Annotated in this window: 40 protein-coding genes, 2 tRNA genes and 1 pseudogene (1 of these 43 only partly in view); 20 read left to right on the top strand and 23 right to left on the bottom strand. The window is 41.3% G+C overall.

Annotated features, from left to right (window positions below; translation table 11 throughout):
• From ACZ5QV_RS14815 to ACZ5QV_RS14860, 10 genes are all read right to left on the bottom strand, one after another.
• Nucleotides 1-733 carry the 5' portion of a hydrophobe/amphiphile efflux-3 (HAE3) family transporter gene (locus ACZ5QV_RS14815; RefSeq protein ID WP_464602118.1) on the bottom strand. 1,610 nt of this gene lie to the left of the window's left edge, so 733 of the gene's 2,343 nt are visible here — the first part of the coding sequence; its start codon is at nt 731-733; the stop codon falls past the left edge of the window.
• A 583-nt stretch (nt 734-1,316) separates the two neighbouring features.
• A complete protein-coding gene (locus ACZ5QV_RS14820; protein WP_464600532.1) occupies nt 1,317-1,676 on the bottom strand; it encodes a TrmB family transcriptional regulator in 360 nt (119 codons plus the stop codon).
• A gap of 32 nt (nt 1,677-1,708) precedes the next feature.
• Nucleotides 1,709-2,182: a MarR family winged helix-turn-helix transcriptional regulator gene (locus ACZ5QV_RS14825; protein WP_464600533.1), complete on the bottom strand. Its 474-nt coding sequence runs from the start codon at nt 2,180-2,182 to the stop codon at nt 1,709-1,711.
• A gap of 364 nt (nt 2,183-2,546) precedes the next feature.
• Nucleotides 2,547-3,755 (bottom strand): aldo/keto reductase, encoded by a 1,209-nt coding sequence (locus ACZ5QV_RS14830; protein ID WP_464600534.1) that lies wholly within the window; start codon nt 3,753-3,755, stop codon nt 2,547-2,549.
• 84 nt (nt 3,756-3,839) lie between these two features.
• Nucleotides 3,840-4,208 carry a hypothetical protein gene (locus tag ACZ5QV_RS14835; protein WP_464600535.1) on the bottom strand — a complete coding sequence of 123 codons (369 nt, stop codon included), beginning with the start codon at nt 4,206-4,208 and terminating at the stop codon, nt 3,840-3,842.
• Nucleotides 4,209-4,583: 375 nt separating this feature from the next.
• Nucleotides 4,584-6,875 (bottom strand): PKD domain-containing protein, encoded by a 2,292-nt coding sequence (locus tag ACZ5QV_RS14840; RefSeq protein ID WP_464600536.1) that lies wholly within the window; start codon nt 6,873-6,875, stop codon nt 4,584-4,586.
• Between the two features lie 354 nt (nt 6,876-7,229).
• Nucleotides 7,230-7,302, bottom strand: a tRNA-Gln gene (locus ACZ5QV_RS14845).
• A gap of 44 nt (nt 7,303-7,346) precedes the next feature.
• Nucleotides 7,347-7,419 (bottom strand) — tRNA-Gln (locus tag ACZ5QV_RS14850).
• Between the two features lie 109 nt (nt 7,420-7,528).
• Complete coding sequence (locus ACZ5QV_RS14855; RefSeq protein WP_464600537.1) at nt 7,529-7,930, bottom strand: hypothetical protein; 402 nt, start codon at nt 7,928-7,930, stop codon at nt 7,529-7,531.
• A gap of 32 nt (nt 7,931-7,962) precedes the next feature.
• Complete coding sequence (locus ACZ5QV_RS14860; RefSeq protein ID WP_464600538.1) at nt 7,963-8,295, bottom strand: DUF2551 domain-containing protein; 333 nt, start codon at nt 8,293-8,295, stop codon at nt 7,963-7,965.
• A gap of 664 nt (nt 8,296-8,959) precedes the next feature.
• On the opposite strand from ACZ5QV_RS14860, the gene ACZ5QV_RS14865 reads away from it, so the two are divergent.
• On the top strand, nt 8,960-11,341 hold the full coding sequence (locus ACZ5QV_RS14865) for a PAS domain S-box protein (RefSeq protein ID WP_464600539.1): 2,382 nt from the start codon (nt 8,960-8,962) through the stop codon (nt 11,339-11,341).
• A 300-nt stretch (nt 11,342-11,641) separates the two neighbouring features.
• Here the strand turns inward: ACZ5QV_RS14865 and ACZ5QV_RS14870 are convergent, their stop codons facing one another.
• Both ACZ5QV_RS14870 and ACZ5QV_RS14875 read right to left on the bottom strand, forming a co-directional pair.
• On the bottom strand, nt 11,642-12,163 hold the full coding sequence (locus ACZ5QV_RS14870; RefSeq protein ID WP_464600540.1) for a hydantoinase/oxoprolinase N-terminal domain-containing protein: 522 nt from the start codon (nt 12,161-12,163) through the stop codon (nt 11,642-11,644).
• Between the two features lie 309 nt (nt 12,164-12,472).
• Complete coding sequence (locus ACZ5QV_RS14875; RefSeq protein WP_464600541.1) at nt 12,473-13,060, bottom strand: MJ0548 connectase family domain-containing protein; 588 nt, start codon at nt 13,058-13,060, stop codon at nt 12,473-12,475.
• Nucleotides 13,061-13,290: 230 nt separating this feature from the next.
• Between ACZ5QV_RS14875 and ACZ5QV_RS14880 the strand changes: the two genes are divergently transcribed.
• Nucleotides 13,291-13,548: a hypothetical protein gene (locus ACZ5QV_RS14880; protein ID WP_464600542.1), complete on the top strand. Its 258-nt coding sequence runs from the start codon at nt 13,291-13,293 to the stop codon at nt 13,546-13,548.
• Between the two features lie 28 nt (nt 13,549-13,576).
• Here the strand turns inward: ACZ5QV_RS14880 and ACZ5QV_RS14885 are convergent, their stop codons facing one another.
• From ACZ5QV_RS14885 to ACZ5QV_RS14905, 5 genes are all read right to left on the bottom strand, one after another.
• Entirely contained in the window at nt 13,577-15,241 is a 1,665-nt protein-coding gene (locus tag ACZ5QV_RS14885; protein WP_464599431.1) for an IS1634 family transposase, read from the bottom strand.
• A 324-nt stretch (nt 15,242-15,565) separates the two neighbouring features.
• Nucleotides 15,566-16,189 carry a SagB/ThcOx family dehydrogenase gene (locus tag ACZ5QV_RS14890; RefSeq protein ID WP_464600543.1) on the bottom strand — a complete coding sequence of 208 codons (624 nt, stop codon included), beginning with the start codon at nt 16,187-16,189 and terminating at the stop codon, nt 15,566-15,568.
• 274 nt (nt 16,190-16,463) lie between these two features.
• Complete coding sequence (locus tag ACZ5QV_RS14895; protein WP_464600544.1) at nt 16,464-17,465, bottom strand: MtaA/CmuA family methyltransferase; 1,002 nt, start codon at nt 17,463-17,465, stop codon at nt 16,464-16,466.
• 55 nt (nt 17,466-17,520) lie between these two features.
• Nucleotides 17,521-18,174 (bottom strand): corrinoid protein, encoded by a 654-nt coding sequence (locus ACZ5QV_RS14900; protein WP_464600545.1) that lies wholly within the window; start codon nt 18,172-18,174, stop codon nt 17,521-17,523.
• A 941-nt stretch (nt 18,175-19,115) separates the two neighbouring features.
• Nucleotides 19,116-20,248, bottom strand: a protein-coding gene (locus ACZ5QV_RS14905; RefSeq protein WP_464600546.1) for an IS630 family transposase whose coding sequence is annotated in 2 segments (ribosomal slippage) — nt 19,116-19,822 and nt 19,822-20,248 — 1,134 coding nt in all. Because the reading frame shifts where the segments join, the coding sequence is not laid out codon by codon here.
• 275 nt (nt 20,249-20,523) lie between these two features.
• Here ACZ5QV_RS14905 and ACZ5QV_RS14910 point away from each other — a divergent pair.
• Nucleotides 20,524-22,221 (top strand): PAS domain S-box protein, encoded by a 1,698-nt coding sequence (locus ACZ5QV_RS14910; protein WP_464600547.1) that lies wholly within the window; start codon nt 20,524-20,526, stop codon nt 22,219-22,221.
• Nucleotides 22,222-23,164: 943 nt separating this feature from the next.
• Entirely contained in the window at nt 23,165-24,268 is a 1,104-nt protein-coding gene (locus ACZ5QV_RS14915) for a uroporphyrinogen decarboxylase family protein (protein WP_464600548.1), read from the top strand.
• Between the two features lie 72 nt (nt 24,269-24,340).
• Here the strand turns inward: ACZ5QV_RS14915 and ACZ5QV_RS14920 are convergent, their stop codons facing one another.
• On the bottom strand, nt 24,341-25,117 hold the full coding sequence (locus ACZ5QV_RS14920) for a winged helix-turn-helix domain-containing protein (protein ID WP_464600549.1): 777 nt from the start codon (nt 25,115-25,117) through the stop codon (nt 24,341-24,343).
• Between the two features lie 185 nt (nt 25,118-25,302).
• Here ACZ5QV_RS14920 and ACZ5QV_RS14925 point away from each other — a divergent pair, with 185 nt between their 5' ends.
• The 8 genes and pseudogenes from ACZ5QV_RS14925 to hcp form a co-directional block, all read left to right on the top strand.
• Nucleotides 25,303-25,503, top strand: coding sequence for a hypothetical protein (locus tag ACZ5QV_RS14925; RefSeq protein WP_464600550.1), 201 nt, complete (start codon nt 25,303-25,305; stop codon nt 25,501-25,503).
• A gap of 545 nt (nt 25,504-26,048) precedes the next feature.
• Nucleotides 26,049-26,537 carry a DUF1638 domain-containing protein gene (locus ACZ5QV_RS14930; RefSeq protein ID WP_464600551.1) on the top strand — a complete coding sequence of 163 codons (489 nt, stop codon included), beginning with the start codon at nt 26,049-26,051 and terminating at the stop codon, nt 26,535-26,537.
• A complete protein-coding gene (locus ACZ5QV_RS14935; RefSeq protein ID WP_464600552.1) occupies nt 26,519-26,674 on the top strand; it encodes a hypothetical protein in 156 nt (51 codons plus the stop codon). The genes ACZ5QV_RS14930 and ACZ5QV_RS14935 overlap by 19 nt, the downstream gene beginning before the upstream one ends.
• Nucleotides 26,675-27,042: 368 nt before the next feature.
• Nucleotides 27,043-28,344, top strand: coding sequence for an RNA-guided endonuclease IscB (iscB, locus tag ACZ5QV_RS14940; RefSeq protein ID WP_464600553.1), 1,302 nt, complete (start codon nt 27,043-27,045; stop codon nt 28,342-28,344).
• Nucleotides 28,280-28,612, top strand: coding sequence for a DUF1638 domain-containing protein (locus ACZ5QV_RS14945; RefSeq protein ID WP_464600554.1), 333 nt, complete (start codon nt 28,280-28,282; stop codon nt 28,610-28,612). The genes iscB (ACZ5QV_RS14940) and ACZ5QV_RS14945 overlap by 65 nt, the downstream gene beginning before the upstream one ends.
• Nucleotides 28,613-29,108: 496 nt before the next feature.
• On the top strand, nt 29,109-31,052 hold the full coding sequence (locus tag ACZ5QV_RS14950; RefSeq protein ID WP_464600555.1) for a histidine kinase dimerization/phosphoacceptor domain -containing protein: 1,944 nt from the start codon (nt 29,109-29,111) through the stop codon (nt 31,050-31,052).
• A gap of 234 nt (nt 31,053-31,286) precedes the next feature.
• The gene (locus ACZ5QV_RS14955) at nt 31,287-32,102 is read left to right on the top strand and encodes an IS5 family transposase (protein WP_464599682.1); all 816 of its coding nucleotides are present in this window, start codon (nt 31,287-31,289) and stop codon (nt 32,100-32,102) included.
• An 877-nt stretch (nt 32,103-32,979) separates the two neighbouring features.
• Nucleotides 32,980-34,596 (top strand): annotated as a pseudogene (hcp, locus tag ACZ5QV_RS14960) (hydroxylamine reductase); the annotation flags it as partial.
• Nucleotides 34,597-35,540: 944 nt separating this feature from the next.
• Here hcp and ACZ5QV_RS14965 read toward each other — a convergent pair.
• A complete protein-coding gene (locus ACZ5QV_RS14965) occupies nt 35,541-36,881 on the bottom strand; it encodes a hypothetical protein (protein WP_464600556.1) in 1,341 nt (446 codons plus the stop codon).
• 2,489 nt (nt 36,882-39,370) lie between these two features.
• On the opposite strand from ACZ5QV_RS14965, the gene iscB (ACZ5QV_RS14970) reads away from it, so the two are divergent.
• Together iscB (ACZ5QV_RS14970) and pap are read left to right on the top strand one after the other, a co-directional pair.
• The gene (gene iscB / locus ACZ5QV_RS14970) at nt 39,371-40,552 is read left to right on the top strand and encodes an RNA-guided endonuclease IscB (RefSeq protein ID WP_464600557.1); all 1,182 of its coding nucleotides are present in this window, start codon (nt 39,371-39,373) and stop codon (nt 40,550-40,552) included.
• Between the two features lie 296 nt (nt 40,553-40,848).
• Nucleotides 40,849-42,360: a polyphosphate:AMP phosphotransferase gene (pap, locus tag ACZ5QV_RS14975; protein ID WP_464600558.1), complete on the top strand. Its 1,512-nt coding sequence runs from the start codon at nt 40,849-40,851 to the stop codon at nt 42,358-42,360.
• A gap of 664 nt (nt 42,361-43,024) precedes the next feature.
• Here pap and ACZ5QV_RS14980 read toward each other — a convergent pair.
• Nucleotides 43,025-45,658 (bottom strand): tetratricopeptide repeat protein, encoded by a 2,634-nt coding sequence (locus tag ACZ5QV_RS14980; protein ID WP_464600559.1) that lies wholly within the window; start codon nt 45,656-45,658, stop codon nt 43,025-43,027.
• Between the two features lie 246 nt (nt 45,659-45,904).
• On the opposite strand from ACZ5QV_RS14980, the gene ACZ5QV_RS14985 reads away from it, so the two are divergent.
• Nucleotides 45,905-46,153, top strand: coding sequence for a hypothetical protein (locus ACZ5QV_RS14985; RefSeq protein ID WP_464600560.1), 249 nt, complete (start codon nt 45,905-45,907; stop codon nt 46,151-46,153).
• 16 nt (nt 46,154-46,169) lie between these two features.
• Here the strand turns inward: ACZ5QV_RS14985 and tnpC (ACZ5QV_RS14990) are convergent, their stop codons facing one another.
• Entirely contained in the window at nt 46,170-47,732 is a 1,563-nt protein-coding gene (gene tnpC, locus ACZ5QV_RS14990) for an IS66 family transposase (RefSeq protein ID WP_464599444.1), read from the bottom strand.
• 442 nt (nt 47,733-48,174) lie between these two features.
• On the opposite strand from tnpC (ACZ5QV_RS14990), the gene ACZ5QV_RS14995 reads away from it, so the two are divergent.
• A complete protein-coding gene (locus ACZ5QV_RS14995; RefSeq protein ID WP_464600561.1) occupies nt 48,175-49,425 on the top strand; it encodes a multidrug effflux MFS transporter in 1,251 nt (416 codons plus the stop codon).
• Nucleotides 49,426-50,096: 671 nt separating this feature from the next.
• On the opposite strand, the gene ACZ5QV_RS15000 is transcribed toward ACZ5QV_RS14995, so the two are convergent.
• Entirely contained in the window at nt 50,097-50,375 is a 279-nt protein-coding gene (locus ACZ5QV_RS15000; RefSeq protein WP_464600562.1) for a hypothetical protein, read from the bottom strand.
• A gap of 1,067 nt (nt 50,376-51,442) precedes the next feature.
• Here ACZ5QV_RS15000 and ACZ5QV_RS15005 point away from each other — a divergent pair.
• The 3 genes from ACZ5QV_RS15005 to ACZ5QV_RS15015 all read left to right on the top strand — a co-directional run bounded on the left by ACZ5QV_RS15005 (nt 51,443) and on the right by ACZ5QV_RS15015 (nt 55,172).
• The gene (locus ACZ5QV_RS15005; protein WP_464600563.1) at nt 51,443-51,676 is read left to right on the top strand and encodes a tetratricopeptide repeat protein; all 234 of its coding nucleotides are present in this window, start codon (nt 51,443-51,445) and stop codon (nt 51,674-51,676) included.
• A gap of 780 nt (nt 51,677-52,456) precedes the next feature.
• Nucleotides 52,457-54,019 carry an IS66 family transposase gene (tnpC, locus tag ACZ5QV_RS15010; protein ID WP_464599444.1) on the top strand — a complete coding sequence of 521 codons (1,563 nt, stop codon included), beginning with the start codon at nt 52,457-52,459 and terminating at the stop codon, nt 54,017-54,019.
• A gap of 304 nt (nt 54,020-54,323) precedes the next feature.
• Entirely contained in the window at nt 54,324-55,172 is an 849-nt protein-coding gene (locus tag ACZ5QV_RS15015) for a methanogenesis marker 8 protein (protein ID WP_464600564.1), read from the top strand.
• Nucleotides 55,173-55,713: 541 nt separating this feature from the next.
• Here ACZ5QV_RS15015 and ACZ5QV_RS15020 read toward each other — a convergent pair.
• Nucleotides 55,714-56,178, bottom strand: a complete 465-nt coding sequence (locus ACZ5QV_RS15020; RefSeq protein WP_464600565.1) for a hypothetical protein — start codon at nt 56,176-56,178, stop codon at nt 55,714-55,716.
• A gap of 277 nt (nt 56,179-56,455) precedes the next feature.
• Here ACZ5QV_RS15020 and ACZ5QV_RS15025 point away from each other — a divergent pair, with 277 nt between their 5' ends.
• A complete protein-coding gene (locus ACZ5QV_RS15025; protein WP_464600566.1) occupies nt 56,456-57,544 on the top strand; it encodes an exonuclease/endonuclease/phosphatase family protein in 1,089 nt (362 codons plus the stop codon).
• Nucleotides 57,545-57,671 lie beyond the last annotated feature (127 nt).

Here is a 57,671-nt window from a genome sequence, read left to right on the forward strand (position 1 = left end):
CCGGAAGCGGTAAAAGTCCCCATCTGACATGCCTGAATACAAGGAAAAGCACAACTACCATCAGGAGAGCGGCAATACCCAGGAGAACCCCCATACTCTGGCTCATCTCTTTGTTGATGTCAAGCAGCAGGGCAGGATGGCCTGTTATTATGAGGTTGTAGCCGGGGGGAAAATTAGCTTCCTTTGCGGAAATTTCCAGGGCGTTTAAGATGTCTTCTTTCTGCGTATCCGTCGCACTGCCTTCTATTCCAACGGAAATTAGCATGTGGGTCTCATCAGGCATGAGAGCTTCAAAGTACTCCGGATAAGCTTCAATCAGTTCCTGGACCTCTGTGTCTGATTCAGGCACCCTGGTCCTGCCGTTGAGTTTGTAGTTTATCTGTTTCAGGATGCTTGCGGGGCTTGAGATGGTGGTTACGCCAGGGACCATTTCCATTTGATATGCAAGCCTGTCCGCGGCTTTCATCATGGCAGAGGATTTTACGTCATCTCCATCAACCATCACGACGAGGCTTTCCGTACTGAAATAGTTCAGGAAGAGGTGGTCGTAGTCCTTGTACAGTTGAGAATCTTTGGAAACCTGAGTCTCCGTCCCGGAGGCCATTTCTATATACTGGGAGCCCTGAAAGGACAGTATTACCAGTATAAACATAATAGCGAATATAGTCGCCCGGTTATTTTCAATAAATATACCCAGTTTTTCAAAAGCGTTTTTTATAGTAAATCCCCCCAGGGAGGCGTTTTTTACTCATTGATTTACCTCAGACAGCAGAAGATTCCTTCCTCGATGTTTCTAATTGAAAATTAGAAACTCCTGTTAAACCATGGTTTAACACGACAGTTCCGACTTTGGAGGAACTGGCAGGTGGGAGATGAATGCGTCGAGACTAAGGCCCCCATTTTTTGTTTAACAGGGGACCTTAATGTTGTTTGACAGTGACCTTATGTTCTGTCCTCCTTTGCAGGAGTGGGTCCACATCGCCACTGTTATACTGGCTTGTTAATGACCTGAACACTTCCCCTACCTCTCAGGGATGTTTAATCCAAATCGAAATCTCCGAGAACGTGTGGAGTATCCTCGAATATCATGACCAGTATAACGAAAGGCTATTCAACTAGGGCTTACCGAAGCAAGCCCCTTACTCTAAAATATTAGCCTAAAGGCTAAGATTTTAGGTAGGGGTAGTTGACGTATCGTATCTACCGGTCCGGGTTGTTTGTTTTTCCGTGAGAATATACTATAGAATAAGTCGATTAATATAAAATTTACCGTAATAGAGTTAAAAAAGATACAGAGGCCCAAAAAAAAATCTGTTTTAGCACCTCATTTTGATTTCTAGGGGTTTCCCGGTAGTCAGTGCCGTATCTTTAGGTTCCAGGGTATGGAGTTGATAGGAGGTCTCATCCAGAGAATGTATAAAATCAGCCCTGATCCTTGTAATCAATTCATCTGGATCGAGGCAGGTGAAAAAAGTAGGTTCACCTTCAATGATCTGCACATAACCTTTATTTGCCATTCCCCGGAGAATTCCATAAATCTTGGGCCTGGGAACCCCCGCAGCTTCGGCGATTTCACTGGCTCTGGCCGGCCTCCGGCAGACAAGGGCGGCGTAAATCTTGGCTTCGTTTCCGGTAAAACCCAGTTTTTGAAGGTTCCGGATAAGTTTCAGGGTCATGATGATTCTCCGTAAGTGGAATAAGGGGCTTTTTAGCTCATTGCATCATTGATTTTTCTCATGATTCTGACCTGGGTTCTGAGACTTTCCTCGAAATCTTTGAGATCCTGTTTGTCAAGGACTTCCGTCACTTCAGAAAGTCGTTCCTCTACTGCCCTGTTCAGGATGTCGTAGACCTTTTCCCCTTTTTCCGTGAGGGAAACCAGAACTTTTCTGCGGTCGGAAGGGTCGTCCCTCCTTTTCAGAAATCCTTTTTTTTCGAGAGAAAAGACCATCCTTGAAAGGCTGCTGCGGTCCATGGCCAGGTATGTCCCGATCTCGGAAGGCATGATTTCTTTTATCGTCCCTATGGTCATGAACGCAAGCTGCTGGTTTCTATTTAGTTCTTCAATTCCGCCCTTCGTGTCTTCAATTTTCTTGCATATTTTTGCTCCGAACAGTTTATTGTGAAGAGCATCATTTTCAAGCCCCAGCAGCCTGAGTCTTTCATGAAATTCGCGATTCATTATTATTACCTCCAGGGGTTTAGCTTGCGGTTTTACAGCCTTACAAAATGCTATCCTGGTCCGCCTGTTAAGCTCCCGGCCCATGCCTCAGTGATTTTTTTTTGATAGGTGATGTTGCAATAGTCCATATATTGATGATCTGTATTTGAATTGATGCAAATTCAACAAATGATTTATCCCCAAAAAGGCTGGATCGTATTTAAACATTCCCATACAAATTAAATGATTTCGAAACAGTGGTGGCTTCAGGAACAAAAAATAAAAACACCGGCCAGAGCGTAAAACTCCGTGTCGGAGCCCAGAGGGTTTTGCTCCGGGCTGTAAAACAGAAAATTGAGGGTTTAAATATGAGTCAGGAAAATTCTCAATCTATGGATTTATTTGCAAAAAGCTGTTTTGCCATGGCAACTCTTTGTTCAAGGTCCGGCTCCTCAAGGTCCGCGACCACGGCTTTGAGGAGAGTGGGAATTTCAAGGTGCTGAGGACATTTTTCCAGGCACTCTTCACACTGTACACATTGAGAAGCAAATCCGGGTTCTCCACCTGAAAGGATTCCGCCTAGCTTTCCGGCATACATGAACCTTACCTCATCTGCATTGCCGAACATGTGCAGGTTGTTGTATGCATCGAAACATGCAGGAATGTCCACTCCTTCCGGGCAGGGCATACAGTATCTGCAACCTGTGCAGCCCGCTTTCATGAGTTCCCTGTATTTTTCCTCAGCTCTTCCAACAAGTTTCAGTTCGGTTTCTGTGAGGGAATTCGGGTGGGCTTCTCCCGCCATCTTAAGGTTTTCTTCGACGTGGGCTTCCTCGTTCATGCCGGAAAGCACGACCGTTACTTCAGGATGGTTCCAGACCCAGCGCAGACCCCATTCCGCAGCTGTCCGTTTGACCGGGTTCTCGTTCCAGATCTCCTCAATTGCGGGCGGGACTTTTCCTGCAATGTTTCCTCCCCGGAGAGGCTCCATGATGATTACACCGAGACCCTTTGAGGCCGCATACTCAAGACCCTCGGTCCCTGCCTGGTTCTTTTCGTCCAGGAAGTTGTACTGGATCTGGCAGAAGTCCCAGGGGTAGGCATCCACTATCCGCTTGAAGTCTTCGTTTGAACCGTGAAAGGAAAAACCGGCGTTGACTATACGGCCGTCGGTTTTTGCGCTGTCAAGGAAATCGGCGACCCCGAGTTTTTCCACCCTGCCCCAGAGTTCCCCTACAAGGCTGTGGACGAGGTAATAGTCAATGTGGTCCGTGTTGAGTTTTTTGAGCTGGGCGTCCAGGAACTTATCCATTTCCTCCCGGCTTTCAACCATCCAGGTGGGAAGTTTTGTGGCGAGCTTGACCTTTTCCCGGTAGCCGTCGGCAAGAGCTCGACCCACGAAAGGTTCACTTTTTCCCATGTGATAGGGCCAGGCCGTATCGACGTAGTTTACGCCCTGGTCGATTGCGTGGCGGACCTGAGCTCTGGCCCTTTCTTCGTCTATCGTCCCGTTTTCTTTTACGGGGAGGCGCATGCACCCGAAGCCGAGTATTGAGAGTTCGTTTCCGTTCTTAGGCATTTTCCTGTAAAGCATTTTTGCCACTCCTTATTTTTGATATTTTGATTGATATTTAATAAATATGATTGACTGATTACTCTAAATTTATGTGAAAAAAAATTATTCCGGAGCAAGGCCATTCCAGAGAATCCGGAATCCTTCTTCGATGATTTCGTCTGTGTCCCCGGGGCTTTTGGATTCCAAGATAAAGCTCACCACCGCTCTGCTGGACTGGTAAAAAATTGTCATGGCCAGTTCCGTTGAAATATTCCCGGGGTCACTTTTTCTAAAGCCTTCCATAAGTTCGTGGAGGAAAACATACTCCCTCGTCACTTCTTCTCGGGTGAATTTCGTGATGTATGGGGATGAACAGAACTTCCCGACAAAAAGGAATTCCTCCGGGTTATTCACTCCCCATTTAATTAAATTAAACCACAGCCTTTTCAATTTTTTTTGGAATATGGTCTCGGTTTCAATTCCTTTTCCCATACTGCGGCTCAAGCTTCGCTTGATCTCAAAATGCTTCCAGGATAGCCGATCTTTTGTCCTTTATCTGATTTTCCATATTTTTGCTCATTTGATTGACTACTCACTCAATAGGTGGCTTTAGGACCCGCAACGAAATAACCTATGCACCTTATCACTCATTGTAACTTCGATTGGCGAGCTTGATCTTGAAAATCAATATGTTCAAGCGAAATATGCAGAAGTTGTTCTGTGACGAGCCCTTAGTATAAAAACGTTCTTTCAGGCTCAAAGCGAAGAGTTTTGCAGAGGTTTTCCAGTAGAGATACATCAGGCCAGGACCCCGAAAAAAAAGAGAAATGGGTCGGAAAAGGCTGATTTTTTTTGGCCCTGATCTTCTCAATTTACCCTAACCTGGGTATAATTTGTAGCAGTATTTCCATATTTATCTGTGACTGTCAGAGACACTTTATAAATAATGGTTTTTGCAGTTGAATAGTTATGGGATATAGGTACATTGGAAGAATTATCCATAGATTTAGTTCCATCTCCAAAATACCATTCCCACAAAACGATTTCTCCTTCTGATCTATCATGAAAATATACTGTGCTGGAAGAAGAAAGAGACTGAATATAATCAAAGCAAGCTTTCAATGTTTCATTGTTTGTTTCATCGAATTTGTTTTCTGAGCTAATGTTATTCCCTGAAGCAATAGAGCTTACATTTTCATAATCCATACTTTCATTGATGTTTTTTGAATAAGGAGCCTCTATTATATTAATCAACATCTTTGCGCTACTGATGCCTTTTTCATTGCTGGCATTAAGGGTCAATGTGTAATTTCCTGCTGTGAAATAGGTATATTTCAGGCTTTTTTCCAGGGATTTATTTCCATCCCCGAAATTCCACTCTATTGAAGTTGCTTTTTCAGAAGTATCTTTAAATTGAGCGGAGAATGGGGCAAATGCATAGGCGGTGTTTGTCTCTTCTGAAAAATAGCTGTCATCGGACAGGGCATTTAATGTGAAATTTGCATTGGGGTATGTAGCCTGATTGCCTGGTGCCTCCTGTGAAAATGTAAACGGAAGCATTGTCCCACCAATCAAAATAAGAGTCAGGCCTGCAAGAGCAAGAGCGCCAATCAGGACTATATCCTTCTTTTTTTGTTTATCTCCAGTACATTTTGAAAAATTTGAAGCTGATGATGGGTCAGAAAAAGTTTCAATCGTTGGTGCTATTTTTTCGAGATGTGGGGAACTTTCTTTATGTTTATCTTCACATTGTCTAGCGTAATTCGAGTCCGACAACAAATCAAGTTTATTCAGTTCTTCAGAACTAAATAAATGAGAAATTGACCCGATGGAGAGCCATCTGGAAAATATTTGGTCAAGAATAATTTTTGTTCCATTTACCGGTTTTTCACCCACTTTAATAATAAACCGAACAAAATCAGTTAATTTTGAATCGTTCATGTCCTGAACTGCATTCTTTATAATTCTCCCAGAATCAGCAATATTTTTTACCGGCTCCTCCTGTAATGCATTAAAATGCCTGAGTTTCTGTGTATTTATTGCAGAAATTATGAGATCCCTCTGAATGGTGTTGTAAAATGTACAATCCACTGGAGAGCAGGGATACTTTTTGTAATACAATACCTCTAAATAGGCTTTTATTTCTTTATTTTCACATTGTTCATAGAGCTTTTTTGCAAATGAACGAATTTCGTTTGAATTTACGATTTCTTTGATTAATTCAGGCATTAATTTTTTCATTAATTCAGAGTTATTTTTCAGGATTGGAATGAGTTTTTCACTGTCTTTTTTATGAATAAGGTTAAAAGCCATACACTTTAAAATTTCAATGTCACCATCATATATTCTAAACAGATCCGGAAGGGCGTTACATGAATTAAAAGAATTAATTAAAGTACTTTCATTTTCGGCCATCGTTTTTTTCTGAATTTCAAATGCCAGTGACTCTCTTGAACTAAATTTTTTGTTACTCTTATTAAAAGTGAAATACAGAAGTGAATAATAACCGTATGCACATTTACTGATTTTTGATTTCAAATCAGGGTCAAAGATAATTTCCGGTTTAAGCTCATTTAAGCTTATAGAAAGGTCAGATTCCGACGGATACCGGGATGCTATGAAAATAAAGTTTGAAAAAAGTACGGATTTCAACATGAAAATTACGTTTACGATTAAATTGATAGCGAGATTAGCATCAGACGCCTGGATGGAGACCTTTTCTCCGGCTATGATTTTTCCGGCTGTATAAACCAGGACTTTTTTAGGCACATCCGTTTGTTTTATTTTATTAAGGTCTCCTTCATCCCACAGACCAATAATATTATATTTTTTAGATTCAAACCTTCTGATTTCCAGTACCGCATTATCATAAAATTCAGGAATCTGTTTTATACCATCGGCTATTTCATCAAATACCTGTATGAAAACAAGTGTTTCTTCCTGGTCATTTTCTTCCTGTTCATGTTCATGTTCATGTTCTCCCTGTACACGAAGGCTGCACCCAAAGATAATATGGCCTTCGTGGGATTCAAAGTAAAGGGCACTTTTGTTAGTATTAATATAAAGAGCCAATTCCCGATATTTTTCAGGAAACTCGTTTCCTTTTAACAAATTCCCTGTGGAATCATATATCACAAAACCAGGACGTGAAGTTTGCAAGTCTACCAACACCCCATAGATTTATCCAGATAGTTTTTGTATTTTGCTATTCTCTATTGTAGGAGGCCTTTTAATTAATTTACATTGAGAGGCCACCAGTAAGACACCCTGAAAAGTGTATAAACTTTCATTAAATATTCATATATAAAAAAGAAATATAATGTATAAGTAATTGTCGATTTATTTGACATGAAAGCACTGTGTGTACTTTTATCTCAAACAGCAGAAGACTCCTTCCTCGATGTTTTCTAATCGAAGATTAGAAACTCCTGTTAAACCTATGGTTTAACACGACAGCCGAAGGCTGACAGGTAGGGGTAGTTCACTTGTGATTTGTCAAAAAAAAGAGTTTAGTAGCCCGGCACGGATTCGAACCGAGGTTGCAGGATTCAGAGTCCTGCATGATTGACCACTACACTACCGGGCTTCGATGAATTTAGTCAAATTATTAGAATTGGTAAAAGAGTTTAGTAGCCCGGCACGGATTCGAACCGAGGTTGCAGGATTCAGAGTCCTGCATGATTGACCACTACACTACCGGGCTTCGATGAATTTTCGTAATCAGAGGCAGATCCCTGTGCCCTGAGCGTATCTTTTAAAGGAATATCTGATATATATAACTTTTGGCGAACTTTCATACAATTTTATAGAACTCAGAGATTTCCCTCATCCTGGTCCAGGACTGCGGTCCACCACCAGCGGGCCAGATCTATCAAATCTTTGGAAAACTGACCGGAGAGCCTGTATTCCCTGTTATTTATGGAAATCAGACCGGCTCCAAGGAGCTTGTTGCGCATGGCATAAAAGGAGGCACGCCCTATATTAAGTTCTTCGAGCAGGTTTTTCCATTCTTCCGTACGGACGGGGTCGCCTGCTGCCTGGCGTTCTTCGATCAAAATCAGAAATTTTTGGCCCCGCACGGCTGTTACATCTTCCTGAAAAATTCGTCGCATAAGGCTGTAGTAAGGGTCTCTGGTGTGGCTTATGCGGGTATTGGCATCGGAGCGAACTATGATCGTGGTCGCGGTTCTGGGGGCGTTTTTTACAAGAGACATTGCGGTCCCTGGGGATAACGTTCAGGTTAAAATCAGGTAGTAGTTTCTACAGATTTTTTGGCCTGTGGGTTTACAACTTTTAAAATCAGGTCAAGGTATTCTTCACGGAGAGAATAGACAATAGGGGTTTTGTAGGATTCTTTATGTGAACGTAATATCCCGAGTTTCGAATGAATGTAGCCAACCATAGAAGCAACTGTATTCCTTGAAACATTATAATTTTTAGAGAGTTTGTTGTGAATTTCATCAACAGTCGCTTTTTTAAGTTTGATGAATATGCAGAGAATGGCCCTGCGATATCCGGAGGCGTCAACTTCTATAAATTTCTCCACTCTAGAATTAATTTTGGCACGGATACTTACCATTCATTACCACCTTTACAGACGTAGATATCTAATTAAGTTCTAACTCTATATATACTTATGGAAATTGAGGCGTCTGTTGCCTCTTTTACTAATATGTCATAAAGTTTGTACTTCTTTTAATTGCAAATCCATTTTGCCTTATGATGCTATTAGCGCCTTTTGTAATATATGGTTTGTTATATTACATATATATATAATATTATTTTTTAATAGTATATAATGCATTTTAAAAAAATCCGATATTGTGAAAAATATGATATATTTCAAATAAAAGTTATATATATAAAAAGATAGAGTAACTATTTAGCATATATCTTTGAGTAAATGCTATTTTACTCACATTTCGATTTCTGACATTTTTGTACAAATTCATGGCACAAAAATGCTATTTAGTTGAGATTCTGTCAATTAAATGATCAATATTCTAGAATAATGTTCCCATATTGGCAGGGGGTCGAAATGTGGATTTTACGTTGGACCTCTAAAACTTTTCTTTAACTACCCCTTAGCTAAAAATACAGGGGTAGGACTTACGCAGTTGAACAAAAAGCCAGTAGCATGAAGCACCAAACTGTCTAAAGCATAATGTTCTTGATAAGCTCTTATGTGCTTGGTTTTACATCTCAAGTGCGTAACTCATAAGGGGATTTCCTGCTGAGGTTTTATGAAATTCGAGATAGAAAACGAACTGGATACGGTCATAAAAAACACCGGGGTAATTATTTTTCTGCGAAAGGTAGAAGATGGCTGGCCTGTGGAATTTGTGTCGGAAAAGATTAGTTGCTTGGGTTACACTCCAAACGATTTTTTCTCAAAGCGCATTTTCTATGAAAACCTGATCTATGGAGATGATCTGGAGAGAGTGCGGGCCGAATTTACCAGACACTGTAATAACGGGGACGTGGATTTCACTCTGGAATATAGAATATTGACTGGGTCCGGGGATGTACGGTTAATCAATGACAGAGTTTTGATGCGGTACGGGTTGGCAGGAACCACAAGTTCTTATTTCAGTATAATTACTGACCTCAGCGACAAAATTAATTCAAGGGAAACAATCAGACAGAAACTGAAGATTGAAGAAACTTTGCTTGAAATCTCCAAAATGTTCATTATTCCTGAAAACATTGATATGGACATTAACGTATCCCTTGAAAAAATCGGAGAACTCTGCGGGGCCGGCAGGACTTATATTTTCGAATTTTGTGATAATGAGAGTTTTATGAGCAATTCCTATGAATGGTGTGCTCCGGGAGTGGAGTCCCAGATAGATATACTCCAGAATTGTCCTTCCAATATGTTTCCCTGGTGGATAAACAAACTCCATAATGATGAAATAATCCATATTACCGATGTTTCGGCTTTGCCTCCCGGAGCAGAGGCTGAAAAAGAGCTCCTTGGAATGCAGGGAATCAGGTCTCTCATAGTCCTGCCCCTGTATAAAAAAGGAAAACTTTCCGGTTTTATAGGTATGGACAATGTGATTAATGTAGGAAACTGGAAAAAAGACGACATTTCCGTACTCAGGATAGTATCAAACCTTATTGGAATGGGAATTCAGCGCAGGAAGGCTGAAAAAGCAATCCATAAAGGAGAAGAACTGTACAGGTCGATGTTCCACGACGCAGCCAATCTGATAACCCTTGTGGACAAAAATGGGGTCATTATCGACTGTAATAAACGGATAGTAAACGTCCTGGGTTACAGACGAGAAGAGCTCATAGGAAAGCCCATGTCCAGCATTATGCACACCGGATTCCAGCCAATAACAAAAATAGCCTTGAGGGAAATCTCGGAAAAGGGTTTTTCCTTCAACCGGGAGTACAGGATGGTCCGAAAAGATAAAACAATAATAGACATTAACGTGAACTCCTCGGGCCTGAAAGACGAAACCGGCAAACATGTCCAGACCATTTCCATAATTGAAGACATAACAAAACGCAAAAAAGCGGATAAGCTGCTCCAGGAAAGCGAGAGCAGATACCGTTCTCTTTTTCAAAATAACAGTGCCGTAATCCTCCTGATTAACCCTGATACCGGTTGTCTGGTCAATGTAAACCCGGCTGCCTGTTTGTACTACGGGTATACCAGAGAGCAAATGCTTCACATGAAATCCACCGACATCAATACCCTTCCGGAAAAACAGGTATTCAGGATGTTGCACCAGGCAAAGTCAAAGGAACTTAACCATTTCTTTTTTATCCATCGCCTTTCAAACGGAGATTTACGCGACGTTGAAAATTACAGTTATCCTATCGTGATAGACAACAATAAATATCTCTATACAATTATTACGGACATAACAGATTACAGGAAAATACAGAGTGAGCTGATTAAAGCAAAAATAGAAGCTGAAGCCGCTAATAGAGCCAAGAGTGATTTCCTGGCCAGTATGAGCCATGAGCTGAGGACTCCTTTAAATGCTGTAATAGGTTTTTCGGACCTGTTACTTACCCGAAATTTTGGGGAGCTAAATGAAAAACAGGTAAGACAGGTTGGCAATATATCAAAAAGCGGCACACATCTCCTGAACTTAATTAACGGCATATTGGACCTTTCAAAAGTTGAAGCCGGGAAAATGGAGTTCAATTTAGAACAGTTCTCCATCTCCGATTTAATCGAAGAAGTCAGGATTTTACTGGCACCTCTGGCCTCAAAGAAAAATATTCATATATTGTGTCAGGTGGATGAAAAACTGACATCCATAAAAGCAGACAGGACAAAGTTCAAGCAGATTTTATACAACCTTGTAGATAATGCCATAAAGTTCACTCCCGAAGATGGATTCGTCTCTGTTAGTGCCCAAATGATAGATAATGAAATGCAGCTTTCTATCACAGACACAGGCATTGGTATTTCGGAGCATGAAATTCAAAAGGTCTTTCAGCCTTTCGTACAGGTAGGGAAATTTGAGTCCAGAGCACAACCCGGGACTGGCCTTGGGCTTGCTCTTGTCAAGAAGTTTGTGGAAATGCACAGAGGCAAAATCTGGGTCGAAAGCAAACTCGGAGAAGGCAGCATGTTTAGTTTTACTTTTCCTAATTAGTCTCACCCGAATTGCACTACCCGAGTTGCGTTTCGGCACCCGAGTTGCGCTTCGGGATCGCAGTAAATCGAAGATTTACTGGGAGTTGCACTGCAAGTGCAACAGTACGTGGTCCGTTTCGTTCGCTCCGCTCACTCAAGCGGACTAATCAAGTGGATACAACCGTAAATTTCCCATAACAATTCTTCATCCAACTATGTAAGCCATATATTTATTAGGAAACTCGCTACCCCTTTTGTAGTATTTTGAAAAAATTATCCCGGGGCTTTTTCAGGCTGCCTGCCAGATCAGGCCAAACCATTAACCGCTCTGAGTACTCCGAGCTTCTTTTTTTGGTTTTTCTTTCCTTCTTCTTCTTCTTCTTCTTCTCCGGATTTCGTGTTCCGGGCAGCGGTAGGAATGCACCAGGACAATGGCTACGGCCCGGATTCCTGATTCGAATGCGACTTTCAGGCCGGCTTTTGCGGCTTTAAGGTTGAGGGGCAGAAGTTCCTGTCCGTTGGCTCCGAAACGCTCTTCGACTTCGATCACCTTTTCATAAAGCTGGTCGGGGAGGATTATCTGCTGCGCAAAAATATCCGGCCGGTTCTGGTAGCCTATCCGCAGAGCGTCTCCGAAACCCCTGGTTGTAACTAAAACAGTGCGTTCTCCTTTCCGTTCGAGGAGAGCGTTTGTGCCAACGGTTGTGCCCATTTTTATGTGTTCTATCAGGTCGTCGGTGGGCAGGGGGACGTTTTTGGGGAGGTCCAGCAGCTGGCGGACCCCATGCATTGCGGTGTCCTCATAGTGGACCGAATCTTCGGAAAGGAGTTTATGGGTCAACAGCTCTCCGGCCGGGGGTCCGGGCCAAGATATCCGTAAACGTGCCACCACGGTCTATCCAGAACTGCCAGAGGGGTTTTTTAGAAGAGGTAATCATGAGTGGAAGAATTGTCTAACAGGTATTAAATATTAATTCAGGCCTCCGGCTTCCAGCTCAGACAAAAAATATATTTAAGTGAGATCTTATATATGAATATGTATGAAAAGAAACAGGGTAGCAAGCCTTCTGTTTTTTGTATTTTTCCTGGCCTTTGCTCTGCTGTTTATTCTTACAGAGGTCTTTGTGATGTTCAATTCCTGAATGAAGTATCAGGCCAGTTCCTTTCTATCTTCTTCAATAACTCCGGCCAGGTCCTTTTTTGAGGTGGTTTGTATGAGGGTGTACTGTTTGCTCACCGAGGCCGTGGCTCTGGCTGCTTTTTCCATTGCGAGGATTATGATTTTTATCGCGTCTTGAAACCCGCTTTTTTTCGTCCAGTTATCCTTAAAACATTTATTGGCAACCTGTTTTGTGAAGTCGTTTCCAAATACGATGAAATTGCTGCCTTTGCTTTTAGCGGTCAAGGCCATTTCGGAATCCCGAAGTTCGGCAATAGCATAATTTCCGGCCGAAGCATAGAGTCTCCTTCTCCTGAGCACGCCGGCTTCAAAGGAGGTAACTTCCCCCACAAGGATCCCGACCCGCTCAGTAACCTTGTTTTTGTTGTCCCTGACCGTTATTTCGACTTCAAGTTCCCCTGCCTTTTTTTCGAGTTCCTCATCCGTTGCGATTGCGCCGCTGTACAGTTCTTTTTCAAGTTTTTCCCGGTCGGTTTTTTCTCCCCGGAAAGTAATTTCCCGGAGGTCTCCGGCCATAACGGCCCCGTTTTTTCCGATGAACGTGATTACCAGACTCATATCCTGAAGCCTCAGTTTTTTTAGATTTACATGTTAATATAATATTCAAGAGAAGAAAACTTTATTTTTTGACTAGCACTTATATTTATATAAGTATTGCTTTAATACCGTGTGCTAATCTGCAGGCCGTTTTCGTTAAATTTATTAGTCAAGTAACCCCCAAGGATTGAAAATTATTTTGAATTATGGGTATGTTGCAAGCTGCCTGTACATTATCAAGGAGGAATCAATTGCCTGAATTAAATATTATTCTGAAAATTATGAATTTTACAGCTTTTCTATGGATAACAACCTACGTATTAACAGGAATTAAAAAACTTGGTAATATAATATATGGAATGCGTATAATAGTTGCCGCACTGTTTGGAATACTGGAAGCAATTATCTGTTATCTGGCTCAATTCCTTACTTTAAGGATGCAGGTTAAACTTTACTTTCAAAGATGCATGTTTTTCCGTTATCAAGCGGCTTTGTTTGTGTGGGCCTAAGGAATGAATAATCCTACTGATGACGTTTTTATTGGGGTGGCAGGTAATTACCCAAGTTCAAGAAAGAAAATAATGATGCTTGCTTTGTACTCATCTCTTCCAGAATAATATTACACTTATTTGATTCTTTATCCTGGATAACTGCCAGCCTAATTTCGGACAAATTTTCAATTAGTCTTCTCATAGAAAGACCATATCTCTTTGTCTCCCAGGCTAAATATCTGTAGAAAAGTAAGCCAATTATAGACAGAAATACGTGAACTTTGATATTTTCATCTTTGTGGTGGTACACCGGTCCCACAGGGACAAGCAGGTGATCATTCAATAGCTTAAAATCATCCTCTATAGCGCCTTTATTGTTGTATGTTTGCACAATTTTTTTAGTGTGCCAACGGTGCTTATCTGTAAATAGTATATTTTTTCCTAATGAATTTTCGCGCTTATTTTTATTCTCTTCGTCAATCCAGAACTTTAACTGAGGTTTTTTCTTACCTTCAGGAGCATCAGTAATTTCATATTTCACCATACTTCTGTATTTTTTGATAATAATGTCTGCAACCTCTTTTTCTACACTGCTCCTGTTTCTTGCTTTTCCTCTGTTGCTTTCCAGTCTCCTCTGTAGGTCTTCCAGATTCTCAGTTATTTTTGACATATTTGACTCACAAGTTCTTTTTTGAAGTTTGTGAGTTCCTTCATTGAAAGTAATTACTGTTGTAAATTCTGTCCCGTAAAACTGATGCTTTGTCCGATAGCCATAAATTTTGTGGCCTTCTGAGCTTTCATATAAAAATTGATATTTAGATAATGGCACTTCAAGAAGATCATCTGCCTGATTTGCTTTTACAGCCCCTACAAAATTCATCTTTGAAGTTGCTTTTTCAATGTTGTCCTTTGAATTGTTTCCCTTATCAAAAACAAGAACAAGGTCTTCCGAACAAATATTCAATTCGGTTAGACGGTTTACTATTTTGTCAACCAGACCTGAAAATTCCTCTGAATCATGCACATTTCCTGGATATGTCTCGTGAATAAAAGGTAAGTTGTAATCATTAGCAGCCAGCGCTACAGATACCTGATTTTTGTCTTTACGATGCTTTTTGTTATACCCTTTATGAAGCAATTCACTTTTTTCATCATAATTGGTAGCATAAGTGAACCAGTTTGATTCATCCACAAACAGTACTGAAGGGGTTAGTCCTTTTTCGATGAGAACTCGGCACAAATCGTCTTCAATATTTTTCATTGTGTCGGAATCAATGTAATTCATATGATTCAAAAAATTCTGACAATTTAATTTATGAGGGAATTTCCACTTAAAAGATAAGGCCGATTTTTTGAACCATTCCCCAATACCGTTTTCACTTAAAACTCCATGAGATTTCCCCACTATATCAAGTAAAAGATACTCTCCGACACTTAAACCATCGATTGATTTTTTCATAGTGTGCTTGTTCACTATGTCAACGAATCCAAGCTCTTCATTCACATGAAGAAGTGCGGCAAGTTTGCCGTACTCAAAAGATTTCAGTTTCATGTAGGGCAATGATTCACTCTGTTTTTTCATTTCAAATATTTTTTCGGCATTGCCTAAATATATCTGAAATATAGTTTTCACTTTTCCATCAATTCTGCCAGTTTTAATAATATACCAGTATTTTTTACCGTTGATTATTTTCTGTTTTAAAAAAACCATGATATAAATTTAGGTTCTACGTATATAAAGATATTTCTTCAAAAAACAGATACAATAGGCTTTTTAAATGTAATTTAGAACTTAGGCCTTACAAATATTTTTTTTAACGGATCTTCCTTGCCACTGATTTTTGTGGCAAATCAAGGCAAAAATAGCTCTTCTTTGAAAGCTGAGTTAAACAGTCCTGAAAGGTAGAGATGGGGCTTGCATCATATTATATAGGGAGAATGTCGGATTCTGGTTTTGATCTGTTACAATTTCATAGTTAAAAAAGTACTTTTCTATGAATTTAAAAGGGCCTGGTTTTGGAGGCCCCATTCTTTTTTACAGGTGCCCCAGCGGCAGGATATATAAGGGATCCTCGTTGGTCGGGAGTTTCAGCACTTTTCTGACATCTTCGTCCTCGAAAGCTCCAATCGGACAGGTTCCCATCCCCAGTTCCGCGGCCAGCAGGCAGACGTTCTGGGCTGCATGCCCAGCCTCCATATCGGCGTAACGGATTCCTCTTTTACTATATTTTCCTGTGATACGCGGGTAGACGGCCGAGATTACGAGGCTTGCAGGTGCGTCTCTGACCTGGGGCTGGGAGAGGGAAGCTTCAGAAAGTTCTGCTCTTAAGTCCCCTGCGAGTTCCCGGATAAGGGCGTCTTCGTCCGGGATATACCTGTACACCCCGGGCTCTATTCCCCTGACGTTTCCGGCCACAAGGTGCACTTCCAGGGGATAGAGGGCTCCTGCGGAAGGAGCTGTCCTGAACCCTTCTTCGGAACTTATCCCCTGGGCTGCCCGGAGGAATCGGGCTGTATCACTTTCTGTCAGTTCTCTTTCCGAGTACGAGCGCACGGATCTCCGCTTTTCGAGCACTGCTTCTATCAGGCTCCTGGCGGCAGGTTTTTGCTCGGGCAGTTTGATTTTCATCGGCAGGTCCGTAAGACCCTGGTCTCCCATATTTTGTTCCCCTCTGTTAATTATCCCTTGTAAACGGTTTTGAGAACTTCGATAACTTCGTCTTTGCTGACGCGATGGTACACTCCCTTTTTTATAAAAAAACACAGTTAAAAGTTAAATATGTTTCTGCGAAAAAAATATAAAATGGATGTTTATAATTTATGGAGGTTAAAAGCACCCGGGTATCCGGATGAAAAAAATGCAATGAAGTCCTGACTTCATTGCTTTTGTGTTGTGCTTCTCCCCTTCTTCCTCTCCTCTTTTTTTCTCCCTTTCATAATTCTTTTGCTGCTTCAACCATAGCCCTTATATTCTCGAGCTTCGTTCCGGGGGGAATCCCGCAGCCTGGGGCGAGGATATCCACTCCCTCAGCAATGCATTTGAGAGCCTCTGCCCGGACATCTTCTGGCCTTCCCAGGAAGAGGGTGTCCGGGGGGTTGATGTTGCCTATGATTGCGACCCTGTCCCCTACGAGTTCTTTTGCTTCCCGGATGTCCACCAGGTGGTCAAGGCTGACACCTGCAACTCCTGTGTCCGCCATCATCCCCAGAAGAGGGGTTGAGTCCCCACAGATGTGGAGGATGACCGGTTTACTCAGGCTGTGGACAAGTTTGGAGCAGGGAGGATAGGCTGCCTCTTGATAGAAGTCACTCCCCAGGAGCTCACTACCTGCGGAAGGATCTATGACAATGATCGCATCAGCTCCGGCTTTTTCAAGGGCATGCCCGTAACTGATCAGTACTTCGGTTGTGAAGGAAAGCAGGGCCTTAAAGAAGCTCGGGTTGTCGAACATGTCCATTAACAGGGCTTCGACACCCCTTATCTGCCCGGCAAGGGTAAAGGGCCCGGTAATCCCGGCTATAATCGGGAGGCTTGGGTCCTCTTCTTTCACGAGCTTTATTGCCTCGAGTACCACGGGCATCCTTCCGGTTTCGGAGGGATTCGGGATTTCCAGGGAGTAGAATTTATCGGGATCACTGAGAACCGGATCTTTGATGGAAGGCTGGGAATCGGAATTTCCTTCGTGTATGACAGAACCCAGGGCTTCGGCTTCAACACAGAGATCAAAGGGAACCCTTACGCTTTCGATTCCTCCTAACCGGTTGGCGGCAAGGGCCAGTTTTGCCATCTTCTGCGCGCTGGAATGTGCATCAGGCCAGGTTGCCCCGGTTTCCGCCATCATCTCAACAGTTGCGGTCTGAAGAGGACAGGCCACAGAGACCCTGTCCACTTCTTCTTTATTCAAGGCAGCAAGAAAACGTTCTTTACTGTTCATTGCAATCCTTCACGTACATTTTTTTAGCTATGTAACTCTATGCTTCTTTTTTTGGTCAGTTAGCTCTCTTTGTTGCTACGAGCTCTTTGACAGCTTTGATGGCTTCCGGGGCATTTTCGGCGTATGCATCCGCGCCTATAGAATCACAGTAGCGCTGGGATACAGGGCCTCCCCCAATCATGATTCCAGTGCCCGGGACTTCCTTCCTTGCAAGCTCGATCACATTTTTCATTCCCATCATGCTTGTGGTCATGAGGGCGGAAAGCCCTATAACATCGGCATTGTACTCTTTTGCGGCCTCGATAAACTTTTCAGGGGGAATATCCTTTCCCAGGTGATGGACCTTGAAACCTGCGGCTCCCAGCAAGCTGACCACCAGGTTGATCCCAATATCATGGACGTCTCCGAACACCACGCCTGTGATCACATCCCCGGGTTTCTCCGCTGCTTCCACATTCACATAGGGCTGAAGGATTTCCACGGCCGAGTTCATGGCCCGGGCTGCAATCATAATGTGAGGGACAAACATTTCCCTCTTATCATATTTTTCACCCACAATACTCATCCCACGAGTACAGCCTTTCATGATTGCTTCGTAGGCATCTATTTTATCTTCAATCACTTTGTTTGCAAGTTCCACACAAAGATCCTGCTTGCCGCTGACCACAGCTTTTGCCAGACTTTCAAAAATTTCCTCTTTAGAAGTCATATTACCACTCTGCTTTTTTAAGAAACCTTTTCCCGGACCCCATACTTGAAGTGAAATGCAGAGGACGGGTTTGAGTTTGTTTGAGTTTATCGATTTTCCTGTCTGTTCGCATGCTTCGTCTGTTAGTCTGTTCGCATTCTTCTTTTCACGCTTCTTTTTACCAGGGTTTCACATTTAGTGGTGCAGATAGTGTGGTGAGAACTATGGTGCAACGTTCTCATTCCAAAAGCTGTTTTTACGGCATTTAAACCATTCTAAGCCGTGATTTTTCATAGCCTTTATATATGGTTCTGGCTGGTGTTCACCCTCCAGGCCACATATATAATATAATTTTTTAGTAATTTTACATTCATCTAAGTATGTAAAAATAGCATTGTGCGAAGTGATATAAAAAAAATTTATTATTGGCCAGATTGATAAACTATAAATATGATGGTTTAGGTTGGAATATTTATTGCAATGTAGCTTCGGGGAAACAAAAAAATTAAAACTAATTTTTGGGCCTTATTGAAAGTCACTTTGGCAGGTCAAACTAATCGTGATATAAAAGCTTGTTGGCAACAAATTCTCTAAAATAGCATTTTCCGGGAATTTTTGTTTCACTATCCTGCGAAATCTTCCTGATAGGGCGCAGGAGACCTATCTTTCTGGAATTGTGTACATGAAAGAGACATCCTCTACATATAGAAAAATCTTATTCGCTTCAAATTTAGGGTAGCAACGTGAATTCCATGAGTTTGAATGAAATTGAATTAATTGTATGAGTTGGGGAATCACCAACCTGCACCCCATTAAAATTTGAATCTTGTCCAATTTAATGATTAAGTAGTTGCGTGGTTGAATCATTTACCGCTAATCTTGAAGAGGATACAAAAAATCTTTAAAAATAGTAGCTGTGGAGATTATGTATACATTTGATGAGAAATAAATCTAGTGTCGCGTCAATCCTCAAGTGTCGGATAAAGACGCGATAATTTTATTCTTGCATCCTCGGTTGTGAATTGCCAATTAACCTTCGAGTTTTTGTTGTTTCTGAATTTTTGCCAAGCCAATACCTCTTTCCTAACAAACTCGATGTTGTCAATTCTCCTTTTTAAGCACTGACCTGTAAGCACATTCAATTCAATCTCTGCCATATTCAACCAGCTTCCATGTTTTGGGGTGTACACAAACTCAAACCGATCCCATAGTGCCTTCGCCTTCTCTGGCGGAAACTGTTCATAAAGAGATCCAGGAATGTGTGTGTTTAGATTATCCATTACAAGCGTTATTTTATATGCGTATTCATATTGAGCTGCGATTTCTTCCAGAAAACAAGCCCAATCTCGCTTGGTTCTACTTTCGGTAATTTTTACCATGCGTTTTCCTGCCAATGGTTCACAGGCAAGGAATATATTGCACGTTCCACAACGCTTGTATTCGTAATCATACCTGGCTGGTTTCCCGGGTGAACCCGGGACAGGAATTCTTGTTTCTGCAATCAGTTGTTTTGGAGATTCGTCCATACATACAACAGGATTTAGTGGATCAAATGGACGCTTATAAACATCAAGCACCATTTCCATATTTGCAACAAAGCTACTGTTTTGTTTCGGTGGAATTAACCATCCTTTCTGTTGCCAGGGTTTAATTTCGTTTTTTTTAAAACACGTCGAACGGTTTCATGAGAAATATTATCAATATAGCCAAGCTCTACAACCTGATCAGCTAACAACCTCAAAGACCATATTGCAAAACCTTCGGGTGGTTCGCTGCAACTTAAGGCGAGTAAATGGGCTTCAAAATCACCATCAACTTTTTTTTTGTAAATGCGGCTTCCTTTTTTTCCGTTAAGGGTAGCTTCAAGACCCTCTTCAACAAACCGCTTCTTAACTCGATCAATTTTTCTCATGCTTATATTCAGGACACGTGAGATTTCTTCGTTGGTTGAATGTTTGTCATTCCATTCACCTTTGTCGCAACCAAGCAAGATAAGAACGTTGATAATTTTATGTGAGTTATGGTTGCCCTTTGAGGCAAGTTCACAAAGATCTTTACGTTCATCTTCAGCAAGTGTCACAGTGTATTTATTCATAAGAATTCCTCTGGGATTCATATGAACAACATGCAATATATCTGTTACGTCATTTTACGCATGACGCGACACTAGTAGTTACTTACTTGATCTGTAAAACCAAGTACATGAGCCATATCAACAAAATTACGCTTTAGATCGTTCTATGCCCCATGCTACTGTTTTTCATTCAACTGCGTAAGTCCTAAAATCAATAGTGATATATAGAAATGATTAATATATTGATAACAGTGGATACTTTCACCAGCCATCAATCCAACTTATGGGGGACAAAAATGGATTCCAACAATCTAAACCTTGGTGTCACCGACCAGAATGAAATAAAAAAATTTTACCCTCTTGTACAACATTCAATTGAAAACAGTATAGAGCCTATTTTTTGGATTAATTCAGAAGGTCGTTTTATCTACGTCAACAAAGCAGCCAGTAGCTATTACGGCTATTCCCGAGAAGAACTACTTACAATGATGGTCTATGACGTTGAAACTCAATTTTCAAAAAATAGCTGGGATGAAGATTGGGAAAAAGCCTGGGCCAGTCACAAAAAGGGAAAATTAGTCATGTTTGAAGGCTATTACCGCAAAAAAGACGGTAGTGTTTTTCCTGCCGAGACAACGTTAAACTATATTAAGTTCGAGGGTGAAGAATATCTTTTCGCATTTATTAACGATATCACTGAGCGCAAAAAAGCCGAGGAGGCGCTTCAAAAATATGCGGAAGAAATGGGGCGTTCTCATGAAATGAAAAAAATGATTGAGAATGTTATAAATAATAGTCCGGTAGTCATTTTTTTCTGGAGGGCTGAACACAACTGGCCTGTAGAATTCGTATCCAAAAATATTAAGCAGTTTGGGTATTCAGCCGAAGACTTCATATCCGGAGAACTTTTGTACGGGGACATAATTCACCCCTCTGATATCCTGAAAGTAAGAAATAATTATACCAGGAGTTTGGAAGCCGGTTTGAATAATTACATTCAGGAGTACAGGGTCTTGACGAAGTCCGGTGAGGTGCGCTGGATTGAAGAAAGGACCTTTATCGAGTATGATGAAGACAACAAGCTCACTTCCATTCAGGGTATTATAGTTGACATAACAGAAAATAAAAAGAGCAATAAGTTCCTGCAAATTCAATGCGACCTTGGAAATGTCCTTGCTTTCAACAACGATTTACAGGATACATATAAACAGATACTTGAATTATCTCTCCATATAAGCCCCTTCGATTCCGGTTGCCTTTACGTGTTCGATAAATCCACAGGTGCTCTGGATCTTGTAGCCTATAAGGGGTTATCTCCTCAACATATTGAAAACGATTCCCACTACAATGAGAATTCTGTCTTTGTCCGTTTGCTCATGTTAGGAAACCCCGTGTACAAAACCCATCCGGAAATCATTTCCATGACGGCCGTTAAATTACCTCATGATGAAAAATTGCGTGCTACAGCCCTCATGCCTCTGAAGTACGGGGGAAAAATTATAGCCGCACTCAAACTTATATCACACGACAAGAACGATATTCCGGAAGCTTCGCGCAGTTCTCTTGAAACTATTGCTTCTCAGGTGGGAGTAGTTATTGAACGTGCAACGGGTGAAACAGAATTTAATAAGAAAAGTAGTGACCTTCAAAAACTGTTTGATGTATTGGAAGATTTTCTTTATATACTCAGCCTGGACGGATGTATTGTCCACTGCAACCCGGCATTTATTAAACACCTGGGTTATTCAAAGGAAGAGCTTCTGGGTATGAATATTCTTGAACTCTGTGCCCGTTCTCAAATGCTGGATGCAGCCAGAACCTTTTCTGACACGGTGGCTGGAAAAAGATCTTTCTGTGGTATTTCATTAATCGATAAAAATGGAAAACCGGTTCCATTAGAGACCAGATCCGTTAAAGGAGAGTGGAACGGCCATGAAGCCATAATATGTCTTTCCCGGGAAACTCTTGACTGCAGTGAGCAAATCGGGATTTGATTTGTAATACTTCAGTACTTATTTTTAGAGCTACTTCGACAAAGGTGTTCATGTTCATGGTAGGAGGTTCAAAATTCCAGAGAATGCTGGCCTATATGGCGCAGGTGCAACCTTGAGCAGGTTTAGATGAGTAAAATCTCTTTTCCGGGCTTTGTTTGATAAGCAGACATTTATAATATAAAAAAAAACTCAAGATTATTATTAATAAAATATTAATCTCTTTTTACAACTATTTAACAAAAAGATCAGAGTAATTTTTTTAAAAAAATGTATCTTATATTTATATTTTACTAAACTATATCATCCCTTATTTTCCCATATTCTGGCTTTCAGCGTATCGGTTTTGTCAGATATTCATTACCTTGACTGGAGTGAGTTAACTATTCTCTTTTTATTATTCAGTTTCCGCTTTATATGAATGGGATGGGTTTCTAATGGTTTGAAAACGTTTAAATTATTTTATTTGGTATTTTAATTTTGTAGCTCCTCGAAGAGCTTCATGGATGGAATCTTCAGGGTGAAATCCCAGATGATGTCTCGCAATTTCTGCAAGGTCACAAACCCCATTGTTACAGGCTGGCAGATTCGCTCTCGATAGGGCCAATATGGTAAAACGACCAAAAAACGGTGAAATTTAAAGAATCTATGAAATTTGGCCCCTTGCTTGCAGAAAATTCGGGACACTTCCACCTCATTGAATTGAAGTTGAAGAGTTTTAATGGTGCACAATAAACAAATCTGAATAAATTTGCGAAGTCCTAAAGTCTGAACAAATTAGCTAAATTCTGGTTTTTTGAAGTGGATCAGCAGCTATACCCGGGTTTCCGGCTTCACAGATACATGTAAGTGTGGAAGTTTATGTGATTGCAGAAGGTGTGTTGAAATAACGTAAAACTGGCTAATAAGACTTACCAGTAATTCGCAAAAAAAAATTGAGGTATGTATGAGCACAAAAGAAGAGATGAGCCATGGAGAAAGGGTCAGAGCAGCAATAGACCTCAAGGAACCAGATAGAGTTCCGGCGTTTTGTACACTTAGCTGGGCAGTAAATATAGCAGGTAATAACCTGAACTGCATTGGCAAAAAAGAAAAAGATGTCAGTATGCCTAAATTCCTCAACACACCGGAGATTCAGGCTGAAGCTCATTTCAAGGCAACTGAACTTTTTGATGCTGACTTTGTCTGGTGTTATTCGTCCAATCAACCTGTGGCAATTGCCCTTGGATGTGAAGCAAGTCAGCCTTACTGGAGTACGACAGCAATTTCCAAAACGGCAATTGATAGGGTGGAAGACTGGAAAAACCTGGAATTTCCGGACATTGAAAAAGACCCTACAATCTCTAAGCAGCTTGATACAATCAGGCTGGTGGAGAAGGGGCTGCATGAAAAAAGAGGAAATGATACTTTTATAGATGGCCTCACAAACGGACCTTTTACGATAGCAGGGCTGGTTCTAGGCATTGAAAAATTGATGTTTGCCATGATCGACAGACCGGACGATACAAAGGATTTCATCGATTTTTGCACGGATGTATCTATAGAAGTTGCAAAAGTCCAGCTTGATGCCGGAGCAGACCAGATTTTCTGCCCTGACCCATCGGCATCCGGAGACCTGATCCCCCCTGACTTTTACAGGGAATTTGCACTGCCTTATGCAAAGAAGTACTGTGAAGCGATTACCAGCCACAAGGATAAGTATTCTTGCCTGTACCATATATGCGGAGATACAGCTGATAGGCTAGAAGATCTGGCTTCAATAGGTGTAAGCGCCCTCAGCCTAGACTACAAAGTTAGTATGAAAGAGGTTAAAGAGAAGATTGGCGATAAAGTCTGCATTTCCGGAAATGTCAATCCAGCAGAGACCCTTTTCATGGGAACGCCTGAACAGATTGAGGAAGAAGGACGTCAGTGTATAAAAGATGCAGCTCCTGGTGGAGGATACATCTACTGGTCAGGATGCGACCTTCCCCTTGATTGTTCTCTGCAAAATATGAAGGCGTTCATGGAAGTTCCGATAAAATACGGGAAGTATCCCCTGGAATTGTAAATAACTTGTAACCTTGTGAAGGTTTTATATTAAAAGGTGAGGGGAGTGAACTACCCCCACCTGTGATGGGACTTATACTTCTCCAATTTCCGAATAGATCCGTGAAAGTCCCTGCAGGGTGGAATACCCTTTTCGGGTGAGGATGTAGTCCCCACGCTCGCTTCGTTGCATGACCATTCCGGTATCCACAAGTTTTTGCAGGTGGAAAAGCAGGTTTCCTCCCCGGAGGCCTGTGATTTTTGAGAGTTCGGAAAAGCTTTTGCTCTCTCCGGAAAGGGCCTTCAGCATCAAAAGCCGCTGTTTATTGGCGATTGGTTCACAGATCTCCGAGACCATTTTATCGGGCTGTATTTTACTGATGTCCACCTCTCCGGCTTTTCCTTCCCCGGATTCATAAATCTGGAGGGAACGCATGAGTTTGATCTGTTTCTCAAACATTTTGGAGGCTTCCGAGAAACATTTACCGCAGTTTTCGGTTTTTGCCTGGTCTTTCATGTCTTTCAGCTTCCCCCTGTATATTTGTATGGTCTCTTCATCCACCTTTTCCCGACCTACAAGCCCGGCCGTCTCCTGGAAAAAATCCTTGAATCCGGACTCACAGAGCTCCCTCATCTTGCAGTGCAGGGTCATGTTCTCATGCATCTTTTCGCCTGCGTCTTCGCAGAGGTAATCGATCATTGGCTTCGTGAAGTTCTTCTTCATTTCCGTAAGCATGACGTCAATGTACTGCTGGTTGGCCCGCTGCAAAAAACGGGAAAACTCGTTTCTCAGGGAAGACACTTCTTCTTTAATTGAATGCAGTTCCTGGATGTAAGGGGTTTCCAGAAGCCCCTGTGCCGTATGGGTCATATTTTTCCTCGCAATCTACGTTTAAAGTTATAAAATTTTAATTAGAAAAACGATAATGAATTCCGGACCGGATCCTGAAAGCTGCTCTGATAAGGTTATTTTTCTACACCGCCCGGCCCATTGTATAGAATTATGACGCTCAAGTATATAAATATGTACTGCCTTTTACTGTCTGGTGATAATTAATGGAGTTAGAAGACATAAACAACTACGTTCAGAATGCCAGTAAAGAAGAACTCAAAGCCTTCGGTTTCCTCGGTCAGTGGATGGCAGAAAATGTCCCCAAGTACTGCAATTGCCAGTGCAAGTGCTCCGAGAACTGCGAGCTTGCAAAAACACTCGGTGGAGCCCTTCAGGCCGCAGGCCAGAAGCTTCAGAGCGAATAATTAAGCCTGGTGAGCCAGGATAATCAGCGTCAAAAAGGTCGGCGGAACCCTTCGGGGTTCTGTTCTTCTTTCATCCTTTAGTTCTTTCTTTTTTGCGGTCTGTCATTTTTCGTCCTTTTTTCCGGGTTCCATCAATGTAAGTTTCTGCCGCGTTTGAAGTTCTCGATCCATAATCACTAGCAAGAGGACGTTCAACCACGGAACACACGGAAAGACACGGAAACCGGCCTTCGGCCGGTGAGTAAGTTGGATCTTTATATAATCGGATTCAAAAACGTTCCTGAATTCTTGAAAGAGGACAAAAAAATGCCAGAACAACCTTAAAATCGTCTTTCTGCATTTTTTCCGTGTGTTCCGTGGTTTGAGTGCACACACACCAAACATCTCTACCAACAAAAACACAACATGTATGAGTATAGAGAGAGCAGTTCCTGATATAAATTCTGGAGTTATATTTTAACCATTCCTAAAAGCGTCAACTATCGAATCTAAAATCGAAAAATAGCCGGAAAACAGTCAGAATACAGTCAGAAAGAGGTTTTCATATGCCCGTACTGAGTATTATCGCCTGCAGGATGTTTGAGGATGAGCTTGCCCATATACTTTCGAGTGATGAGGAACTGGAGCAGTTGATTGTGGTGGAAGGCAGGGACAGCTTCGGCCTGCTCCGGAAACTCAAATCCGAAAACTGTCTCCCCCGAACAGCGCCTCTGGACAGGGTCCTCCTTCTCCTGGGAAACGGCCATGACTCGGCCCTCACAAAAATTACAAAACCCCTCCAAACACTTCCTTTTTTCAGGCAAATTCAAGAGAAGAGAAAGCTCAAAGCGGCCCACAGGGTAACGGTGGTCGTAAACCTGCTTAAGTTGGGGCTTCATGACGATCTGGCCCTCCTTAAATCTGAAGTCCACGGGAAGATCCGAGAAATGGCCCCATTCTCGGATGGAATTCTCATCTTTTATTGCAGCTGCGGAGAAGCCCTGAAGAATCTGGAAGAGGATTTTTCGGGATTGGAGTGCCCCTTTACTGCCTGAAAGATGGAAACGGAGAAATCGTGGCAGACTGCATAAGTGCCACCCTCGGAGGAAACGCCGCCTACGATGAAACCATGTATGCCTGCCGGGGAACCGGCGCCCTCTACTTCACGCCCATGTCAACTACCCCACGCTAAAGAAGCTGTCCGACAATTCAATTTCAGGGCAAAAATAGGTGAAAAAAAGGTATATAAGGCCTTTAAATCAAAAACGAAGAAATTCGGCTATTACTGACAGTAATTATCGGACAGCCTGTAAAGCAGTGGGGCTTGTATAAGCCCTGGTTGACCAGCCTAAGTCTTAATTGACTACGTTGGAAATGTCATGATACCTGCGAATGCTTCCTCAGTTTGCAGCTCTATCGTGTAGTATTAAAAGTCCTGAGAGGTAGGGACGGTGTGCTACGCATGACAAGCGTTTCCAACATTGGCGAGGGGAGACAATTTCAAAAATTGCGTTACCTGCTATGGAAATTCGTTTCCAGCGCAGAGTGGAGAAATCCAGCATGATTTTTATACTTAACAAAAACAAAGAGCCGTTAAGTCCCTGCCATGAAGCAGTTGCAAGAAAACTGCTTAAAGCGGGAAAAGCGGTTATTCACAAAAAATATCCCTTTACAATTCGACTCAAAGAGCTGAAAGAGTCTAAGGACAATTCGGCTTTTAGACTGAAAATAGATTACGGAAGCCGTCACACGGGTCTTGCTATTCTGAAAGGTTCAAATGTTGTCTGGGTTGCACAGTTGCACCACAAAACAAGCATAAAAAAGAATATGGATAGCAGAAGAGCAATGAGGAGAACCCGAAGAAACCGCAAAACCAGATACAGAAAACCGAGGTTTCTGAACCGGAAAAGGCGGGAAGGCTGGCTGCCTCCATCCCTGCAAAGCCGTGTAGATAACATAGGAAATTGGGCAGATAGGCTCAGGAAACTATGCCCACTGACACATATTTCCTATGAAAACTGCAAGTTTGATACTCAACTCATGCAAAACCCTGAGATAAGTGGAATTGAGTATCAGCAGGGAGAGCTGCAAGGTTATGAGGTCCGGGAATACCTGCTTGAAAAATGTGGTAGAAAATGTGTGTACTGCGGAGCTGAAAACGTTCCGTTGGAGATTGAACACATTATTCCTAAAATCAGAGGAGGCTCAAACAGAGTCTCCAATTTAACATTGGCTTGTAGAGAATGCAACCAGAAAAAAGGAAGTCAAACTGCAGAAGAGTTTGGACATCCAGAAGTATATAATCTGGTTAAAAAGCCGCTTAAAGATGCTGCGATTGTAACAGCTACCAGATGGAAAGTTTTCGAGGCATTGACTAAAACAGGCCTTCCGGTAGAATGCGGCACGGGTGCATGGACAAAAATGAACCGAATCAGGGCAGAGCTGCCAAAAGATCATCATTTCGATGCTATTTGTGTAGGAGAATCCACTCCAGAAAAAATCAATTTTGCAACAAACAACGTCCTGCATATCAAAGCAAAAGGAAGAGGGCAATATAAAAGAACAAATCTCGATAAGTACGGCTTTCCTCGTTCATACCTTCCCAGGCAAAAAACCTTTTTTGGTTTTCAAACTGGCGATACAGTCAAGGCGGTTGTACCCAAAGGCAAGTACAAAGGGACATGGTTTGGTTCCGTTGCTTGTAGAAAATCGGGTAGTTTCGACATCAAAAACAAAGAGGGGAAAAGGATCTCTATTAATAAAAAATACTTCAAAGTATTACAGAGGACAGATGGTTATGAATATTCGACAGAGAAGTGCGGCATTCCTCCCGGCGCTAAAGCAACCGGGCTCCCTGCCTGAATTTTTGTGGGCCTCGACCTGGAAAGAGAGAGAAAAAGAAAGGAAGAAATCCCGGACCTTCGGCGAGAATTTCCTGAAAGACCCGAGATACTCAAGAGTCGTAAAACTCGATACCGGCCTTTCATATGACCCTGATTTCCATAAAAACATCCGGGATTTTGCCCGCAACTTCGATATGGAAATTATGGAAATCAAGGGAAGTGCGGAACTTGCGGTGAAGTCTTACAGGGCCGCGAAAAATGGGGTTATCCAGCACGCTCTGGAATGATCTTCCACCCGAGTTTTGCTTCGGGATCACAGGAAATCAAAGATTTCCTGGGAGTTGCGGTGACATCGCAACGGATGTCCGACAATTATTGTCATTAATACCCGAATCCCTTCTTTTTTGATTTAAAGGCTTTATATACCTGATTTTTCCTGTTTTTGCCTTGAAATTGAATTGTCGGACAGCTTCTAAAGCCCTGGGGCTTTCTGCTGTGTTCCTGTAAGGAAGGCTAACATTCCCACATTCTCCCTAAATATGCCCTATCGTAAAAAGATATATAACAGTAACCATAATAAAGAAGCAGATAATATTATAATAATTATCATTTATTACCGCAGACCAGGAGAACCCTCCCCTGGTTAAAGGAAACTGCCGGGTTCAGGGACACCAAAATCCTCTTTTTTTTGAGACTTTATCAGTTTTTGGGGACAAAATCATTTCAGGGGTTGAAGGAATTAAGGAAGCAAGCAACCTGGAAATCGAAAAACAGGGAATAAAAATGGAACAATTTCCATCAAATAACCCGAATCCCGTCTTCCGTGTGGGGAAAGATGGAAAGGTTTTTTATTCGAACAGGGCAGGAAAGCCTTTACTGCGGGAATGGGGTGTGGAAATAGGAGAATACCTGCCCTTATCTTTAGGAAACTTTGTGCAAAAGGTATTTTTCCGGAACATGCCGGAAAAGCTGGAAATCAAAGTGGAAGATAGGATATATCTGGTTTCGTTTCATCCCTTGCTCAAAGAAGGGTACGTAAACATTTATGGGTTTGACATAAGCGGCCAGAAAAAGCTTGAAGAAAAACTCCGGAAAAAAGAAAAACAGTATGATGTGCTCCATAAAATAGGGATAATAGCTCTTACCTACGAAAACCTCCAGGCCTTTATGGACAAAAGCGTAAGACTGGTCGTTCAGACCCTTGAACTCGAATACTGTAAGATCCTGGAACTCCTGCCAGATGGAAATTTCCTGCTCAGAGCCGGTGTGGGCTGGAAACCCGGGTATGTGGGAAAATATGTAGTTGAAGGTAATAATGAATCTCAGGCTGGATACACTCTGCTTTCAAGTTCTTCCGTGCTCGTTGAAGATTTTAAGGAAGAAACACGTTTCAGGGCTCCTCCCGTCCTGATAGAACACGACGTGGTCAGCGGGATGAGCGTTATCATAGGCAACGTGGAAAAGCCCTATGGAGTGCTGGGGGCCCACAGCACGAAAAAAAGGAAGTTTTTCGGGGAGGATGCCTATTTCCTCAGTTCGGTTGCTTTTCTGCTTGCGGGTGTAATCGAACACCGACAAACGGAAGAAAAACTGGAGCAGTACAGGGGACACCTCGAGGAACTTGTTGAAGCAAGGACCTCCGAACTTATGAAAACGAATGAACAGCTCTCTCTGGAAGTTGCCGGGCGTAAACAGGTGGAAAAAGAGCTCCAAAACAATGTAAATTTCCTCGAGACTTTTCTTGATACGATACCTTCTCCCGTGTTTTACAGGAACCTGGACCATGTTTACCAGACCTGCAATGAGATGTTTGCGGGTTTTATTCTGGGCCACAGCAAAGCGGAAATCATAGGAAAGTCTCTGTATGATTTTAAGGAAGAGTTTTCAGAGGAAATGGTTCGAATCTCCGAACATTATGACAGACTGCTTCTTGAAGAAGGAATAAGCCAGCCCCATGAAGTACGGATAAGGTGTGCAGAGGATGGCAGGGTAAGGGACTTTCTTGTACATAAGGCCAGGTACAGTAATGTTTCCGGAAAAGTAATCGGAATTGTGGGTATATTGCTTGATATTACGGAGCGAAAAAAGGCAGAAAAAGCCCTTCAGGACGCTGAAAATCTCCGCAAAAAGGAAATTCATCACAGGATTAAAAACAACCTCCAGGTAATCTCGTCCCTCCTCAGCCTCCAGGCCGAGCAGTTCAGCGATGAGAAAGTCATCGAAGCTTTTGAAGAAAGCCAGAACCGCGTCATATCAATGTCTTTAATCCATGAGGAACTTTATAAAACAGGAGATTCGGAATCGCTTGATTTTACGTCCTACCTCCGGAGACTGGCAACGGATCTTCTCAGGTCCTATAAAGTGGGAGGAGATGCCATCCACTTAAAACTGGAGCTCGAAAACATATTTCTTGACATGGACACTGCAATCCCACTCGGGATTATTGTCAATGAACTTATCTCCAATTCCTTAAAACACGCTTTTCCGGACGGGAAAAATGGGGAAATTCAAATCAAACTCTGCCGGGAAGAGAATGCCGAAAAACCCCGGATTATATTAATTGTCTCAGATAATGGAAAGGGCCTGCCGAAAACCGTCGATTTCAGAAATACTTCCTCGCTTGGCTTTCAGCTTGTAACAACCCTTGTAGAGCAAATTGAGGGCAGCATCGAGCTTGAAAATGGGGAAGGATCAAAATTTACAATAAGTTTTGAGGGAATGGAGTGAGGAAGAGGAATGGAGAATCCTCAAAAAAATTTAATATTTCTCTTAGAGGCTGTCTGAATATTCAAACCATTTCTACATTTGGGTAATAGGCATTGTTGATCTTCAGCTAACACAGCAAATTAATTTAGTCATACTTATCTACTCGATGTTTAAAATCAAATTCATTGGACATCATAATTAAAATTGAGTGGGTGTAATATAATTAAATAATACTTGCACCCAAATCATTTGTTGATGCCAGAACAAAATGAAAGACTGCCTTACCCGAGTGATTTATCTGATGAAGAATGGGAACTACTTAAGCCGCATATCCCAAATTCCAGAAATAATCGAGGTCGAAAGCGTGTTCATTCTTATCGGAAAATATTGAATGCCATATTCTATTTGCTACGTTCTGGTTGTGCATGGAGAATGTTACCACACGAGTTTCCACCGTGGAAAACTGTTTACCACTATTTCCGTCTTTGGAGGATCAAAGGAATTTGGGAGCGCATAAATGCTGCGCTGAGAACTAAACTGAGAGTTGCAAATGGCAGAGAACCAGAACCAAGTGCAGCGATTATAGATAGTCAATCAGTCAAAACCACAGAAACACCTGGAGTGCGCGGCTATGATGCTGGCAAGAAAGTCAAAGGGCGAAAACGCCACATTCTGGTGGATACAACAGGGTTACTATTGACGGTTGTAGTTCATGCAGCGAATATTCAGGATCGAGATGGAGCTAAACTTGTTCTGGAACGAGTTAATGGGACATTCTCTCGATTGCAGCTTATTTGGGCTGATGCTGCTTATGCTGGTAAACTGATTGATTGGGTCAATATTACGTGCAGTTGGGTTTTGGAAATCATAAGGCGTAAGGATGATGTCAAAGGTTTTCAAGTACTTCCTCGCAGATGGGTAGTAGAACGTACATTTGGATGGCTGGGTCGATATCGGCGTTTGAGCAAAGATTATGAAGGATTGACAGAGTCCAGTCAAGCCTTCATCTATGCTGCTATGATCCGTGTAATGAGCAAACGACTGGCTAAGATAGAACATTTAGAAAACTGAAATGTGAATATTTAGACAGCCTCTTAGACTTTAGACATTTGACGGTTTAATGTTACCGTTTTTTGGTCCAAATACGTGAGTACTATCCCAATTGTATAATCAAATTGAATTTTAAGACACGCTCTTAGACAGCAGAAGACTCCTTCCTCGATGTTTCTAATCAAAGATTAGAAACTCCTGTTAAACCTATGGTTTAACATGACAGCCGAAGGCTGACAGGTGGGGGTAGTTCACTCATTTGCAAAAATAAGTCCCCTCCAGCCCGAACTTTTCGGACAGCGCGCATTTCTGATCCTCACCAGCCGAAAGCTGGCAGGTGGGGAGGTAGTTGACCTGTTTTTTATTGTTTTCAGGTATTGGTTTTGAAACTGTCTGTTATATATGCATTGGTAACACTAGAATGCAGTATCTAAAAGATATTGGTATTAATATGGTACTAATCAAAACATAACAACTCTTTAAAAGTGCTGAAACCCCCCAAAAATAACAAGCCCATAGGTAGAAAAAATGTATTGTGACCAGTGTCCTGAAGTCCTGAGTGGAAAAGGCTGTACGAAAAACGGCCCGTGCAAAAAACACAGAATTGAGCAAGAAAATATGGAAAAACCGAAAAAGCAGAAAATTCCTGCAAATCGAGGGGATTCTGGAGTTCTGAGCTTTTCTGCCAGGTTAAAAACAGTGATTGGTATCTTCTCAAAAAAAAGTTGAGTTTCTCCAGCTCCTACCAGTGAACTTTTTTCAGGTATCTGATTCGAAACTGTTTTCTATATATAAACGGGTGTCATATTAAGATTAGTTTATTAATGGTACTAATATCTAAAATATACCATTATTACGAGAATGAATATAAGCAGAAAAACAGGAAATAGGCGGAAAAATGTTCTGTAACCAATGTGAGGAAGCACTTAATGGAAAAGGCTGTACGAAAAACGGAGTATGCGGTAAAAAAGGAGAAGTTGCAGATCTCCAGGACAGGTTGCTCTATGTCCTCAAAAGTGTCGCTTTATACAACTCAAAAGCAAGGGTCAAAGGCCTCAATGAAGAAGACACAGACAGGTTCATTATTGAATGCCTGTTTGCCACCCTCACAAACACCAATTTTGACGGACAGGAGATTGAAAAGCTCCTTAACAAAGGTTTCAAGCTGCGGGATGAAATAAAAGGAAAACTTCCCCCCGAAGGGACTCCTGCCGATGGCCCCCTGTTTTCCATTGCGACCGTTACCCCTGGAAGTCTCGAAGGCCTGGATGTCGGCTACCTTACAATCAAAGACGAGGATGTCCGCTCCCTCCGGGAACTTTTGATCTACGGCCTGAAAGGCCTGGCTGCATATGCCCACCACGCTGATATCCTTGGATACAGGGACGATGCCACCTTTGAATTTATAGAAAAAGCCCTGATTTCAACAGTGGACGACAGCATAGGAGTCGAAGCCCTTATCCCTCTCGTTCTGGAATGCGGAGGAGTGGGAGTCTCGGTCCTGGCTCTGCTTGATAAAGCAAACACCACCACCTACGGGGACCCTGAGCCGACTGCAATAAACATCGGGGTAAAAGACAGGCCCGGAATTCTGATCAGCGGACACGACCTCCGGGATCTCGAACAGCTCCTTGAACAGACCGGAAACTCCGGAATCGATGTCTACACCCACGGGGAGATGCTGCCCGCAAACACCTATCCGGCCTTTAAGAAATACAATAACTTCGCAGGAAACTACGGCAACGCCTGGTGGCAGCAGAACGAGGAGTTTACGAAGTTTAACGGCCCAATCCTTATGACGACCAACTGTATAGTTCCACCAAAGGAGGCTTACAGAAACCGGATATATACAACAGGAGTCGTGGGCTTTGAGGGACTCACCCATATTTCCGCAAAAGAAGATGGCACAAAAGACTTTTCCCCTCTCATCAAACAGGCCAGAAGTTGCAAACCTCCGGCAGCTCTTGAAAGCGGGACCGTCATGGGGGGCTTTGCACATACGGCGGCTCTCTCCGTTGCCGACAAAATTATAGACGCCGTAAAGGCAGGCCAGATCAGCAGGTTTCTGGTCATGGCAGGTTGTGACGGTCGGCATAAGGAAAGGGCTTATTATACGGATTTCGCAAAGGCTCTCCCGAAAGACACGATCATCCTGACCGCGGGTTGTGCCAAGTTCCGTTATAACAAACTGGACCTTGGAGACATTGGAGGCATCCCAAGAGTGCTTGATGCAGGCCAGTGTAATGACTGTTATTCCCTTGTGGTGATTGCCCAGAAGCTTGCCGAAGCCTTTGGTCTGGAGGATATAAACGACCTGCCAATTTCCTACAATATTGCCTGGTACGAACAAAAAGCCGTGCTTGTGCTGCTTGCCCTCTTGAACCTCGGCGTCAAAAACATTACCCTTGGCCCGACTCTTCCGGCCTTTGTTTCTCCAAATGTCCTCAATGTCCTGGTCGAAAAATTCAATATCAGGCCAAACGCGACCGTTGAGGAAGACCTCCGGGTTCTGCTTCCCATGGTCACAGAGAAGAAGGAAGAAGGCCCTAATGAAAAGCCTGTGGAAAAACCGAAGCCTCAGAACGGACCGAAGAAAACGGTGGGAAAAACTACGGGGAAACCGGGAACTTCATCAAGAAAGATTCCGAAAAAGCCTGTGGAAAAGGCTAGACCCCCACAGAAACCTGTGGAAAAACCAGAGCTAAAGGCCAAAAAGTCATGGCTTGCCAGCATACCGATTCTGAACAAGTTCTTTAAGTGAGGGGCTATCCAGAGTCCTTTTTGTCTCTTTCTCCTTTTTTTGATATTCCATTGTTTATTGGTTGATGTTTTTATGATCAAATTTCAATGTGTTTTAGCGATAAATTACATTTAGTGGTCCATTTGTATTCGGTTGATATTATTTTAAATAATCAGAATAGAGCCTTAAGCTCCCTTTTTCCATTTTTTGCTGTGGCCGGAATCAACCTGCACCCGGAGTCCTAAAACACAAGCAAAAGACATATTGGGTATTTGATAATAAAAACATCAACCATATAACATTGGACTACCATTAACATCAAAGGAGAAAGCTAGTTTACATTTCGACCCCCCTTTCAAAAATAAGGTGATTTTTGAAGCAACTGTGCATATTTAGTGAATCTAATGTGGACACAAGCTCAAAAAACTCGATGATTTTGGCTGAATCCCATAATTCTCCAAAAATTCCTTGCGAACTTCACAAAAAATACCACGAAGTTAGCCTGTTTTTCAGTGATATGTCATGGAAGTTTGAATTATTAATTAGGAAATAGGGCAAAATGAACAATAAACTGTATGAATAAAAAAATTAAGTAGCTTTTTTTGGTGGGGGTCGAAATGTATGCTACAGGCTGAAAGAAAGAAAGGAAGAAACAGGGCATAAAAACTGTAATTCCATACACCTAATTTTACAAAAATTCTTGAAAAATTGAGTAAACTTTATATTAAAAGATGGGGAATTTTAAACCGCCCTAAGTGGGGAAAAGTAAACCGCCGTTGATAGTCTGAGTATTTCTTGATATCACATGCTATTTTTCCGTGGTAAAAGGCTTCTGAAAAGGCAATCTGATGTTCTTCGCTTATCTTTCTGTTTTCTATGTCTTCCAGTTTTCCATCATAGTATTTGAAAAAGAATTCGTTAATTTTTTTGATCTGCCTTTGGTCCGGGTGTTCGATTAGACTCTCCCTCATCAGTTGATGAATTCTCCATTTTCCCTGATCGTCCGTGTGCATAAAGGAGAATCTAAGAAGATTTGAAGGATCATAGAATGGATCATTGATCAGCGCTTCCAAAATATTCCATTCCCAGAAATTAGGAACAGCAAGAGCCATTATGATAGACTTTTCCCTGTCCTCCAGGTAGTTTATGAACCTGGTAGGAATTTCGCTCCGGATTGGGGCAAAGTCTTCGGGAGTCGGGGCTCCATTCCTTTTTACTTTTCTATGTGTGTCAACCGAGAGTTCTAGATAGAAGGGAACTCCTTTACTGCCTTTGACTATTACTTCCCGTATATTTTCCTCCACAACACCACACTGATTTAACAGATCAATGGCATCTTCTTCAGGCAGGTCTCCGATCTCACGCTGGTCAAGATAGTTTACCCAATCCGGGTCTTCTTCTTTCCACCGGAGCAGGTCTTTACCACATATCACGCATAAAACACGTTCAGACAGGTTTGCCACAAGGGTTCTGATCCATTCATCTTTCTCATTGAAGCTCCGTTCGTGTTTTTCGTTGTTCCACAGAGCTTCATAAGTATCCATGAAAAGAACAGCCTTTTTCGAAGTGTGATTCAGATGGTCACAAAGATCGTTTGCCCAGTAAACGGGGAGTAACTTCTCTATTTCAGAGGCTTCCATAGCAGGCAACTTTGCGATATCCTCTCTTCTTTGCAGGGACCAGATTTGATAAAGGACAGGAAATTTATTGACAAGCTTCAGGAGTTTTTGTCCCAGACTTATCGGGTCAAACTCCCCGATGCCGGCATTGAGAAAATCAACGATTATTCCGTCACCGAAGAAATCACCTCTGTTAAGAGGTGCACGGGGGTCAATTCTCTTTAAATTAATAGCTCGTGCTATTTCAAAAGAGTAAAACTTCAAGCCATATTTGGAGTGAAAATGGGTGGCCAGAACTTCAAGAAATTTGTAAGGATTCTGATGTGTTTTTTCTACAAAATCCATTGATCCCCAGAGCTCTATTTTTCTCTGGGATTCATTATGCTCTTCAATTATTTTTGGTAACTCTTTTCTTCGACTGGTTTTTCCAATTCCTCCCACGCCATAGTATACCAGAACGCTGTACTTTTTTTTTCTAAGAGTTTCAATGGATTCCTGAAAGACTTTAATAAACTCTTTCGATCAACAAATGGACATATCACTTTATCTGCTATGTTCGTGGTTTGAATAGTCACGTTTACCACCGGTCGTAAAGGTCACTCAATAATTTTTCATTTTGATAAGTGGACCTGCCTCAATTTTCAAAAATACTTTAAAAGAAGTTGTATTACAGTATAGAATAATCTATAGACACCGACTACTTATGTTTTGGTTAAAATCCAATAACCCCCATTTTTAAAAAATGGTCATTCTCGAAACCAGCATGCCTTTTTTCTTCTGACCTTTTCGGAGAATATGTGAACCCGATAGCACATGTAACAAAATAAAGTTACCCTAATATAAACGGCGTTGCCCATTGTTCCATTCTTTGTTTAATAAATTATCGGATCAACTGGAAGACCCGGCCTGAGTTTTAAGTCTGATTAGCGAATTTTTGGCCTTCCGAAAAGACCATGGCACTGGTAAAAAAAAGCCATACTGGATTATTTATAGCCATAATTAAGTATTTAAAATGCATTTTCACTCTAAAAAATGACACTTGATTAAATATTCTTAATATGTGTTTATACCCCCTTTCAGTTTAGAAGGTATAGACTAATTGATCTGGGATCATTTATATAAATATAGTCTAAAAATAACATACATGTATATTCATTTGTGTTACCAAGTATCAAATTTTACGGGAAGTATTCCTGTTTGGCACCATTTAATTTATGTAACTATATATTAATACGATCCCCGGGCCAGAAGTTTCTCTACCTAAACGAATTTTGATTAACTTCGTCAGGCATAAGATATTAACCAGGTCAAATCCTGTGGACATTTCATCAAAAAGCTTATAGAAAATTCGGCCCCGTTTTTCTGTTGTGCAGCTACAAAGTTTACCGGGTCTTTTTAACATAGTTTAGTTTTTTGGAACATGTTCCATTTTATTTTCCATTTTTCCGGTCGGCCCTATAAATTTAATGCTGGCTTACTGAACATGGCAATTTATAATAATTTGCAGCAAGAATAATTACTAATGCTCATATATGGGTGAAACTAACCTTTTTTCATGCAGTGGCCTAATTATTTTTTAAAAATAACTCCGATTACAAAATTCATTCCTATATCATCTAGAATGGATTTCCAATCTCGTTTCTTTTTACCGTTGACCTATGCTCGGGTTAACTCGATTATTCTAGATCATATAGGAATACGGCCTTTTCCATCGATAGCGGCCCCCCATGAAGTAGGAAAAACATAGAAGGAAATACGGTGAAAGATTCAGGGAGAATATTTGACTAGTTATTCATATAATATATAAGAATAAAGGGCGTGTTATCCCCTGCAAATGCATATGTGCCTCTATGTATGGTTGGTGCAAATAGTCTATACGTATAGCTCATAAAAAGATTATATAAACATAGCCTTATTAAATTTTATGGGACAACATTATTAGCGTAATTTTAAAATTGAGTGACAACTATAAAAATATATAAAATGGTTTTTGATAATATATTTAAATAGAATTAACTATGAGGTGTTATACGTATTTCGTTAATATAATATATGGGCTATTTTTAAAAGTTACCTGTCATTTTATAATAGTACTTGTTTATAAATATTATTAATAATGTTGTTTGATGTGTACATTTTAATGTATTATTAATAAAATGTCACGTTTCCTAAATAGCTATATTTTAAAATATACAAAACTAACAGAATAATATATAACATCCATCTAACACCAGTAATTTTAATCTAGTACATATCGAAAAAAAATCCATTTCAAAATAAGGATGAATACATCATTCTGAATATATGTTAAAACATGTTAAAAATATATGTTGATCGATTTACTACATCGTCATTAGAGAACCCTAATATGTTATATATAACATGTATTTAAGTATTCAATAGGCAATTTTATATACCTATATTTATATAATATTTTTTAAGTCCATGAGGGTGGTGGACTAAATTGATAATCTATTAGAACGAACAGCTGAACGAACTAGACTATATTTAGTCACTTATTCAAAAAAATACAATTATTTGATGAAAATATATAATGTGTGAACAACTTGTCAACTACCCCTCCCTGCCACCTCACGGAGTCATGTTAAACCGTAGGTTTAACAGGAGTTTCTAATCTTCGATTAGAAACATCGAGGAAGGGGCTTGCTTGTAAAAGCAAGTCCCGATTGACCAGATCACTGAATAGGAGTTTAATATAGTCAGTAGCCGATAGGAAATAATATTATAGTTACCCTGGTGCCGTCTCAGTTTCAGGCTCTAAGGATGTAAGTTAAACAGTTCTGAGAGGTAGGAACAGTGCTTGCATCATACAAAACCTTTCCATATCAGATCGAGAGGAAGACGAATTCCGAACTTGACTCCACCAAGTTCAGATACGCATAACCCTATTTAATTGGGAGTAATTACAAATGTTTGTATACGTATTAAACAAGAACGGAAAGCCGCTCATGCCAACGAATCCTGCGAAAGCCAGAATTTTGTTAAAAACTAACAGGGCAAAAGTGATGAAAACCACCCCGATCACAATCAAAATACTTTATGGTAGTGAGGAATATACTCAGCCGATTATTGCAGGAATGGACACTGGATCAAAACATATTGGTTGTGCCGCAGTTTCCAATAATCAGGTAGTGTACCAATCTGAAATTGAAATTAGGGATGACATCTCTAAAAAGATGAAAACTCGATCCAGTTATAGACGTACACGAAGAAGTAGAAAAACAAGATATCGACCAGCAAGATTCAACAATCGTCATAACTCAAAAAAGTTAGACAGAATAGCTCCGTCAATTCGCAGCAAGATCGAATCTCATCTGAGAGAGAAATCTTTTGTTGAGTCCATCCTACCGATAACAAAATGGATAGTCGAGCTTGCATCATTCGATATTCACAAAATAACAAATCCTAATGTCTCGGGAACTGGATCTCAAAACGGTCCTATGAAAAACCTGTATAATGCAAAAGCATACGTCCTGAGTCGAGATGGATATACATGTCAGCATTGTAAAGGCAAATCAAAAGACCGTAAACTGGATTGTCACCATATTATATTCAGATCAAATCGTGGTACAGATACTCCCGATAATCTTATCACATTGTGTCGTACCTGTCATGACGAATTACATGCAGGCAAATTTAAAATTACAGGATCTCCCTCCAAAACAAAACATGCAACTGAAATTGGGATTATTAAATCTCAACTTAAAAAATCATCCTGGGAATTCGACGAAACGTTTGGTTACGAGTCGAAATTCAAGCGAGAACAAATACTAAAACTACCGAAAACTCACTATAATGATGCAGTTGCGAGATATGCTGCACTGACAATCAACATGTTCAACTGGATGATACAATATATTTCAAAAGACATGTTAGTGCGGGAGATTACCAGCAAACCAAAGGCAAACGATCCGAAAAATCAATACCAACTGGTAAAATATTCGGAATTAGAAAATTCGACAAAATACGAACTAAAAAAGGAGAAGGATTCGTACGGGGTCGAATGTCCAAAGGATACGGAGTATTGTGTGACATCAACTGGAACACGACAATTACAAGTGTCACTATCAAAAAGAACTGTGCCCGACTAACTGCAAGATCGACAACACTTATTCAAATAATTAAAATTTAAACCAATTTGTTGCATTCATCTCCCACCTGCCCGCCTACGGCGGTCGTGTTAAACCGCAGGTTTAACAGGAGTTTCTAATCTTCGATTAGAAACATCGAGGAAGGAGTTTTCTGCGACACAAGATAAACCAATTTAACTATATATGCAAAATTCGAAAATACTTTTTAATATGCACCGCCCCAAATACAATCAACAATTATTAAAGATAGGGCTTCCAATATTAAACCAAACTGAAAAACAGGGGGAAATGCAGACATGCTTGAAAATATTGATTTAACCCGAAAACTGGATGATGAAGAATACAAAAAAAATATGAAGTTTCTTGAGCCGGAACTTGGAGAACTTCAAAGGAAGGCCTGGGAATTAAAAATTCCGATTATTCTTGTTTTTGAGGGGTGGCACACCTCCGGAATCGCTGAAAGCATCAATCGTTTCATCCTGCCCCTTGATCCCCGGGGGTACGATTACCATGCCATAAACAGCCCCTCCCCCGCTGAACTTCTGAAACCATTTCTCTGGCGTTTCTGGAAAAGAATCCCGATCCGGGGGCGGATTGCAATTTTTGACCGGAGCTGGTACTCCAGAGCAGTCATGGATAAATACAGGCCCGAAAAATCAGAAGATGAACTGGAAAAATACCTGAATGAAATAAACTATTTCGAGCGCCAGCTCACTGATGACGGATACGTCATAATCAAATTCTTCATGCACATTGATAAAAACGATCAAAAAGAACGTTTCCAGAAACTCATGAAAAAGGATATTCCCCTGATCGTGGATGAATACAAAGACTGCAAGAAAGACAAACCGGATTTTGTCCATGAGTATGATAATTACCTACCAATAATTGAAAGAGTATTCGAAAAAACAAGTTTCCCCCATGCTCCCTGGATCCTCGTGGAAGCCACTGACCAGAACTTTGCGTCCGCAAAAATTATCACAACTGTCATAAAAGCAATAGAGAACCAGATAGAAAAAGTAACTCGAATACCTGCCCAGAATACCATCAAATATCTGGATAACGACGCTCCTAAAATTCCTGAACTTACGACCTCCATTCTGGATAAAGTAGACCTGTCCAGAAACCTGGAAGCTGACGAATACAAAGAAGAAATTAAAACCTACCAGCACAGACTTGAGGAACTCCAGTATGAACTCTTCCGGGAAAAACGCCCCCTGATAATCGCTTTTGAAGGCTGGGACGCGGCCGGAAAAGGAGGAAATATCCGGAGGCTGGTAAAGGAGTTAAACCCCAGACTCTATAGAGTGATTCCTGCAGGTGCACCCAACGATTTTGAAAAAGCTCACCACTACCTCTGGCGTTTCCTTGAAGGAATTCCCAAAGCTGGCCACATAACCATCTACGACCGGACCTGGTATGGGAGAGTCATGGTAGAAAAGATTGAAAAGCTCTGCAGTGAAGAGGAATGGAAAAGAGCCTACCGGGAAATCAACGAGTTCGAAGAAATCCTGGCCGACAGTGGAGCAATCATCCTCAAGTTCTGGCTTCACATCGACCAGAAAACCCAGCTCGACCGTTTCAAAAGCCGGGAAGAAAACTCCACGAAAAACTGGAAGATCACCTCCGAAGACTGGCGGAACCGCAGCAAATGGGAAAAATATGAAGAAGCCATAGATGAAATGCTCCGCAGGACCAGTACAAGCTATGCCCCCTGGACCGTGGTGGAGGCCAACGACAAACGCTATGCCCGGGTGAAGGTTCTGAAAACCGTTGTGGAAGCCCTTGAAAAAGAACTTGGAGCTTAAAATGTTTAGGGCTTCTGTTCGTAATCGGAAAACAATTCTTTTTTGAAATCGGAAAGCAACACAGGAAGAAACGAGGAATTAATACAGTTTCCTCTTCCCGAGTTTCGCTTCCCGAGTTTCGCTTCGGGATCACAGGAAATCGAAGATTTCCTGGGAGTTGCGATGAAATCGCAACAGCACAAGGTCCGTTTCGCTCGCTACGCTCGTTCAAGCAGACTATTACCCGAGTTTGACAGATCTCTTTAATTAATAGAGTATTTTGTCACAAAAAACGCATTGTATAGGTATAATGTCAATTTAAATCTGCAATAATGTTCAATAGATATATTCTACTATAAATAAATGTAATTGTATGGCAAAAACAGAAGCATGAAGCCTATTGATACATTTAAAAATGTATGCTTCTGTCAAATTAGGGCTATTAAGGATGTTTTGGTCAGAATTGTGTTTTCAATAAAATGGGCCGGGTTTGCTGATGGCTTCTATCTACTTTGTGGGGCGGGGTTTTTTAGTTTTGTTTTTAGAGGAACACGGGCTCTCACCGCCCGCCTCAGTGGACGGCCTTTTTCAAAAGAATAGATAGAAGACAAAAACAACTGTCAATGGAAGAACTGGGGTAGATTTTTTAATCTATCTTGAAATTATTACATTCAAAATACTCATATTAAATTCTAAAACATTTATGAATCCACTTTTTTGCTTTAGCGTTCAATGATTGAGGTTTTAAATCCGTTTCCGGAGCTTCAAGTGAATTCAGTTGCTGTTCACAGAACTGAATTATCCTTGGATCTTCGATTTCTCTCCCGATTGCCAAGGATTTTTCCAAATGTTCAATCGCTTTTTTTGTTTCCCCTAGATAACCGTAAGTGCTCCCCAGATTTTCAAGGCCTATACCTTCTCCACGCCGGTCCTCTATTTCTTTCGAAATTTTGAGTGCCTGCTCGTAATATTCAATTGCTTTTTCTGGTTCCTCTAGATGATTGTATGCACCCCCCAGGTTTCCAAGATCTGCACTTTCTCCATGTCTGTCCCCAATTTCTCTTGCAATTTTGAGTGACTGTTCGTAATATTCAATTGCTTTTTCTGGTTCCTCTAAATAAATGTAGGTGTCCCCCAAATTCCCAAGACCGATACTTTCTCCACGCTGGTCTTCTATTTCTTTCGAAACTTTGAGTGCCCGTTTGAAATATTCAATTGCTTTTTCTAGATCCCCTGGATGATTATATGCACGCCCCAGATTTACAAGACCCATACTTTCTCCACACCGATCTCCAACACCTCTTACAATTTTGAGTGCCTGTTCATAATATTCAATTGCTTTTCCTGTTTCTCCCAGATAACTGTATGCTATCCCTAAATTTTCAAGGTGAGTTCCTTCTCTGTGCCTGTCTCCTATTTCGTTCGAAATTTTGAGTGCCTGTTCATAATATTCAATCGCTTTTCTTGTTTCTCCCAGACGACTGTATGCTAACCCTAAATTTCCAAGAACAGCTCCATGAATCTGTTTGTCTCTAAGGAGTGGCTCGTCTTTGAAGAAATCTTCGGGTAACATTTTTTCGTAGATTTCGATTAGTGTTCTTGAATTACCCCAGAGATCAAGGAGGTAACTGAGATTGGTGTGCCCAATAATTATTGCTGCCAAATCGTACTTTTCCGCCATACAGGCTTGGTGATGAGCTTCAATCAATTGCTGAACGTCTTCTTTTTTGGAGGGATTTTCCTGGCGGGGAAGAGTCAAGTAGTATTTTACTGCGAGCATGTGGGCCGCTTTTTTGTCTTTGATGTCGTCGTAAGAGAATTCCTGAACGAGGGGATGGAGCCAGTAGGTTCCTTTGTGGTCGGTTTCGAGGAGGGATTTGTCGAGTAGTTTTCTTATGGAATTGTTGGGAGTTTTTTCAGTAAACATCTCTTTGAGCCCTTTCATGCCCACGGGTTCACAATAGACCGAGCTGCGTTCTAAAAGTTCTTTTTCGTCTCCGGCCAGTTTATCGAATAGTTTTTTTGCTTTTATAATGGTCTTTTCTTTGCTTTCCCGGTACATGCTCAGGTCTTCGAGAGTGTCTTCGACTCCGAATTCTTTAACCAGCCCTATGAGGAGATTGAGGGCGAGGGGGTGGCCGTCCACACCTTTGGCCAGTTCTTCCAGTTTTTGGGGTTCTAATTTAGAAAGGCCATTTTTGCTGAGGTAATCAGCTGCAAATTCGGGTTTCAGGCCTTTGAGGGAGGAATTTTCTTCTTTTTCCAGCACGTTGATAAGGTATTCCCCGTTATTGAGGATTGGGCGGTCCCGGCTTGTTATGAGGATTTTTGCGTTGTGGGTGTTGTAGCGGAGGGCGGAAAAGAGGAGGTTAAGACCTTCATCCCGGAAGTGCCGGTCTTTCAGAATTGAGTTAAGGTCGTCAAAGATGAGCCAGAGGGAGGTTCTTTTTTGCAGTTCGTCTGTCAGGCGGTCTACATCGATTTTTCCGGGGTCGCGTTTTTCGGTTTTGAAGGCTACAAGTTCTGGAGCGTTCATGTAAGAGGCAAGTTTTTCAAAAATGTCACCCAGTTTTGCGTCCTGATTTTTGTTGAAGTCGAACCAGAACGGTTCCGGGACATTAAAAGGTCTGAAATCTACGAGGGCTCTTTCAAGAGTGGACTTGCCCACCCCACCTATTCCACTGAGTAACAGGATTCTTTGATTTTCGATATGTTTCAGGGCATTTGCCAGTTCTTCCGCTCGATTTTCGTTAACAAATCGCTTTAATTTATCTGGGTAATTGGGAAGAGTTGAAGGGTTGTAGCTGCCCAGAATTTCCTGGTTGGCGGTTTCCTTTCTTTTAGAATCTATGTATTCGGCGATTTTGAGGAACTCATCTGAAAAAGTATCACCGTCTTCGATTACAAATTTGAAAAAATTGTTATAATTCCCCACTGCAAACTGCTCGATTTCGAAACTGAAATTCATAGTAATATTGATTTCCCGGGCAAGGTCCGGGTTTTCTTTGAGCAGTTTCAGGATTTCCTGCTGCAATTCTTCTTTTGCTTCGGGGTCTTTTGAGTTTCCGGCTGCTTTCCTGAAGGCCTTTTCAAGGGATTCACTCATTCTGGGGCTGATCTTTTTCATCAGGGCTTTTGCTTTATTTACAGATTCAGAGCCGAGTTTATCAACGGCTTCTTCGTATAACCTGCCTTTTACAATTTCTATTGCCTTACCGGCGACTGCTTTACCTTCTTCACAGATTATGGAAAAGGAAAGGGCAGGAACAAGAATATCTGTGGCCTGCTGAGCGAGGGTTGTGAGGGTAGCCGGATCCATGAAAACTCCATCAATTTCTTTTTTAAAATTGGGGGCAGGCCTAATAAATATTATCATCTGGAAAGCCGGGGCCGGATATCTAAATGTTCAGGATCGGAAAGCAAAATTGTCCCATTTTAGAGAATTTCAATCATTGTATGATAATTTATGAATATGTCGAAAAAACTAAGGGATTTGAAATCCATAAAAACGGGTGAAGATTTCCAATTTCATGCAACAAATGACATTTACATTTGGGGGTATAAAATGTCAGATGACTACATCATATACTTATTAATTGCACTTCTTGTTATCTTTGTAATTTCAGATCATGTTTCTTATTCTAATGATGATTATGAAGGATATGTTTTCGGAGCTGCTGTATCAGACAAATCAACTTATCAGGTAAATCTCAGTAGCGGAGTAGAATATGAATTTATAGTTGTTGAGAAAGCCCTTTGTGGTCCTTTGATTATCGATGTATCAATAAGTAACGGATCTTACGTTCCTTTTTAAGAAAAGTTGTATCTATTCAGGGTAAGGGTGGCACATTTTCAATCGCCGCATGAAGTGAACTTATAGTAGGTATATTATTCTTTATTAGTGTAGATATGTATCCCCTAATTCTAAAGAAAACATCTGCTCCATGGGGTTTCCTAAAATCTCCCGATATTTTTTGCTGAACTGTTATCATTCTGAGATCTCTTTCTGCTTGGTTGTTACTGAAAGGAACTCTTAGATCCGTAGCAAACCTCAAGATTTCTTTTTCATACTTTGAAAGTCTATCAAGGAGATTTTTTGCATCGCTCTGCGCTTTTCTTCCTCTTTTAACCCCATTGTCTTTCGAGATTTCAGGTGGAGGATTGTCCTCAAATCCTTTCATTAGTATTGACTGATACTTTTCTTTAAAGGTCTTGAGCGTATCTTCATCTATTTGTATGCCCTGTTTTCTGGCAAAGTCTGCGCATTTTTTAATTTCATATAGGAGATCAGACATCTCCTCAGCCCACACTTGCTTGAATATGTTATAAATGTCTTTAAGTTCTCTTTGAATGTGGACATTACATGCCGCATGTTCACATTTGTATTTAAAATAGGGTTTCCAGAAATCGTGGACTATAATTCCTCTATATTTAGGCAACACTCCCATTTTATTCATTGCTTTTGATCCTCGACTCCTATTATGGAAATAGTATGTATATTTTTTTGTAGAGATTAAATGGCAGTATTCCCCTTGACCACCAACGTCGATTCCAGTTTCATCACCATGGATGACATTTTCTTTTATCAGTTGCTTCTTGATGTGGTTTGTAGCACCTTTCAACTTGTGAAATAACTTATTTTCTGCCCTAATTATTGTACCAACGCTTATATCAAATCCAAAGGCATCTTTAAATAATTTCTTGATTCGGTCATAGGGAATCAATTGGTAGTTTCGGAGGTAAATTGCAATTGTTAAAACCATATTGCCATATTGGACAGGTTTTGTAATTGATTTCGGAAAAGCAGCTTTGTTTTTGCGGTTACAATAAGGACATTTTTTGATCTCAGCACGATGTTCGGTCACTTTACGCCTTACAATTATTTCAAATTCTTGTCTCTTCTCGTAATTTATAACTTCAATCTTCTCAATGTTACAACCACAATGTTCACATTTATGTAGCTTATAAATGATTGTTTTATCAGGATTTTTAATCATCCTTAATGTAGAACCAGGATGCCCTTTTTGGCCGCCAGGACGTCTAAAACTTCCTTTTTGTGAACCTTTTGATTGAGGTATTTTATCAGTAGAATTGTTAGTAGAGGGAAGTCGATTTCTTTTTTGGTTTTGGTTATTCTTTTTTAGGCGAGATTCTAACTCATTAAGTCTTTCTCGAAGTTCGGTGTTTTCGGATTCAAGATTTTCATATCGAGATTCAAGCTCTTCGTGTCGAGATCCAAGATCTTCATACCGAGATTCAAGCTCTTCGTGTCGAGATCCAAGATCTTCATACCGAGATCCAAGATCTTCATACCGAGACTCAAGATCCTCAATATATGAAACAATGGATTCAGGGTCTGAACGGCATTGAGTAAGAATCTCTTCACATTTCATAAACCTCATTCCAAAATCCGATGATTTTTATATTAATCTATATGAAAAAAGTAATTGTTGAGTTTATACGAAATATAAGTTAGAAACAGAGGTAGCTGAATAGATACGAAAAGTTCAGGGCAGATACTCTGGATACATTCAAAATTTACTATACCTATTCGCCTCCGGTGTTCACCGTAAAAGAGAATGGAACTTATCAAATACATGTTAATCCATATGGTCCTGGACCATTTAAAGCATTAATTAAATCGCACTCATGAAGGAATTTGAATTCTCCTGAAATTTCCTTATTTTTCTCTCGCAAACCCTCAACTTCAAAAATAAGTTTCACCCAATCTCTCACAAAAATTATATAATACCTGCCCCTGTTATCCGCCTAAACCCACTTTATTATTCATTTTACCGCGGGTCATTTTTATAAAAACGCAAACAGGAAATTCTCATGTCTTATCAGGCAAAAAAAGGAAAGTTGAAACTAATTCAAGAAAAAAACTGGAAAGGAGTTTCAGAAGAAACTTCAAAAGGGCACACCAAAAAAAATTTGAAAGGAGCCCTGCCCCTCCTGGCTCTCCTGACTGCTTTTCCTGCCCTGTCCACGGACATGATTTTGCCGGCAATACCTTCCCTTGCCGAAAGCTGGGGCCAGCCTCTTGCTGTGATTAACCTGATTCTGGTCGGGTTTTTTGCAACCTACGGCTTTTTCCTGCTCTTCTACGGACCGATTTCCGACCGTTTCGGCCGTCGGCCTCCTCTCTTGTTCGGGCTTGCCATCTACGTGCTTGCAAGCATCTGCTGTGCTTTTGCTTCCAGTGCCCTCATGTTGATAGCTTTTCGCATACTACAGGCTGCGGGAGCTGCTGCCAGTTCAGCCCTTTCCATGGCCATGACGAGAGATATCTATTCCGGGAGTGAGCGGGAAAGAGTGCTTGCCCATATAGCGATAATCATGGCGCTTGCCCCTATGTTGGGGCCGGTTTTCGGGGGATGGATGCTGGCTTACTTTTCCTGGCCCTGGATCTTTTTTACGCAGGCCTTTCTGGGAATTATCGGATTTTCCGGAGTGCTTCGCTTTCCGGAGACGCTCCGAGAGGTGTCCAAAACTCCTCTTACCAGAGTCATGCACACCTACGGTCGATTGCTGGTCAATCCTTCTTACATCATCATGGTTCTGGTAATGTCGGTGAGCTTCTTTCCCATGTATAGCTTCATTGCAGGCTCTTCGGACATCTATATCAACGGGTTTGGCCTGAGTGAGCAGAGATACAGCTACTTTTTCGCCTTCAACGCCTTTGCCCTGATGTTAGGGGCCTTCTCCTGCCTCCGGCTTACAAGAAGCTTCAATTCGAGACACCTGATGACGCTTGGATTTTTTGGAATTTTGCTTGGAGGGGGACTGCTGTTCCTTTTCGCCGGAAATTACGGGATCTGGAGCTTTTCTTTGCCCATGTTCCTGATTACTTTTTCCATGGGCTTGAGCAGGCCACCCAGCAACAACCTGGTACTTGAACAGGTGGAAACGGATGTGGGGTCAGCCTCATCCCTTTTGATCTTCACCTTATTTATGCTGGGGGCTGTTGGGATGTGGCTTATCTCGCTTGAGTGGGCGAACAAAATACAGGTGCTCGGAGCTATTGCTTTGGGTTGTGGAGGCCTGGTCCTAAGCGCATGGATTGTTTTGCAGAAGAGGATTTGAAAGGCCAGGATGTTTTTTCTAGTTTGTGAGAAATGTCAATTACCCCCAATAAAACTTTAGTCTGAGGACTCAGGTTTTTGAGGAGGAGGCTTGTTTCGACAAGTCCCTGGTTGAATAGCCTTTCGTTATACTGATTATGATATTCGAGGATACTCCACACGTTCTCGGAGATTTCGATCTGGATTAAACATCCTTGAGAGGAAGAGGAAGTGTTCAGGCCATTAACAAGCCAGTATAACAATGGCGACGTGGACCCACTCCAATCAAGGAGGACACAATTTTTGAAGGTCTTTGTTATTAACAACCAAAAAGAATAGTTGATGTACACCACCCCTGGGAATCGATACTGGGTTCCTTAATATAGGGTTTTCGGCAGTTTCCGAAAAAATAACTTATTTCAGGAGAGGTAAAACTTCTTGCTGGAATGCCAGAGCGAAACGATGAACGGAGAATGTACCGAAGAAACCAGATAAGACACAGGAAACCGGGGTACAACAAAAACACCAACAAAGAAGATTCTGTTGGATTGACCAATCAGTACCACGTTAAAAAAATATAGAGTCCCGTCCTCGTAGTCTATACGCATTCATCTCCCACCTGCCAGTTCCGGCAAAGCCGGAACTGGCGAGGAAGGAGTTTTCTGCTGTTTGAGATAAAAACTACGTGAATAATTATTCTGCTACTTCTTCTGTAATGTTTTCTTCTGTAATGTTTTCTTCTGTAATGTTTTCTTCTGTAATGTTTTCTTCTGTAATGTTTTCTTCTGTAATGTTTTCTTCTGTAATGTTTTCTTCAGTAATGTTTTCTTCAGTAATGTTTTCTTCAGTAATGTTTTCTTCAGTAATGTTTTCTTCAGTAATGTTTTCTTCAGCAGGTGCAGCACAACCAGCTGCAAAAACAACAGTTACAAGCACTAAAAGTAGTGCCATAATCTTTAACATTTTTGTCATAATCAAAACCTCTGAAAATATATTATTAATATATATAACACTCATATAAATACATGAGGTAGTTTATGTATGAGTAATTAATCCTTTTAAAGTGTTTCTATTTAGATGTCAATAACCCCTCCCTGCCTCCTCACGGAGTCATGTTAAACCGTAGGTTTAACAGGAGTTTCTAATCTTCGATTAGAAACATCGAGGAAGGAGTCTTCTGCGACACGAGATAAATATTAGGCAGTGTATCATAAAACACCTCAAAACTTGCATATATTTCAGCAATTCCCGTTTTGAATAAAAACACACTCGGAAGGCGGTTAAATTGTATAATAGTTTGTAATTATTTTATTACAGAGTCGATTTTTACAGAATACAAATCATGAGGCACATTTTGAATATTGACAGCGAAAGAATGAAAGGAATTATGGCACTAAATTGTTTAAAAAGTCACTAAACGGATGAAAGGAATTAACAGGAACTATCTCCTTATTTTATCATCCCACATCCAGAAAGTTTGAAATTATAAGACCAGTGATTGTTGTTTTTTCTGTAAGTGAAAGCGTCTGAAAGGTCTGGAATCGGTAACTAACTTCACACAGTCATTGAACTCAACTCCGCAAATCGGCATCATATGAAATTATTCAATTTATTAACGATGAATAAATAAGTCAATGTTTGGATAATCTTGTACTTTTCCGACGCTTCCCAAATAGAAAAATCAGTATAAAATAAAATTGTTACGAAATATATAAATATTATGCCATCGCTTGCATACGTTTATAGTCAAAACGGGAATTGCTGATATATGATCAGCTATTCCTTCAGCTATTGCTGGTGTTCTCTGTTCTCTGTTCCCATTTCTTATTTCCACAGTTAATCTTTAATTTAAGTGAGCTGTGTATTTTGATGAAGTTATACCATGATTGGAATAAATCCAAGGTACTTGTATGCATCTCTGGACTCTTGTTAAAATTCATGTCTTCGGAACTATACTTAATCGGAACTACTGAGTTCAGGGATTGCTCTACATTGAGGACGGCCTGTAGTTCAACGAGTTTCCCGTTAAAGAACCACGGATGGACACTCTAAAAACATCTCTAGAAATTAGGGACAGACGCGGAGAAAGTACAGACTTTGGAAATTTAGGGTTAGCATACAGTGATCTCGGAGAATACAAAAAAGCGATTGAACATTTGGAAAAATCCTTGACAATTGGAAGAGAAATCGAAGATCCAATGCTAATTCAGTTTTGTGAACAACTATTGAACCTATTTGAAGCTTCAAAAACAGATTTGAAACCTGAACCTTAAAAATAAAAAACGAATGCATATGCACTTTCAAATCAAAAATGCTGATGGAGTTTGTATTTCATTCATATTCACGAAAAGGCCGCTCGCTGAGGCGGGCGGTGAGAGCTCGTGTTCCTCTAAAACCAAAACATCTTTAATAGTCCGCTTGAGCTCGCGCAGCGAGCGAAACGGACCCCGTGCTGTTGCGATTTCATCGCAACTCCCAGGAAATCTTCGATTTCCTGTGATCCCGAAGCGGAACCCGGGAAGCGGAACCCGGGAAGCGGAACTCGGGAAGCGGAACTCGGGAAGCGGAACTCGGGAAGCGGAACTCGGGAAGCGGAACTCGGGAAGCGGAACTCGGGAAGCGGAACTCGGGAAGCGGAACTCGGGAAGCGGAACTCGGGAAGCGGAACTCAGGTAACCCACACTATTATGTGAACTACCACTCGGCTAAAGACCGACCGGCTTCTTGCTTCATACCCTGGAGCAACCTCCACGAGTCCACAGACCCTTCCCGCCGTTCCGGCGGTGTTAACTAATTTAAAGTGTACTTTTGCTTGGTTATTTTCCAGTTACACTGGAAATCCCACAAATATTCAATTTGTGCGATCGCAAAAGTGAGTAAGATTAAGATCGCAAAAGTGAGTAAGATTAAGATCGCAAAAGTGAGTAAGATTAAAATACATTATTAGTATCTATTCAGCTACCTCTGTTTCTAACTTATATTTCGTATAAACTCAACAATTACTTTTTTCATATAGATTAATATAAAAATCATCGGATTTTGGAATGAGGTTTATGAAATGTGAAGAGATTCTTACTCAATGCCGTTCAGACCCTGAATCCATTGTTTCATATATTGAGGATCTTGAGTCTCGGTATGAAGATCTTGGATCTCGGTATGAAGATCTTGGATCTCGACACGAAGAGCTTGAATCTCGGTATGAAGATCTTGGATCTCGACACGAAGAGCTTGAATCTCGATATGAAAATCTTGAATCCGAAAACACCGAACTTCGAGAAAGACTTAATGAGTTAGAATCTCGCCTAAAAAAGAATAACCAAAACCAAAAAAGAAATCGACTTCCCTCTACTAACAATTCTACTGATAAAATACCTCAATCAAAAGGTTCACAAAAAGGAAGTTTTAGACGTCCTGGCGGCCAAAAAGGGCATCCTGGTTCTACATTAAGGATGATTAAAAATCCTGATAAAACAATCATTTATAAGCTACATAAATGTGAACATTGTGGTTGTAACATTGAGAAGATTGAAGTTATAAATTACGAGAAGAGACAAGAATTTGAAATAATTGTAAGGCGTAAAGTGACCGAACATCGTGCTGAGATCAAAAAATGTCCTTATTGTAACCGCAAAAACAAAGCTGCTTTTCCGAAATCAATTACAAAACCTGTCCAATATGGCAATATGGTTTTAACAATTGCAATTTACCTCCGAAACTACCAATTGATTCCCTATGACCGAATCAAGAAATTATTTAAAGATGCCTTTGGATTTGATATAAGCGTTGGTACAATAATTAGGGCAGAAAATAAGTTATTTCACAAGTTGAAAGGTGCTACAAACCACATCAAGAAGCAACTGATAAAAGAAAATGTCATCCATGGTGATGAAACTGGAATCGACGTTGGTGGTCAAGGGGAATACTGCCATTTAATCTCTACAAAAAAATATACATACTATTTCCATAATAGGAGTCGAGGATCAAAAGCAATGAATAAAATGGGAGTGTTGCCTAAATATAGAGGAATTATAGTCCACGATTTCTGGAAACCCTATTTTAAATACAAATGTGAACATGCGGCATGTAATGTCCACATTCAAAGAGAACTTAAAGACATTTATAACATATTCAAGCAAGTGTGGGCTGAGGAGATGTCTGATCTCCTATATGAAATTAAAAAATGCGCAGACTTTGCCAGAAAACAGGGCATACAAATAGATGAAGATACGCTCAAGACCTTTAAAGAAAAGTATCAGTCAATACTAATGAAAGGATTTGAGGACAATCCTCCACCTGAAATCTCGAAAGACAATGGGGTTAAAAGAGGAAGAAAAGCGCAGAGCGATGCAAAAAATCTCCTTGATAGACTTTCAAAGTATGAAAAAGAAATCTTGAGGTTTGCTACGGATCTAAGAGTTCCTTTCAGTAACAACCAAGCAGAAAGAGATCTCAGAATGATAACAGTTCAGCAAAAAATATCGGGAGATTTTAGGAAACCCCATGGAGCAGATGTTTTCTTTAGAATTAGGGGATACATATCTACACTAATAAAGAATAATATACCTACTATAAGTTCACTTCATGCGGCGATTGAAAATGTGCCACCCTTACCCTGAATAGATACCATTATTAATAGATTAACGTTATGGTATTAAACCTTATTAGGACTTACACAGTTGAACAAAAAACCAGTAGCATGAAGCACCAAACTGTCTAAAGCACAATATTCATGACAGGCTCTCATGTGCTTGGTTTTACATTTCAAGTGCGTAACTCATACTTATATTGGAAAGTGGACGCTCATATCCTCTGGGCTAAAGACTCAGGGGTTTTACGCTTCTCCATATAAAAGAAAAACCGAACTAAAATTACTATATTTACAGGATTAATATTTCTTAACAATAATCAAAGGTGCAGCTTATGCCTCATATAATGGAGTTACTCGGAAAAGCAAGGGTCGTTGTCAAAGACGGCAAGGTCGTGGAAGTTGGAGAGCCTGAAGTTGACTGGTGTCCTCTCTTTGCTAAATACAGGGGAATTCAGAAGATCACCCCCGAAGAAGTGAAGAAAAACATGGAGTTCCGGATCAAAGACTTCGGGATGTTTACAGATAAGCGCCAGCTCGAACTCGAAACCTTTGTGGGTTTTGGGGCCTCCGAGGTCATGATGTCGGGCCTGAGGCGTGGGCTTCTTGATACCACCGTTACAGCCTGTGAAGGAGCCGGAACCGTGATTTCGAACAGCCCGACCCTTGTTCAGGGAATGGGGGGGCGTATGTCCGGACTTGTCGAGACCGAGCCAATTGACGGGATTATCAACGGGATTTCTGAACGTGGCGGGATCGTGCTTGACCCCTCGACCGCAAAACTTGACTCCGTGGCCGGGGTCAAAAAGGCGGCCGAGCTCGGATACAAAAAAATTGCAGTAACCGTCGCTTTTGCCGAAACCGCAAAAGAGGTCCGGAAACTTGAAGCCGAACTGGGGCTCGATCTTATTGTGATCGCGGTGCATGTAACCGGCCTTGGGAGAGAAGAAGCCCGGGTTCTCGTTGAAAACTCGGATATCGCAACCAGCTGCGCCTCAAAAGCCATCCGGGACCTTGTAAAACCCCTGGCTCAGGTGGGAACTGCCGTGCCACTTTTTGCATTGACTCAGAAGGGGAAAGAACTCGTGCTTGAAAGGGCCAAGGAAGTCGAAAGCCCCATACTTGTGAATACCATGGCCCTGCCGGTGTTGCCTGAGCACAAGCAGCCCAGAGATCTTATCTAAAACCCGAACGCTGAAAAGTCGGAAAAACCGTAAATGGTGTCACATGCCGTTCTTTTTCCGTTCTTTTTCCGTTCTTTTTCCGTTCTTTTTCCGTTCTTTTTCCGTTCTTTTTCCGTTCTTTTTCCGTTCTTTTTCCGTTCTTTTTCCGTTCTTTTTCCGTTCTTTTCCGTGGTTTAAATTTGACTGACAATATTTTCAGTTAGATATACTCACTCAGTTTTAAAATTCTGAATTTTTGCATCAAAATGCAAGGCAATACCCCAATATAATTCTGAAAATCAAACTTGTATGAATATACCTGCGTCGTTTGAAGTTATCCATTCAAAACCAATGGCAAGAGAGCTTTCAACCACGGAAATACACGGAAACCGGCCTTTGGCCGGTGAGTAAGTTGGATCTTTATGCAATAGGATTCTAAAACGACCCTGGATTCTTTAAAAATGACTAAAAAATACCGGAAAAACCTTAAGTGCCGTCTTCTTGCATTTCTCCTATTTGCCTAAAATCTGGAAACTTCTTTCCCCCACCCACTCGTACAGAGTTAAAACTCAAGCCTGATCTCAAAGAGTTCTTCGAAGAGGTCGTACTTTTTGCGGGCCCGGTAAAGGTACTGGCGAATTGGAGTTTCGGCTCTGGCCCGGGCGAAGAGGGCTTCTATTTCTCCCCTGGAAAAAACAGCTTTCAATTTAGTTAGGGAGATGGACTTGAGTTCCTCCAGGTCGTTTACAGAGGAGTTGCTCAGGAGGATTGGAACAGGAATCAGGCTGAGAGGGGCTTCGTCCAGCCAGATCCAGCTGGAGTCGTAGATATTGACATAAAAGGCCCCACAGGAAACGCACTTTGTTGTAACAAAGATCTGTTCTTCTGAAGAATGATAGCTAAGGCTCAGTAGAGGCGAATCACATATACTGCATGTTCCAATCTCATTTTTTTCCAGACTATACGCAGGGAATTCATATTCCCTTTTAAAAAGAACATTCTGTTGGAGGTCGTATCTGTAGTCCATGCTTTTCAATGTTATAATATATTCAGTCGTATGTTAATATACTTATTTACAGTCCCATGTTTTTTATGAAAAGGATTGCCATTCCTGAAAGGAAAGACCCGGGAAGTTTGCAGCCGAAAAACCTGTGGGCTACAGGTGTGCGGGTTCAGTATCCCTGAAAACGTTTTTGGATCATCAAAAAACCTTACTGATTGTAAATCTTTTATAAAATGAAGGGAATACTTATTTAAAATAATCCAAAATTTGCTTGCTTTCTGGTTCTGAAATAGGAGGAAAAATGAAAAACAAATCTTTTTTGAAAACGATACTCTCGATAACGATTCTTCTTGTCTTTTTATCTGGCTGTGTGTCTTCTCCTGAAGAAAACGATAATGCCAACCAGAGTGCGGGGCTTTCTGACACGTCAGAAAACCCTGAAAACGCCTATATGAGTCCTGATGAAAAAGAAACTGAAATAAGTGAGCCAGATCCAGTTAAGGAAGCAAAAACAGGCATTCCGGACTCAGGAAACGAAACAGAAGCAGCCGGACTGGGGCCGATAACAAGGGTCTTGTCTGGGGATAATGAAAACCGCGAGAACCTTTCCATGCAGAAAATAAGGGTCGGGGCCTTCAATATCCAGGTCTTCGGAGTGAGCAAGGCTTCCAAACCCGAGGTCATGGATACACTTGCAAAAATCATTCGCACATACGACGTCGTTGCGGTCCAGGAAATAAGAGATAAGTCCCAGACCGCGCTTCCGGAATTGGTGGAACTTGTGAACACTGATGGGTCTCAGTATTCTTACATAGTCAGTGAGCGCCTGGGCAGGACCTCGAGCAAAGAACAGTACGCCTACGTCTATGACAACAACAGCGTCAGGCCCGTTGGAGAGGGTCTGACCTATCCGGAACCCGAAGAAACAGACCCTTTCCACAGAAACCCTTACATTGCTTCCTTTGAAACCCTCGGCGGAGACTTTGATTTCACCTTGATTACCGTTCATACCGACCCGGACGACGCAAACGTGGAAATCAACGCTCTGGCCGACGTGGCCGCATACGCTCGGGAAATCTTTCCGGAAGAAGATGATTTTATAGTTCTGGGTGATTTTAATGCTGACGGTTCATACTTTGATGAGGACGAAAGCTCTTCCCTGAGCACGGGAGCCTATTGCTGGCTGATAAACAACAGTATGGACACCACGACCAAAGCAAGTGACTGCACCTACGACAGGATAGTTATCAGTGACTCCACGATGTCCGAATTTACAGGAAATTCCGGGGTATTCAGGTACGACCTGGAATACAACCTGAGCTACGATGAAACTGTGGCCGTATCGGACCATTACCCGGTCTACGGGGAGTTCTGGTGCAAGGAAGGCTGAAATCGAAAAAAATACAGAAAAGAGTAATATAAAGACCAGGAGATTGTAGCCAACTCCCATTCGCTGCAATCTTTGGGTCCCTAACGCAGTTGCGGTTCTGGAGGATGCAATTTAAGCCGGTTGCCTT

The sequence above is a fragment of the Methanosarcina baltica genome, assembly GCF_055394095.1.

Excerpts from the sequence above, each read along its gene's own strand:
- ACZ5QV_RS14835 (WP_464600535.1), bottom strand. The coding sequence starts at position 4,208 with ATGGGAAAAGGAATTGAAACCGAGACCATATTCCAAAAAAAATTGAAA.
- ACZ5QV_RS14915 (WP_464600548.1), top strand. The coding sequence starts at position 23,165 with ATGAGCACAAAAGAAGAGATGAGCCATGGAGAAAGGGTCAGAGCAGCA.
- ACZ5QV_RS14980 (WP_464600559.1), bottom strand. The coding sequence starts at position 45,658 with ATGGATCCGGCTACCCTCACAACCCTCGCTCAGCAGGCCACAGATATT.
- iscB (WP_464600553.1), top strand. The coding sequence starts at position 27,043 with ATGATTTTTATACTTAACAAAAACAAAGAGCCGTTAAGTCCCTGCCAT.
- ACZ5QV_RS14945 (WP_464600554.1), top strand. The coding sequence starts at position 28,280 with ATGAATATTCGACAGAGAAGTGCGGCATTCCTCCCGGCGCTAAAGCAA.
- ACZ5QV_RS14985 (WP_464600560.1), top strand. The coding sequence starts at position 45,905 with ATGTCAGATGACTACATCATATACTTATTAATTGCACTTCTTGTTATC.
- ACZ5QV_RS14860 (WP_464600538.1), bottom strand. The coding sequence starts at position 8,295 with ATGGTAAGTATCCGTGCCAAAATTAATTCTAGAGTGGAGAAATTTATA.
- iscB (WP_464600557.1), top strand. The coding sequence starts at position 39,371 with ATGTTTGTATACGTATTAAACAAGAACGGAAAGCCGCTCATGCCAACG.
- ACZ5QV_RS14855 (WP_464600537.1), bottom strand. The coding sequence starts at position 7,930 with ATGTCTCTTGTAAAAAACGCCCCCAGAACCGCGACCACGATCATAGTT.
- ACZ5QV_RS14910 (WP_464600547.1), top strand. The coding sequence starts at position 20,524 with ATGGATTCCAACAATCTAAACCTTGGTGTCACCGACCAGAATGAAATA.
- ACZ5QV_RS15020 (WP_464600565.1), bottom strand. The coding sequence starts at position 56,178 with ATGGACTACAGATACGACCTCCAACAGAATGTTCTTTTTAAAAGGGAA.
- ACZ5QV_RS14830 (WP_464600534.1), bottom strand. The coding sequence starts at position 3,755 with ATGCTTTACAGGAAAATGCCTAAGAACGGAAACGAACTCTCAATACTC.
- ACZ5QV_RS14925 (WP_464600550.1), top strand. The coding sequence starts at position 25,303 with ATGGAGTTAGAAGACATAAACAACTACGTTCAGAATGCCAGTAAAGAA.
- ACZ5QV_RS14895 (WP_464600544.1), bottom strand. The coding sequence starts at position 17,465 with ATGAACAGTAAAGAACGTTTTCTTGCTGCCTTGAATAAAGAAGAAGTG.
- ACZ5QV_RS14820 (WP_464600532.1), bottom strand. The coding sequence starts at position 1,676 with ATGACCCTGAAACTTATCCGGAACCTTCAAAAACTGGGTTTTACCGGA.
- ACZ5QV_RS14900 (WP_464600545.1), bottom strand. The coding sequence starts at position 18,174 with ATGACTTCTAAAGAGGAAATTTTTGAAAGTCTGGCAAAAGCTGTGGTC.
- ACZ5QV_RS14955 (WP_464599682.1), top strand. The coding sequence starts at position 31,287 with ATGCCAGAACAAAATGAAAGACTGCCTTACCCGAGTGATTTATCTGAT.
- tnpC (WP_464599444.1), bottom strand. The coding sequence starts at position 47,732 with ATGAAATGTGAAGAGATTCTTACTCAATGCCGTTCAGACCCTGAATCC.
- ACZ5QV_RS14930 (WP_464600551.1), top strand. The coding sequence starts at position 26,049 with ATGCCCGTACTGAGTATTATCGCCTGCAGGATGTTTGAGGATGAGCTT.
- ACZ5QV_RS15025 (WP_464600566.1), top strand. The coding sequence starts at position 56,456 with ATGAAAAACAAATCTTTTTTGAAAACGATACTCTCGATAACGATTCTT.
- ACZ5QV_RS14865 (WP_464600539.1), top strand. The coding sequence starts at position 8,960 with ATGAAATTCGAGATAGAAAACGAACTGGATACGGTCATAAAAAACACC.
- ACZ5QV_RS14995 (WP_464600561.1), top strand. The coding sequence starts at position 48,175 with ATGTCTTATCAGGCAAAAAAAGGAAAGTTGAAACTAATTCAAGAAAAA.
- ACZ5QV_RS14950 (WP_464600555.1), top strand. The coding sequence starts at position 29,109 with ATGGAACAATTTCCATCAAATAACCCGAATCCCGTCTTCCGTGTGGGG.
- pap (WP_464600558.1), top strand. The coding sequence starts at position 40,849 with ATGCTTGAAAATATTGATTTAACCCGAAAACTGGATGATGAAGAATAC.
- ACZ5QV_RS14920 (WP_464600549.1), bottom strand. The coding sequence starts at position 25,117 with ATGACCCATACGGCACAGGGGCTTCTGGAAACCCCTTACATCCAGGAA.
- ACZ5QV_RS15005 (WP_464600563.1), top strand. The coding sequence starts at position 51,443 with ATGGACACTCTAAAAACATCTCTAGAAATTAGGGACAGACGCGGAGAA.
- tnpC (WP_464599444.1), top strand. The coding sequence starts at position 52,457 with ATGAAATGTGAAGAGATTCTTACTCAATGCCGTTCAGACCCTGAATCC.
- ACZ5QV_RS14885 (WP_464599431.1), bottom strand. The coding sequence starts at position 15,241 with ATGGTTTTTTTAAAACAGAAAATAATCAACGGTAAAAAATACTGGTAT.
- ACZ5QV_RS14890 (WP_464600543.1), bottom strand. The coding sequence starts at position 16,189 with ATGGGAGACCAGGGTCTTACGGACCTGCCGATGAAAATCAAACTGCCC.
- ACZ5QV_RS15000 (WP_464600562.1), bottom strand. The coding sequence starts at position 50,375 with ATGACAAAAATGTTAAAGATTATGGCACTACTTTTAGTGCTTGTAACT.
- ACZ5QV_RS15015 (WP_464600564.1), top strand. The coding sequence starts at position 54,324 with ATGCCTCATATAATGGAGTTACTCGGAAAAGCAAGGGTCGTTGTCAAA.
- ACZ5QV_RS14875 (WP_464600541.1), bottom strand. The coding sequence starts at position 13,060 with ATGAGTCTGGTAATCACGTTCATCGGAAAAAACGGGGCCGTTATGGCC.
- ACZ5QV_RS14825 (WP_464600533.1), bottom strand. The coding sequence starts at position 2,182 with ATGAATCGCGAATTTCATGAAAGACTCAGGCTGCTGGGGCTTGAAAAT.